The following is a 57,671-nucleotide window of genomic DNA, read 5'->3' on the forward strand; positions in this document are numbered from 1 at the left end:
ACAGCATTTCCATTACATGTATCAGGAATGGAGTTTAGTCGCTCTAAAGATTCTGGCCCATCAGTCTCACTCGTTGTAGTTAAAATGTCATTCTTAATATCTAAAGAAAAAGTGAAAGTCTGACCATTGGAAATTATAATTAAATTATTCCCAACAACTTTCATACTGGTATCATCAGTTATTTGACTATAGCTGCCACTAAGTGAGCATTCATATCGAATTACATCACCATTATTCATTATTTTAATAATGCTTTCTTGGTTCCCTGCTTCATGCCAAATTCCTGAGTATTTATTATTACTCTCTTTATCATTTCCACAGCCTAATAAAGCGAGAGCCAAAAATGAACACCCTACTACTTTTTTTATCACTATTTATCCTTTAGTTAAATTTATTGCCGTACCTTAAAAACGAACCTTTTAGCAGCAACTTTAAGCAACTTATAGTTATCCCGTACTATAAATAATGTATTTACTCATCACTCTTGATCATGGAAAATACTTATGTTGATCACGAATATGTGAGCCAAAATAATCGTGTTTGTTGATCACCAAAAGTAATTTTTTTATACGCAGACTCCGGGGTTGTCGTAAAATCAATTATCTATAAGATCTGAGAAAACGGTATTAATTTCTATCCATCGGCTTACTATACCTGCAATGGGCACAAAATAAAAGGCTTAGAGGTCTCACGCTTTGCTAACCTTACCGAGATCTATTGGGCAAATCGAAACTTACATACACAGTTTAGAGTGTCACTTAGGTGATACCCAGCTAATTATTTATTGCAAGGAAAAGCACACTTATAAATAAAAAACGACAGTCATCAGATCGCTGGCATTGAAAAACAAGGGATTAGCGCTGTTAAAATTTGCGGTGGAAAGTGAATTTTTGTGTTTGCTGTCCAGCTCAGGGCGTGTTAGTGGTTGTATGCTACACCATAACTTATTGCTGCTATTATAAAAAAGAACAGCCATGACAAGTACTTACCTCGAGTAAATAAAAATGAAACAATACCGCTTAAAGCAAATACAGTAGCAATTATTGTAAGGATTTCATTATTAATATTTACACTTGGGTTTGATAAAACATACAAAATACCAGCAAATCCCCACCAAGCTAACGTAGTTAAATGCCAAGCGAACCTTAAAACCCGTTTCGTGAACCAATCACTGCCTAATAATTTAGGTAAGTTACCTCTTCGAAACAAACGAGTTAATAAATACTTTTCACCTAAATAAGAGTGAACAACACCAATGATCAACAAAAACAAGACAGCCATCTAAATTTAACAAACACAACCGTTCCACTAAATTTACTTTTTAGGTTATGAATTTATCTTTTACTACTGCGTTACTTTCATTTCACCCATTAAATGAGCTATTTTTACTTTTAAGCCTAAATTACGCGCATGAAAATGACTGCGTAATTGCAGTGTTAACTTTTAACTAAGGACTTTTAACTTTATACCAGCAGCTTTCACAGTTACCTATATTCGCTCGTCGTTTTATGTGTAACACAAGACGTAAGTTTACACGCCTTGTGTTATGACTTTAAAATAAACGTTGATCATACAAAGCAATTTTATAACTCATTCTCTGAGCAATAATTTTCATAATGCACTCTATGATTCACTGCTTAGTAGTAATTGCTGCTGGCTAAACTTCGCGTATAATACCGGCAACACAAATAATGTTAAAAACGTTGCCGTAAATAAACCACCTACAATCACCGTCGCTAATGGTTTTTGAATTTCAGCCCCAATCCCTGTCGATAACAACATTGGGATCAACCCTAGAGCTGATGTTAATGCCGTCATTAATACTGGGCGTAATCGCGATAATGCACCATTAAACGCAGCCTCGTTTAAGCTATCTCCCGCTTTAACACGGTTATTAATGCTTTCGACCATCACGACACCATTAAGTACTGCAACTCCAAACAAGGTTATAAAGCCTACAGAGCTTGGTACAGACAAATATTGCCCTGAAATATATAAAGCAACAACGCCACCAATAACAGCTAAAGGTACGTTAACTAAGATCAGTAAAGCTTGGCTGATTGAACCAAAAGCAAAATAAAGCAGTAAAGCAATTAATGCCAAAGAAATAGGCACAACTATTGATAAACGCTGTTGTGCTCGTTGCTGATTTTCAAATTGGCCACCAATATTCACCCCATAACCGGGAGGAAGTTCAACTTGCTGTGCAATAACACTGCGAATATCTTCAACTACCGAGCCCATATCGCGCCCTAGTACATTGGCTTGAATAACTACGCGGCGTTGTACATCATCTCGGCGAACTTGTGGTGGGCCAGATTCAATTTGAACGCTTGCAACATCACCCACTCTGACGATAGCGCCACTAGGTGATGACAAGCGTAAATCTTCTATTGATTCTGGCGAATCACGAAATTGCTTAGCAATCCGTACATAAATATCATAGCGTTCATTAGCATTGATAATTTGTCCTGCCGATGTGCCACCAATCCCCTGCTGCACGATCGACATTAAATTGCCTACAGATAACCCATAACGAGACAACGCTTGGCGGTTTGGTTTGATCACTAACTGCGCTTCACCTGCAATTTGTTCCATTGCCACATCTTTTGCACCAGCAACACCTTTTACTGCTTGTTCTATTTCTTGCCCTTTCGTCACGAGCACATCTAAATCGGCCCCAAATAGCTTGATCGCTAATTGCGCTTTAACACCAGATAGTAGCTCATCAACACGGGTTGCAATTGGCTGTGAGAAGTTAAAGAGTAAACCTGGGAACTGCTCTAATTTTTGCTCCATAAGCACTTGTAATTGCGCACGGTTACTAGCCGATTGCCATTCACTCACCGGTTTTAAGCCAAGATAAATTTCTATATTGTTTACAGGCTCCGGATCACCTCCCACTTCAGGGCGACCCACTCGGCTTAAGGCATACTCAACTTCAGGAAACTCTAACAGTATTGCTTCAAGCTTTGGAGCAACCATAAGTGCAGTTTCAAGACTGGCTGAAGGCGCAAGCGTAACGCGTAAGTTGATAGTGCCTTCTTCTAATTCAGGCACAAATTCAGTCCCTAATTGTGGTATCAACACGGCTGCAATGACAACTAACCCAGCCGCAGCACATATAACTGTTTTACGAGCACTCATCGCCCAACGTAAGCTTACTTTATAAGCGTTATCTAATGGCTCAAGTATTACACTACGCCTAACGGTCACGCCTTTAGAAAATAAATACACAGCCATAGCAGGAACGATAACAAGCGCGACTATTACAGCTGCAATAATTGCTAACATAATGCTTATCGCCATTGGCTGGAATAACTTAGCCTCCACTCCTTCAAAGCTAAACAGTGGCATAAAAACAACTAAGATAATTAATGCCGCAAAAAATACCGGTCTTGCAACTTCTTTAGCAGCTAGCGTGATCAAATCGGCAGCTGAGTGCTGCGTTTGCGTATCGTCAGCATGCTTAGTTAAATGGCGAAAAATATTTTCAACCATAACCACAGAGCCATCCACCAGCATACCGATTGCCACTGCAATGCCACCTAGTGACATTAAATTCGCAGATAAGCCTAACCACGCCATAACGCACAATGCCATTCCAATTGAAATAGGGATCGACAGTAACACCAACAGAGTCGCGCGAAGGTTCATCAAAAACAACGCCAACACCACAACAATAAAAATGAATGCGAGTAACAGTGCATCAACTACTGTATCAACCGCTTTGGTGATCAAATCAGCTTGGTCGTATAATGGTTCAAACGTCACCCCTTCTGGTAATGCCTGATTAATCAACTCAATACGCGAACTTATCCCATCAATTGTTTGTTTGGTATTTGCACCAATACGTTTTAATACAACCCCCGTTACAACTTCACCTAATGATTGAATATTTCCTTGAGCATCTTTTTTACTCATTGTTGCAGCACCTTGGCGGATCTCACTGCCTAGCGATACCTGTGCGACATCTGCGATTGTGATCACTTTACCATCAATGGTTTTTAATGGTGTTTGTGCAATTTCTTGCAGCCCTTTGGAGCCTGCATTAAACCACCCTGTACCACGAATAACGAGTTGCTCTTGGCCGCGGTTCATATACCAACCGCCCACATTGGTATTATTTTCTTCAAGTGCTGTAACAACTTGCTGTTGTTCTAACTGGTAAGCCAACAACTTATTTGGATTAAGATTTACTTGATATTGACGAACATCACCACCGAACGACAACACTTCAGTCACCCCATCCACCGGTAATATTAGTAACTTTACAATCCAATCGTTTAAGCTTCGCAGCGCCATACTATCAAGGCCTGATTCAGGAGATGCCGCTAATAAGTATTGGTAAACTTGACCAAGTCCAGAAGTATTCGGCCCCATTTCTGGCAAACCTATACCATCAGGGATTAACTCTTTCGCAGCTTGTAAACGCTCGAACACTAATTGACGAGCAAAATAAATATCTACCCCTTCTTTAAATACAACAGTCACACCCGATAAACCCGTTTTAGAAATAGAACGAACTTGCTCTACATCGGGTAATGCATACATTACTGCTTCTATTGGGTACGTTATTAACTGCTCGACTTCAACGGCCGCTAAACCAGGTGCTTCAGTATTTACAGCAACTTGCACATTAGTAACATCAGGAAACGCATCAAGGTTCAATTTTGGGATCACTAATGCGCTCATGGCAATCAACACACACAGTGCTAACAATACCAATAACCTGTTAGCGATAGCGCTATCTATTATTTTATTAAACATACTGTTAGCTCCTAATGGTTATGCGGATCAAAGCCGCCTTTAGCTTGCTCTGATGCAACAAAAAATGCCCCTTCAGTCACTACCTTGGTGCCCTCTGTCAACCCTTTAATTTCACGAAAGTCAGCAAACTTTTGGCCTAATTCAACTTCTGTTGAAATAAGCTCACCATCTTCGTCTTGCACAAATACCGCCCAATCACCATCAGGGTTTCTAAGCAGTGCTTGCTCTGGCACAGCCAATACTTTTTGATCCGTTGAGAATGAAAAATACACATCACTGAACATGCCCGGGTGTAATACGTGTTGGCCATTTTGAACACTTAAACGTACAACTCGTGAACGAGTGACTTGATCGATAGTATGAGCTTCTTGGATCACTGTTGCTGGGTATGATCGTTGATTAACTTTCACTTTAGCGATTGCTCCCTTAGCAATTTCAATGACTTGATTTGCAGATAATTGCGCTTCTACCCAAAGTAAACTTTCATCCGCTATAAGCATTAACTCAATACCAGCATCAACACGTTGTCCTTGAGAAAAGCTATCACTCAGTATCGCTCCTGATGTACCAGCATATAGCGTATATTCACCAAGTTTTTTTGCAGGAATTGATGCACTTTCTGCTATCGCTTGTTTCGACAAACCAAATGCAACTAATTGGCTGTGAGCCACTTCAAATTCAGCCTTAGCAGTGAGCATACGCTTCTCACTTACGGTGCCTTTGCCCATTTTCTGAACGCGTTGCCATTCTGCTTTTGTTAACCGATAAGTCGTTTGTGCACTGGCAACATCAGCACTAAATAAAGTGACAAGCGGTGCGCCAGCTTTAATATGCTGCCCTAAAGTAGCATGGCGTTTGACCACAATTGAATCTACTCTTGGTGACAGTACATAACTACTATAACCATTTGCTTTGATTTCGCCTGGTGCATAAAGCTGTGACTGATAACTGCGCTTAGTTAAAGTACTCACCCGTACATTGGCTAAGCGCATTTGTGTTGGTGTTAAGCGCACAGCGCCTTCTTGCTCATGTTCTTCACCTTCACTTGGCTCAACCTCACTTTTTTCATGCTCATGACCCGCGTCTTCTTGATGTTCCTCTTCATTCTCATGTTTAGCTTTATCAGGTGCATGCTCATGCATTTCTTTTAATTGTGCTTCACTATGCTTATGACCTAATTTAGTATGATCAACGTATTCAGGCTCAACAGTTGCTGCCTGAGCAAAACTGCTAAAAATAAACGCAAGGGCAGGAAAAGTTACATTTAAACGTTTCATAGTGCTGTTCCATTTGTAAGAGTACGAGAGAAAGTAGTAATAAATTGACTAAGTTGGCCGCTTTGCGTTAACCAGTTAACGCTCGCTAATTGACTTTGCTGAACAATTTCAATACCCGAAAGTAACCCTGAGCTACGTTGTTGACGCATAGTTAGGTACTGGGCAGTACTAATATCTCCACTACGCCATTGTTGCTCAATCAGTACTAGACTACTGTCTGCATTATTTTGATTAATTGCTTGCCAACGTTTAACACGCTGCGAATATGCTTGCATAACTTCTTTACTGGCTTGTGCTTGAAATGTCATTGCGCGATGCACTGCGCGATATTCAGCCTCTTTAGACAGAGCTAATGATTCAACAGACTGATATTCATCACTAAAGTCATTGACTATGTTTAATGGCATTGAGAAGTTTAAAGATACAATACTGTCATCACCATTTTTACCGGCTGAAATACCCACTGTAGGTTTGACAGCTCGCTCAGCTTTGAGAACTTGCACTTGCTGGCGTTGCAGTTGCCATTGTAATTTAGCAAGCATCAATTGTGGGTGCAGGTTCACACTATCACTCTCTATATTGAGTTTGAAACCTGCTAATAAACGTTCAGGTGAAAGTGAATTTCCTTCTTTCCAATTAGGTAAAATAGCTTTAACCGCTAATTTAGCATCAGCATAGGCACTCGCTTGCTGAGCCGTTTTATTAAGGATTTCAGACCATGAATATAAAGCTAATTGTTCATCAAGCTGGCCTACTTCACCTGACTCTCGACGCTGTTTAATAATGGCAACTAAACGTTCTAGTTGTAATTCTTGCTCTTGTGCTAGTTCAAAAGCAGCCTTACTACTTCGCCAATTAATTAATGCGGTTAACGCTTGCTCTACAAGTGTAAGGTAAACTAGCTGCATACTTTGTTGTTCAGCTAATAAAGATATCTCCGCGGCTGCTACTTGGGCCTCTTGTTGATCGTTAATATCAAACGTTTGACTAAAACCAATACTGAAATTGTTATCGTCCCCTTCCTTTTCGATACTCGAATCAAAGCTTGGGTTATAAATACCATACTGTGCGGCGCGAACAGCAGCTTCGCCACTGTGTAATTGTTGATAGGCAGCTTGTATTTTTGGATGCTGATTTAGATGGTTCAATAACCAATTTAAATCATTAGATTTCTGGGTCGGACTTGCTAAAACAACAGGCGCAACAAAAATAGCTACACACACGCAGGCAAACCCAAGTGGTTTTTTTAAGTTCATAAATTGTACTCATACTAAAAAAATCGATGACCAACTCGCGTGGTCTGAAAAAATTAACTTAGTAAGTGAACAATTGGAGGACGTAAATCAGGGGTGATTAAACGTGAAATGAATGTGTCTTGCACTGAGGTAATAGCGGCATAGCTTGGTAATAAAGCACTATTTTCCCATATTTGTGAGAACAAAACTGGGATATGACAAACATGGCAGTGCGATTCATCAGCGTTATCAGCAATGGCTTGCTCTAATTGAAAGTGCTCTTCTTGATGTAACTCATGATCATTGTTAGCAATACAATGAGTATCTAACTGTGCTTGTTGATTAAGTAACTGGGCTGCATTTTTAATCACATGATTATAATCAGCCACATCAAAACTATCCAGCAATGGCTGAAGTAGTAAAAAGGCTAATAATAACAACACTGACTGTTTCAAATACATACCCAAAAAAGTAATTAAATGTAACCATACCAGAACTTAACCACACTGCAAAGCCAAGATGAGTTTTTTATAATCAAATACGACTTTCAACTGCTAGCTAATTTTCACATGCTATTTTAGTATGAATATCACCAATATTATGAATATCAACAATATTTTAAATAGAGTACTATTTTGTATGGCACATAATCATGCTCATAATAACGATGATAAAAGTAAGTGTCAGCTAAGTGTAGCGGTCATCATTAACGTGCTACTCACTATTGCCCAAGTTGTTGGAGGGGTTGTCTCAGGTAGTTTATCTTTGATCGCTGATGCAATTCACAACTTAAGCGATGCAGCCGCCATATTTATAGCCTTAGTTGCCCGAAAAATTGGTAATAAACCCGCCAATAATTCATATCACTTTGGCTATATACCCAAACCACCTCAAGATGGCTTGGGTATAAACGCGCAAAAATATTAGCAACGCTACTAAACAGCACAACGTTAATTATCATCGGCGGTTTTTTAATAATTAAAGCCATAGAAAATTACTTTAACCCCAGCCCTATCGATGGCTGGATTGTGGTTTGGGTGGCTGCTTAGTTATCGGGATAAATCCACGACCTACAGCAAATCATAACTCTATGGATGTTACTGTGTTGTCGGGATAAATCCACGACCTACGCAAATCATAACTCTATGGATGTTACTTTGTTGTCGGGATAAATCCACGACCTACAGCAAATCATAACTCTATGGATGTTACTTTGTTGTCGGGATAAATCCACGACCTACAGCAAATCATAACTCTATGGATGTTACTGTGTTGTCGGGATAAATCCACGGCCTACAGCAAATCATAACTCTATGGATGTTACTTTGTTGTCGGGATAAATCCACGACCTACAGCAAACCATAACTCTATGGATGTTACTTTGTTGTCGGGATAAATCCACGACCTACAGCAAATCATAACTCTATGGATGTTACTTAGTTGTCGGGGTAAATCCACGACCTATAACAGTAAGCAGCTTTGAAATGTATGCCAATAAAACAGCTAACATAGTAGCCGTAAGAGTGGCGGTTGCTACGCTGTAAACCAAGCCTAGTGACACTCCCCAACTATTTACTGCAATTATAACGGCTAAAATAACGAAAGCGTAACCACCGCATCTCAGCGCCAAAACAGTCCGCTTGGTTGGGCGCGATGTATGCTGAAATACCTGACTAAAATGCCGAGGGATTGAAAGGCTTAATAATGCAAAACCAATTAGTTGCAGCAGTATTTGTGCTAAAATCAACATATTTAAAAAACCTCTATTTTATATATTTAAATGCAATCTAAATGGCTATTTTACTCGTGTGTTTTTGTAGTAATACGGCTGAAAAAGCGAAACACGCGGAAAAAAGCAGCATGCTTAAGTCAAAACCAAGCATTAGCCAATCTCCTTTTTGTGCACTTAAAAGCAAGTTGTGCTCTGTAGTTAACATATTACATAGGGGTATAAATGCGTAGAGCGCTGCCGCTACCCACAGCATATTTTGCCAAGCTTTATCTGCAACTCTTAGGGCACAAAAAACCCCACACAATGCAAAAGCGATAAATAAACTGTGCATTTCCCATTCAGCGCGGTCAGGCATTGCTGACGGTAATAAGCGATTACTTAAAAAATAACAGGCTATGGCAATGGGCAAGCCAACAATCACAGCGGCATTGAGTTTATCTATTACGTTAATCAATCTCGTTTGCTGTTTTTTACGCTTATTAACCCAAATAATCATGCCTGTTGCTATCATTCCTGCGCCTAATAGCCCTGATATAAAATACAGCCAGCGTAGGTAAGTACCTGCAAATAGTCCTTCGTGTAAATGTTCTAATATGTCATATACTTGTGCAGCGCTATGAGTTTTACCTATTGATTGCGCTATTTGTACCCGTTCATTAACTATGCGATAGGTGATCAGAGTTGCAAACTCGATCCCTTCATTCGCATCAAGCCATACCTCAAAGCTTGGTTGCGATGTATGTCGATCAATTAACCCTAGATAACTTATAGCTTGATTTTTATAACGTACTTTGGCGTCTTTTAGCGCTGTTTCAAGGGATAAATCAGCTGTATTTAATTCAATAAATTGTTGTTGCTGATCTTCTACTTGAAACAGATCATAAAACTGACGATGTATTTTTTTACCCTCCCCATAGGTTGCATCAATCACGGGCGCAAACGATATGCCCATTAATAAAACAAGCCCGCTGTAAGTGATCATTAAATGAAAAGGTAATGGCAGTACACTAAAAATATTATGTATATCTAACCACGCTCTTAGTCCTTTGCCTGTTCGAAAGGTAAAAAATTCAATAAAAATCTTTTTATGGATGATCACTCCCGTCACTAAAGCTATCAACATAAACAAGGTTGCTAAGCTGGTCACAAGATAGCCAACCATAATGGGCACGTAATGTAAGTTATAATGTAAGCGGTATAAGGTTTCTCCCCCGCTTGTTTCTCGACTCGAAATAGCGTTATTAGTGTAAGGATCAAGGTTTTTTTCGTGCCATTGCCTTGGTATACCTAACTCAGTATTTGCTAACTGTAACCACGAAATGTCGATATGTGGATCACGTATGGATGGGTAACTGATATACCACTGTGCTCCATCACCTGCTAACGAGTTTAGTTGCTGTTGTGCCTTATTGAGTATAGTAAAGTCATCTATTGGTGTATTAACAATGGCTATTTCAGGCTTCATCCAGCGATCGATTTCATTCTCGAAATAGCCAGCGCTGCCTGTTACAAATATAAAAAATAGTAGCCAGCCAAAGGCAAAGCCCGCCCATGTATGTAACCAACTCATTGATTGCCTAAACCTGGGTTTCATAACACCGCAATCCCATTTAAATGACGAACAAAGCAGTACATTAAAATACAAAGAGCAAATACGCTGATACCTGCGCGCAGGGTTGTTTTAGTGGCAAATACATAAAGTACGGTTACGGTGTAGATAATAAAACTCAGCATTAGGGCGCTCACAATGGAGTTTATAATGTCGCCAGGTAAAAGAAGTGCAACGAGTATTGCGCTCAAAGCTGCTAATACATAACCTCCAACCAGGGCAATAAGCACTCGACAAGTTATATTTAAGGCAGCAAGGTGTTTTGTTGTAAGGTTCATATAAAGACCAAAAAAGTATACTCAAGTGACGATAAGATGTAAGTTTAACTTTTCACAGGGGCTTAAAATCTAGGCGTTAATTTGCAACAATACATTGCCTTAATCGCCCCTCTTTAATTCCACTTGAAACTTACATCTGAGGTGGCTTGAGTATATAAAGAACTTAAATAGCTACGCTCTTTAAGTTCTAATTACACTAAAATTAAAATTTATATGAAACGCTTAGACGAATATCTCGCCCTCGCTCTTTAATTCCTACAACATTTTCATAACCAGTGATACTTCCATAATCGGCAACACTGCCGTGACTTATGTAAGATTCATCCAATAAATTTTGTATTGATAAATCAAACCTAAGATTATTAAGTGGCTCATAAGTAATGTAGGCATCAACAACGTCGTAGCCTGGTTTATTGATTGTCTCTAGCTGAGTAACCCACTCTAATTCCATTGACCGATAGAATACGTCAATATCATTCAAACTAGCGACATGGTTATAGCTCATACCGAGTTTAATTTGCTCACTCAGATCGTAGTTAAAATTTATGTTAAATGAATCTGCAGCAGAGTTACCTAAGCCACCAAATTCATAAGCTGACATGTCAACACCATCTAACACAACTGTGCTATAACCTGATGGGTCATTTGCATCAGGCCAAACAAATGGGGCATTATTTAATTCAACATTATTGTGGTTATAACTAACGATAACGTCAAAGTCACCCGCTTGATAACCGGCCACCAGCTCAATACCATTTGTTTCTAAATCACCAATATTTTCATAGAAAACACCTTCTCGGCCTTTAAATTTATCAAATACCACACCGTTAATTACGCTTAAATAAGCGGATGCTTCAAATAACCAAGTCCCGTCGTTATAAATTAAACCCAACTCGGTGTTCTCAACATCTTCAGCTGATAGGTTTTCATTATGACTTAGCTCACCCACAGTAAAGGCATCGGCAACTTGTCTGCCACGTAATGCTTGTGCGTAACCCGCCGACAGTTTTAGTGAATCTGTAAAGCTGTATTCAAAGCCAATATTACCGCTAAAGCCATCTTGTTTATCTGTTGAAAAGCTATCAATTGATGTAACCGGCTTGCCATTGGCATCGGTTTCAACAACCCACTTACCCTCTACTTTTATCCAATTAGCTTCAATACCATCGTGATCAAGTTCATAAGCATCGTAACGCGCACCAAAACTCAATATTAATTCGTCGCTAATTTGCCAATGATCTTGCGCGTATACACCTGTTACTGTGCCTTTTTCATCAAAAACACCCCCAAACTCTTCATAAGAGGATGAATGAACTTTATCAACTTTTTGTTCAACTCCATACGTAATTGAATGATCACCTATGTCACTGGTATTACGGATATCAAAGCCGGTGGTTTGTATTGATGCATCCCATGTAAAAAGCTCTCGCTTAAACGATGACTCTGTTTGGTACAAAGTCGTTTCAAGGTTAACAAGGCTGTTTAAATACCAAGCATGGTTTAAAACAAGGGTTTCTCGCTCACCCCATGATTCAAATAATGGATCGCCTTTTAATGGCGCCCAGTTTGTCTGCTTACCAAATTCACCTTCTTCTTTGCGAATTTCATAACTAAGGGTAAGGTCTTGATTATCTGTTAGATCAGCACTAATTTTTATAAAACCTAACTCTTGATCTGATGCTGTACCATAAAGCTCTTCCCCATCGCCATCATCCATATTATTTCGGCTTACATTAACGTACGACGCTAATACACCAATAGAATCCGTTACTTTGCCGTATAAAGAAACGCTTTCTTTATGCCCGTCATTTGAGAAATAATTAGCTTTGATCATGCCACCAAATTGCTCACCATTGGCAAGCATGTCGTCAGCATTTTTGGTTTTAAAGCGAATTGCACCGCCCACTGCGCCGGTTCCCGATGTAGCTTCACCGGCGCCCGCTTGCACTTGTACACTGCGAAGTAATTCAGGCTCTATGGCAACACGGCCTATATGATGAAATAAAGTACTCGTTTGTGGCGCGCCATCAACTGTTACATTCACCATTGAGTCTTCCATACCGCGTACAAATATTTTTTGGGCAATGCCTAATGAGCCACCGATAGTAACGGAAGGGGTATGACGAAAAATGTCACCTAAATCATTTGCTTGGTAGTTTTCTAATTCAGTAGGTGTGATCTCTGAATTTGTTGTTGCACCAACAACTGTGATTTTTTCAATCTTTTTGGTTTTTTTCTCGCTAAGAGCTTCCTCAGCATAAACATTAGCGCTACAAAGTGCAGCCAAAATGGCACTGGCAATACTGGTTTTTAAACGTACTTTTCTAGTTGATACAGATGACATGACTTATATCTCAAATAACTGATGAATGCTTAAGTAAGAATTATTACCATTTAAGCGTTGTAAGGATACGACTTTTACAATTGTTACATTTAAGAAATAGGAATCATTATCAAAACCTTTAGACCTCCTTGTGATTGATTTTCTGAACGCACATCAGCTCTAACACTCGCTAAATGCCGCTTAGCAAGCGCTAAACCTAACCCAAAGCTGTCATTTTCTGCCATGCGTGAGTTATCAATACGAAAAAAAGGATCAAATACTCTTTGCAAATATTGCTTTTCAATACCGGGGCCTTGATCAATCACTTCAATACAATAATGAGTCGCCTCTTTTGCTATCTTGATTTGTACGAGCTTACCCGATGGTGTAAAGCGCAGCGCATTACGGATGATATTCTCAATAGCAGGGCATAAAGCCCTATGACTACTGTTGTTAACTACCGCATTATTTGGCGACTCTACAATAATGCGACGATCAGGAAATTCAAACTTAGCGTCTTCAACAAGTACATCGAGTAAATCAACTAAATCAACGTCTTCTTGCTTAATAATCGGTTTTTCGTTTTCTAACCACGCGAGTGTGAGCGTATCTTCAACCAATTTACGAATATGATGGGACTCACGTGTTATGCGCCCTAGGTGCTGCTGAGCATTATTTAAATCAAAACTATTTACTGCAATATCTAAACGTGTAAGTGGGGTGCGTAATTCATGAGATAAGTCCGATATTAATTGCCGTTGACTGGCAATAAGCTCACCAATTTGGCTCGCCATTTGATCAAATGTAGACGCTAAGTGAGATAGTTCATCCTTACGATGTCCTAAATGCTTGCCAACTCTGACTTTAAAGTTACCCTTGCTAAAGGCCGAGGTCGCTTTATCTAATTGCTGTAATGGGGTAATTATGTGTCGGTAAAGTATCACGGATAAAACAACTAAAACGGCCATAGGCATCAAAACTTGCAGTATAAACTTTATTGTAAGCCAGTAAGTTCCTGGGCGCATTCGTTCAGGCAGTTTAATGAGCAAACTCGCATTTGTTTGGCTAAAAGGTAGCTCCATGATTGGGTTTACTTCAAAATACAAATGTATTTTCCAATCAATGCTTCTTCCAAAGTGGTAGCCACCTACAATATCTTTTTCGATTTGTTCTCCAGCTATATGCACGGCATTAAAACTAGCAACAGATACCCATGTTTGTTCTTGTGCTTGTAAATTTTCTAACCATTGCACTAAATCCTCATGTTGATCTGATAAATAAAGCTGCTCAGCCTGTTTACTCCACTGTTTTAACTGCTCGCGATGTTGCTCGGCAATAAAACTCATGCTCTCTTCTGTTTTTAAAGTCAGTGCATGCAGTAGGTAAAAAAAAGCAACCAAGCCGGTTGCTAAAATAAGGCATAGTTTCCAGAGAATTTTGCGATTCATTTAAAACAATACCCTTTTCCGTGAACCGTCTGTAAGCGCTCGCCAAGCCAATTTGCTTCGTTGAGTTTTCGCCTTACGCGACTTAAGTGCATATCAATACTGCGGTCGTATGCGCCTAACTTTTTATTTAATACTGCCTGATACAAATCAGCTTTACTGACTATTTTATTTTGCTGCGACACCAGCTCCCACAGTAACTTAAATTGTATTGGCGTAAATTCAATTTCGTTCTCGTTTACAAAAATGCTTTGTTTTGCCGTATTAAGTGTGAGGCCATCAATACTTATCTCAAAGTGGTTGTTAGCAGGAGTATAGGACGAGCTACGCCTGAGGATACTTTCGATTCTCAGTAATAACTCTTGGGTGTTAAATGGTTTAGCCACATAGTCATCGGCACCATGAGTTAGCCCTAAAATACGCTCTTCTTCAGCGCCTTTTGCCGATACCATGATCACTGGTTGTTGGCTGCTCTCACGTAAAATTTTAAGTAATGATACACCATCAAGTTGGGGGAGCATTTTGTCTAACAATATCAACTGATGCTGTTGTGACTGCGCAAGCTTTAACCCTGTTTCGCCATCAAAGCATTGTTCAACTAAATAGCCTGACTTTTCGAGTAGATCAGCCAAATAATTACTTAAGGTGTTATCGTCTTCAATTAATAAAACTTTTATTTTTGCCATAAACACACCGCTTAAAATGGTAACGATAATAATTAGTGTTATAAATGGTATGCTATCTGCCCCTATAAAGTAAACACACCGTATAACTATCGGCGATTCTTTTAATTCCAATCGGCGCTATATTTTGGGGTCGCTTGGGTATACTCGGCTGTGTTAAATACGTTTTTATGAATGTCTAGGTAGGTAATACGTTCAAACCGTTTTTTAATTGTGGTACTTCTTATGCTTGTACAGAGCTTTATACCCAAGCCACCTCAAGATGCAGAATTCAGCGTTTCACAGAGGCTTAATATCAAGGCGTTACTTTGTAGGAATGGCCGCCCCTTTTAAGAAGGAATAACGATGAGAGTAAGTCGCTGTGAAAAGCCCAACGGTTTGGTTTGAAAGCGATTTATACTGCGTTATTGATTTTAACAATAGAACCACTATTACTTGCAATCAATGCCTTGCCTAAATCGGTTTTAATTCCAACGACGCTCGCATCTTGAGGTGGTTTGGGTATATTAGCTGTCATCGCGCATGCAAGAAGACGTAAACAAAGTAACAACCGATTACTCTGATCAGGCCGACAACAGCACGGCGAACTGGCAAGTACACTTAAAATTTAACAATAAAGGCTTACTAATCTGTTTGATAATAAGCTTCCCAATCTTTTGGCGCAGGGTACTTCTGCTTATACTCGTGTAAATCAAACTCACTGGCATACTTAAGGTAAACGTCAAAGTAATCAGAAAGGTATGATTCCCCATCTCCCATTCGCCAAAATAAACTGTCTGAGTCAGCATATTCAGAGTATTTTAGCCAAGGCGGTAGCGGTGGTGAAAACTGCAATTCATTTTCGAATCTTTGTATCAACATTTCCTCCCACTCTTTTTTATGTTTGAGGTAAGCATTCCAATCTTCTACCGACACGCCATCTGGCGGTTCAATTTTTTCTGAAGTCATACCAAATCCTGATAATAATTCTGCATTAGCCATTAATTAATGGTGCTATTGGTAGCACTGTAATTCAAATCGACATTCATTTCTATGTTCTGGACAACAACAAAATAGACAAGCCCTACGCCCCCCATAATGTTGGGCTCATTTTTTGAATCAACTGGCGCATAAAACGCCATATCTGTGTTGCACTTTGAGCAAATAGACTCTTTGGACCTTGTACAAAACAAGGATAACTACCAAGTAAAGTTGCATAATCGTTCAAACATCCAGCTCTATCGAGCGGTTTGTATACAGCTTAACCCACCAATTTATATGAAAAGATAGTTCACTTAATACTACTCACTTAGATTCAGATCATGATTGCTGGGGGATGAATTTATTACCCGAAGTTGAGGCTATTTAGCAAATACGTTGTTTATCTAAGTGCCCTGCTAAACATGTAGCAGCTAACGCTGCACTGCAAATTATTGCGCCGATCCATGCGGTGTCTTGCAATGTTAGGGTTTCAACAACGTGTCCACCAACAACTGAGCCCAAAGCAATGCCAATGTTAAAAGCGGCAATATTCAAACCGACAGCGACATCAATCGCTTTTGGTGTATCTTGCTCCGCTATTTTTACAACATGCAATTGCAATCCAGGAACATTACCAAAAGCAAATGCGCCCCATACTAATACGGTGATCACAACAAGCAACGGGGAGTTCATTGTAAATGTCAGTGCTAATAAGGTAATGCTTAAACCTAAAAATAAAACTTTAAGTGCTTTAATAGGCCCATATTTATCTGCAAGTTTACCACCCCACACATTCCCTACAGCAACCGACACACCATAGCCCAGCATGATAAAACCAACATATGAGGCAGCAAAACCAGCATGTTGTTGTAAAATTGGGGCAAGAAAAGTAAATGCAGTAAAGGTCCCACCATAACCTAAAATGGTCATTGTATAAGCCAGTAGTAAACGTGGCTTAAGTAATACTTGTAGTTGATCTTTTACCTTTGTTGGTATTACTTGATCAAGCATGTTGGGGACTAAAATTGCACTACCAATTAATGCAATCAAACCCAACAATGAGACCATCAAAAAAGTGGATCTCCAGCCAAAAACTTGGCCTACCCACGTCCCTAAAGGCACCCCTGTTACTAATGCTACCGTTAATCCGGTAAACATAATAGCAATTGCGCTGGCTTGTTTTTCTTTACTCACTAAGCTCGTTGCCATCATAGAGCCTATCGAAAAAAATACGCCATGAGCCAAACCAGTTAAAACTCGCGCTGCGATTAAAGTTTCATAGCTTGGGGCTTGCCAAGCAACTATATTGCCTATGACAAATAATGCCATCAAACTCGTAAGTACTGTTTTTCGCTTCCAGCGACCTGTTACTGCCGTTAACACGGGTGCGCCAATTGCGACACCCACTGCGTATAAGCTCACTAAAAGCCCTGCAGATGGCAAACTAACACCAAGATCGTCTGCAATAATAGGGATTAAACCTACTATTACGAATTCTGTTGTTCCAATTGCAAATGCGCTTAACGTAAGCGCCCATAAAGCTAGTGGCATACTGTAATGTCCTATCGGGTATTGAAGATAAATAGTAAGAGCCCAGTGTGAACGAATTAACAGTTGTGAAAAATAGCATTAGTGGCAAAATACATTTGTTATATTTGCAAATATAAGGCAGCCCAATGAGTGTTAAATCAAAAACTGAAGATCTAGAAGCTTTTGTAACTGTGGTTGATTGCGGCAGTTTTTCTCGGGCAGCCGTTTTATTAGATCAACATATTGCTAAAGTATCCCGTGCGATAACGCGTCTTGAAACAAGCTTAGAATGCGCTTTATTAAGTCGCACAACACGGCGTTTGGAGCTGACAGAAGAAGGCCAAACCTTTATTGAATACGCGAGAGAAGGATTAAATCTACTAGAGCATGGGGAGGAGTCGTTACGTTTATTAAAACATGCACCCGCGGGGAAACTACGTGTAGATGCTGCGAGTCCATTTGTATTGCATCAGCTAACACCTTTAATAGCCCAATTTAGTCATTTATATCCAGATATTAGATTAGACATCACATCTCATGACAACGTAATTGATTTGCTTGAACATAAAACAGATTTAGCTATTCGTATTGGCCAATTGCCAGATTCAAACTTGCACGCACGTAAATTAGGTATTAGCCAACTACACCTTGTAGCGAGTCCTGCTTATTTAAAACAAAGCTCTGCACTTAATACGGAGTTAGATTTATATAACCATAAGTTAATTGGCTTTACAGGCACTACTAAGTTAAATAAGTGGCCACTTCAACAAGCCTGTGCACTTAATTTTTCTCTTAATGCCAGTAGCGGCGAAACCATTCGTCACTTATGCATTGCAGGACAAGGCATTGCACTACTTTCACAGTTTATGATCGCAGACGATCTCACTCACAATAGGTTAATAAAAGTCTTACCACAGGCAATAAAAACGCCTAACCAACGTGAATCTGTACAAGCTGTGTATTACAAAAATAGTGCAGTATCGTCGCGTATAGTTGCCTTTTTAGATTTTATACAACCACGTCTAACACTTTAATTATGAACCCGTTATTCTTGGTGCTCAAACTGACCGCGGTACACTTCAAACACTTTCAATACGGTGTGTTGAGCTTTATTTAGATTATCAAACCAGTTATCAAAAACGTCGTCATCGTCTTGTTCACTTAACGCTAAATATTGCGCTAGCAATTCAACAATATCGTTATGTGTACAGCTTAATGGATCTATTTGTTGAGCAAGTACGCTGTGATCTCTGCTACGTAATGTGTCCATCACGCCTTGATCTATTTCTTGGCTTTGCTCACTGATGCTCTCTTTAATTGATTCACTCATACTAACCTGTACTCCTTAATGCTCGGTTACATATTATTTATAACAGGCTAATTAGCAATTGCTAGCTTTTTTGATCTAACTGCTTATTTTTTAGTTGATTTGCGCGAAATAGAACCATGTTCACTACTTTTACATCCATTGCACCTAAAAGTAATGACTTAGTTAGATTTAAAATAGTGTTTGCAAAGGATTCTTATTTACTATAAGTTATAGTTATACTATCACATAACAATACTGATATAATTAAAGGCATTTTATGAAACCTAATATTCATCCAGATTACCAAACAGTTGCTTTTCACGATACTGCAGCAGATAGCTACTTTATTATTGGATCAACAATAAAAACGAGCCGAACTATTGAATTAGAAGGTAAAACTTACCCTTACGTGCCAATTGATGTATCAAGTGATTCTCACCCGTTTTACACAGGTAAACAAAAATCTGTTGCGACTGATGGCCGTGTTGCAGCGTTTAATCGTCGCTTCAAAAATATCGGGAGCAAGTAGCAATGAAAGTTTTAAGTTCACTTAAAAGTGCTAAAAATCGCCCAGGGTGTCAAATCGTTAAACGTAAAGGTCGTGTTTTTGTGATTTGTAAAGACAACCCACGCTTTAAAGCCGTGCAAGGAATGAAAAAGAAAGGAAAGTAAACGCCCTTTTGTGCGCCTGAAAATTGGCGCACTTTTTACCTTCTACAGTTATATACCTCTTGTCCAGCATACACCAGTCTTCGTAGTATAAAAAATAGCTTTTCACTTGCCAAATAACAGTTCCCAAAAACTTGGCGGCTCATGTAGTTTATGGTATTGCTGTCGTAACTCATTAATTGATTTTAATGGTTTTTTAGCAGCATCAAGCCCTTTTTCATTCGCTAACTTTTTAGCAATTTCAGCCTGAGCGATTACTTTATCTAAACCCTGACGCGAACTTTCAGCTTCTTTATGAAAAGTCGCTGTCTTACTGAGCTTAACTAAAGTGATAAACTCATCAATCGCTGTATTAAACTCACTTAATTGCGTTGCTTGAACACTGTGCTTATAAGCTAGCCCCATATTTTTCATATTGGTTTCATGATCTAGCTCTTCAGCAAACACCAAAGTAGGCGTTAACATTAATACAATTATAAATAGCAGCGCTTTCATTTTAAACCTTGTAATATAATTTCTAGCGATAAAGCACATTATATACTTAAAAAACTTAAAGGTACGCGTTTCAGTTAGAATTAAGAATAATAAACGGCTTCTGCTGGCTATCAATAAATTGCTTTATGTATACGAATTTTAGTATTAGCACCACTTTTGTAGCACTCATCACAATGTCTATAAATGCGCAAAACAGTCAATTATCCCTAATATTAGTATGGTCTAATTATGAATCGTACTGTCATTCTGGTAAAGTCTATCCTCATTTGATAGATGAATTTTGAGCATTACTTTGATTTTATTTTCCCGGATTCTAACAAGTTCTTTATTACTAGTTGCTATACTGTCATCGTTTAATGTATTGGCGTTGAACATAACATTTATTAATCCCGGTTTTAACAAAAGTACTGATGACGTGAATAACAGCACAGGCGATTTCTGGTATAAAGTATCAGCAGCAATGCACGCAGCATCAGACGATCTAGATATTAATTTAACCGTTTATTATGCCAATCGTAATCACATATTAATGAAAGAACTTATATCTAAAGCACTCAAAGCAAAGCCAGATTTACTTATCTTAGTTGATGAAAAACAAGTGATTAGTAATTATTTGTTATCAATAAATACCGATAATGTACCATTGTATTTTCTTTTAAATCGCCCAAATGCATCCCGATTACATTATCTCATACAACATAATGCAAATATTGTAGGCAGTATGGTCCCTGATAACCGTATGGGCGGGCGCTTGTTAGCTGAAGCGCTTTTTAACAAACATCGCAACAGTAGTAACACCAATATGAAAATTTTAGCCCTGCTTGGTGACTACACGACACCTGCTGCAACTGCTCGTCGTGCTGGACTGACTGATTATTTGAATTCATACCCTGAAGCATCATTATTTGCTGAGGATGTGGCTAATTGGTCTCTTGAAGAAAGTTATACAAAAACGTTAGCGTTTTTACAAAATGCCCCTGAGATTAATGCTATTTGGTGCGCCAATGATGCGATTGCATTTGGCGCAATTAAAGCTCTTAATACTTTAAACTTAAGAAAACATGTAGTCGTAGGCGGTATTAATTGGGACACGCCTGAAAATAAAGATATAACACTTGATGTTTCTATAGGTGGGCATGTTTTATTAGGGGCGCACGCGCTTTTAAACATCTATGATGCATCTAAAAAACCTGAGCAATTTCCATTGCAACATAAACAAGTTGCATCATTTAATAATAGAACGGATGACTATGAAGCACTTATAAATAAAATAAATAGTGGTGATTTGAAGATGATTGATTTTTTACTCTTTTCTCAAACACAGGAAAACCATTTAGATTTCACGGTTGAAAATTTAGCCCATGAGCTAAAAAACTCACTGTAAAGCCCCTTTACAGTGAGTTTAAAATATTCAAGTCGTTTTTAACACGATATCTATATTCTGTGTAACCAATAAAACTACTAAATTAAAGTGACTGTAAAAACACGATCACTTGCTGGCGCTTGTCTTTATTCAACTGAGTGAATTTATCTCGACTTGTTTGCGCTTCACCGCCATGCCATAGAATCGCTTCTTCAAGACTTGTTGCACGCCCATCATGTAAAAATCCAGCGCCTGGATTAACTGTTTTTGTTAACCCTATCCCCCAAAGTGGCCTTGTTTTCCATTGTCTGCCAGACGCTAAAAAGTCACGACGATTATCAGCGAGTCCCTCTCCCATATCGTGTAAAAGCATATCTGTAAATGGCCAAATTACTTGCCCTTTAATACCTTCAGGTGCTTTTACACCACCGAGCATAAGATCACTTTGTGTTGAAGTCGTAAAGCTTGGTGTGTGGCAACCATTGCAGTTGATCTCAGAGAAAAGCTTAGCGCCTGCTCTCACATCAGGATTACTTATATCGCGTCTTGCAGGTACAGCCAGTGTTTGTGCGTAAAAAACCACCGCATTTGAAAACTCATCACTTGCTTCCGGTAAACCTTGTGCATCTGTGCCAGTGTCTTGATAGTTAGTACGTGATAAGTAACTGTCATGCATCAAGGTGTTTGCAATACTTTCTTGTGCGAATAATGAATTTGTTACTCCCATATCGCCACGTAATGCCGCCAATGATTGTTGACGTACCGAGGGGGTGCTGGCTTTCCAGCCAAAGCGCCCTAATGACACCGGATTATCAATTCCTTGCTGTGCTTTTACTGCATCAAATACCCAATTGGCTTGACCTTTAATGCCATCATTATTGCTATCTATTGGATCTTCTAATGCCAAAATATCTTCATCTGTTATCGCTTCTAATAAGCCAAGACCAAATACCGGCATACCGTTGCGTGCACTAAACTGAACATCACTACTGGCTAATTCGCTCAATGAATAATTACTTGGTGAATCCCATGCATTATCGACTTCAAAAACTGGCTGCTTTAAAGTCACCGTTTGCCCATCTGGGTATGTGAATTCAGTGTATTTATAACTTAAGTAAACATCTGCTTGGCCTCCAAAGTGGTTTTGTTGCCAATCTTCTCGCGCTTGTAATACACCGCGATGAAACAGCTGATCGCCAAAACCTGGGACAGGTGTATTTTTACAATAATCATTTGTACTATTTGGCTGATTGCATACACCATCAGCTAAGCTTACACGTAAAAATATTCCGGCATCGCTGCCTAATTTAATTCTGCCATCGGGGGTACTTGGCAATACGGTACTTGGGCGGCCATCACGTTGATGACAGGCATTGCAGTTATTATTATTAAAAACCGGACCCACCCCATCTAAGTCAGGGTGCGTATCATTTGGTGCTGTTGTAAACGCCGTTTCAAAATCAGTATCCCCATCAAGGTGTAAATTTAATTCTGCTGGCGATAAATTAGGCATAGGAGTAGAAAAACCATGCCCGGAATTATTTGTATCATGCGTTGTTGCGTCACCGGCAAGTGCGCTGACATCTATGTACGAAGGTAACTCTTCAACTATTGGTGGGGTTACTGGAGTAGTATTTGTATCACTACTACTGCTACCTCCACCACACCCGCTCAGCATTGCTAAGCTGAAAAATAAAGGTGTATATGGTTTAATTACTTTTATCATGACGGTTTCTTTTTAATGTTAAGCAAAAAAGGGAAGCATTTGCTTCCCTCTTCATTTATTTATACCCAAGCCACCTCAAGATGCGAGCGTCGTTGGAATTAAAAGCGATTTAGGCAAGGCATTGATTGCAAGTAATAGTGGTTCTATTATTAAAATCAATCCCTTATAAAAGTAACGCAGTATAAATCGCTTTTAAACCAACCCGTTGGGCGTTTCACAGAGACTTACTCTCATCGTTGTTCCTTCTTAAAAGGGACGGCCATTCCTACAAAGTAACGCCTTGATATTAAGCCTCAGTGAAACGCTGAATTCTGCATCTTGAGATGGCTTGGGTATACACGGTTATACGTCCCATTTTTTAAGTAATGGAACAACTTCTTCTTCAAGTGATTTTTGTAACTCACCTAAGCTATCAATGGCAGCTTGAACTCTTACGCGCGCATCGTCATCTTTAATTGCTTGACGAAATGGCATGTTATTTTCACCTGCGATTGCTTCAATAGCTGTAATTGCTGCGCTGATCTGCGTTTCAACTTTAGCTGCAAGTGTCGCATCCCCTGCTTCAATTAATGCTTTTAGGCCTGGGCTATCGTTTTCGTTTGCAAACGTACCTAAATAAACGTTTTGAACGCCTTTAATGTTATCGCTAAAGTCTGTTAATGAATTCCAGCTATACTGCGACTCTACTTTAGATGTATCCGCATTATCTTTTGTGGTGTTGAATGGTTCTGCAATTTTGCCATTGCCTACCTCATCTACAATACCAATTAAACCATTCACTAATTCTTCAACCACACCTAAATTTGAGGCATATTTGTCGTTACCCGGAGTTAAAAGGTAATCTTTATAAGCTGGCTCTTTATCACCATCAGCAGATACCGTCCATGCACTTGATAGGCTATCTGTGTAAAATGCAAATACTTCAGCGCAGGCAATTAAATATTCAATTTCACGTACTGTCATTTCAGCAATGGCTTTTTCGTTGTCGGCAACACCATCACCAAACAATAAAAACTCCATAGTATGAAAACCTTGCACGCCATCATCTAAGCCTTTAATGGTGTCTGCAGTAAATACAGTATCGCTGGCAAGCAACGTGTTTAAATCTGTCGTGTTTAGTGGCCATGTATCTAAATGCGGATCAATTGATAAGCTATCAACTGGACCAAAAATGTGTGACTCGCCCTGCTCCCAAAATATACGCGCGTCTTTCCAAGCATCTTGTGCTTTAGCTAAAGATTCTTGATTTTGGTTATTGAGTAAATTTTGCGCTGCAACGTAAAGTGCATCTGCTTTTGTATCAAGTATTTCGTAGCCATCAACAATCACGTCTGTCGTTACATTGGCAATTAAATCAGTCGCATCATATGTAAACTTCGTTGATGCAACTGGCGGCGGCGTAGTAGAACCTGAATCATCAGATGATGATGAACCACATGCTACGAGTGTAGATGCTAAAATTATTGCTGTGATGCTATTAAGTACCGTTTTCATCCTTTAAATCCTATAAAGTAGTTGAGAATATATAGCCGATTGACGCGCTAAAATGAGTGGTGTTATCAATATTGCTTTGCGCATACTGACGTTGCCCACCTTGGAATTTTAAAATTAAATTTTTATTTGGTAAGTAGTTAATACCCATACTAAATTCGCTAATGTCAAAACGATCAATCGGCGTGCCTTTAGCAACTTCTAATAATGGGTTTGCATAATCAAATGAGGTAAATACATAAAGCGGACTGGATAAGTTAAACATATGTTGTGTGTTATACGCTGCTTCAAAAAATGCAGACTCTGACTTACTACCCAGTTGAGAAAAACTGCCAGGGCGAAGACCTGGCGTGGTTTTATTCGCATTGGTAATGGCAACAGAATCTTCAAGTTCACCGTATAAGTATTGCCCGCGTAGTGTGAAATCTTGATATTCCCACGCGCCATGAACACCTAAAATAGAGACATTCCCGTCAACATCTAACTTGCCTTGGTTGCGGCGGTTTCCACTTGTATCGCTGTTGTAATAACTGATACCTACGCCTTTACCTTTTTTAACATCGCCATAATCAAGACGTAAAGTAAGCGCTAAATCATCTGCAGTGTTAGTTTCAAAACGTTGTTGCGCGCCACCAGCAATCCAGTTTGTGGTGCGAAAATATTCTGAGTTTAAACCAGTACTGATCATCGTCTGCAACGTAAAATCTTGCCAATTGGTGATCAGGTTAACCCCAGTTTCATGCCATACTTGCGGGATCATACTCGCTTCACTCCAGTGGCGTGACGTAGTAAAGTATTGATCTGGTTTATTTAAATCAGTGCCTAAACCTACAGGTACGTATATATGGCCAAATTTAACCTGCACATTCGGGTTAAACTCATATTTTACCTGCAGTTTTTCAACAATGACTTCACCACCTGCTTCTACTTCACTTTCAAACTCACCAAACTCTTCAAAACCATCGTATTCAAGCGTTGTGCCTGTGCCACCGTGCTCATACTCAATTTCAAATTCTATTTGCCAATTTTTGTTTATTTGATATTCAAATTCAGTCACTACTCGCTCTAAGTCGGTTGTGGCTCGACGATCTGGCGATATATCTTGAATATTGTCGAATATTTCATCATTACGATAAGCTAAAGTGCCGTAGCTCTTAAATGTAAGAGAGGGCGTATCGCTTTTATCACGAATGAACGATTGCTTTTTTTTATCAGTCGTTACTACGTTAATATCATTAAGCTGCGTTTTTTGTTGCTGTTGTTCTGCTAACTGAGCAGTTAATCGTGTAATCGCTTTTTGTTGCAGAGCTAATTGCTGCTGCAATTGTGCTAACTGTGTTTCAACATCAACATCTGTTGCAAAAACTGATGTTGGTAAAAGTGCGAGGTAAATCGCAGTAGAAATGATTTTTCGTGTCATTACAGCCCCCATAAGTAAAGCGCAATGATAATGGTTGTTATTTTTGATGTAAATAGCATTATTGAATAAATTAACATTAATACACTATTAATTTATTTAATTAGTATTCTTAACAGTTAAGCGTTAACCGTTTAGGGACAAACATCTGTCAGATTCAGCTTTGTGATAGATGGGATTAAGGCATAGTGATTTGGAGAGTTTAAATTACTTATTTTATTGAACTGCTATTGGTTGTTGTGCTTCACTGCCTACACACCATCCTTCAAAGATAATTATATCAATGGCATGATTGTTTGCAGACCATAATGATTTTTGAATAGGGTTATCACTTTGCTTATCAAACTTAGGGGTTGGCACAGCCACCTTACCCGCGAGTAATGCGCTAAATGTCTGTTTCATGAGCATTATGGCATGTGTACCTGGTACGCCACGCGTTGCAAATAATGGGTGTATGTCTTTAGCTAGCTGTTGGCGGCTTGCCTGATTGTGGTAAAAATCATCAATCGATAGGGAAATACTATTAAATGCAGTATTGAAGTTGATCCACGTAACTAAAAAGTCAGCGAGGGTCGTTTTTCCTGAACCTTGGCAACCATTAATTGCCACACCATTGGTTGCCCTCGTTTTTTAGCCGCAATAATATCCTGCGCTAACGGGGTAAAGAACTGCTCACTCAAATATTGATATTTATGCGGCAGCTGATGCTTTGCTAAAAAAAGAGGCTATATCCACACTATTGACCTCTTGTATATAATGCTCACAATAATACCTATTTTATTTTTAGTAAGTAAAAAATAGCGCATATAAATGCGCTATTTTGAGACAAAATAAACATTCGTTGTTAGCAATTACGTTGCTTCATCGGCCTTTGGTAATACTAAATTCAACACAATACCTAAAATTGCGCATAAACTAACGCCTTGTAAACTAAACTCACTGCCGCCAATGTGCATGCCACCAATTCCGCACACTAAAATTAACGCCACAATACTCAAATTACGCGGCGCAGTGAGGTCTTCACCACATTTTACTAATGAATTTAAACCAACCACGGCAATTGAGCCAAACAATAAAATCATGATCCCACCCATAACAGGCACAGGAATGGTTTGTAACCCAGCGCCCATTTTTGCCACAAAAGCTAAAATAATGGCAATGATTGCAGTCCACATCATAACTTTAGGGTTAAAGTTTCGCGTAAGCATCACTGCACCTGTTACTTCTGAATAGGTGGTATTGGGCGGGCCTCCGAATAAAGATGCCGCAGTTGTAGCCAACCCATCGCCAAACAAAGTCCGATGTAATCCCGGTTTTTTCAAATAATCTTTATTGGTTACTTGGCTAATGGCCATCATATCGCCAATATGCTCAATGGCAGGTGCTATTGCCACTGGTACCATAAATAACACAGCTTGCCATTTAAACTCTGGCCACGTAAAAGCAGGCATGGCTATCCACTGTGCATTCGTCACAGCATCAAACTGCACTATGCCTAAATAAAGCGATAAACTATAGCCTGCAATGACACCCGCTAAAATAGGAATAAGCTTAAATACACCCTTACCCCAAACAGCAAAAACTAACGTCACTAACAACGAGAAAGCGGCAATCCAAATGGCTTGATCATAAGCAATTAACTGCACTGATCCATCACCACTTTTACCCATTGCCATATTTACTGCCACGGGTGCAAGCGCTAAGCCAATCACCATGATCACAGGGCCCACAACAACAGGTGGCAATATTTTATGCAATGTCGCAACACCTTTGAGCTTAACAAGTAAGCTCAGCGCCATATAAGCAAAGCCCGCCGCCATTAAGCCCCCCATAGTTGCAGGCACCCCCCACAGCTGTACACATGCGATTATAGGGGCGATAAAAGCAAAAGATGAGGCTAAAAATATAGGCACTTGGCCTTTAGTCACAACATGAAATAGCAGTGTGCCAATGCCCGCGGTAAATAGTGCGACGTTAGGGTCAAGCCCCGTAAGCAATGGCACTAATACCAAGGCACCAAAGGCTACAAATAGCATTTGCGCCCCAGTTAAAATAGTTTTGATTGAAAAAGTAGCGTTATTCACCATCACACCTACACGGTGCCAAATATTTTATCACCTGCATCACCAAGACCTGGAATGATATAGCCTTTTTCGTTCAGGTGACTATCTAGCGCTGCGGTAAATATTTCTACATCAGGGTGTACTGCAAGTGTTTTTTCTACGCCTTCTGGCGCTGCAACTAGCACAATAACTTTAATTTCTTTACAACCTGCTTTTTTAAGCATATCGATAGTAGCAATCATGGAACCACCCGTTGCTAACATAGGGTCAATCACAAGGCTTAAACGCTCATCAATTTTACCTACGAGCTTTTCAAAATACGGGATTGGCTCAAGGGTTTCTTCATTACGCTGTAAGCCAACAACACTCACTTTAGCGGCTGGCAATAACTGCATTACACCATCCATCATGCCAAGGCCGGCACGTAAAATTGGTACAACCGTTATTTTTTTACCTTTGATATGCTCTACATCGAGTTGATTGCCATCCCAGCTGGTGATTTCTACTTTTTCAAGGGGGAGATTTTTAGTCGCTTCGTAAGTTAATAACGTACCAACTTCAGATGAAAGCTCACGAAAACTCTTGGTACTGATGCCATGCTCTCGCATAAGGCCAAGTTTGTGTTGAACAAGTGGGTGATTAATTACATGGATTGTCATAATAGCGCCTAAAAGGAAAATAAACTGCGATTATTTTAGCTTAAAAAATCTTGAGAGACTTTTAAAAAAGCAAAATCATGCGAAAAAACATACCCAGTATCGAAAAAGCACACTTTATTGCTCTTTATTCATCCAAATTATTGAGTCATTAGAATGTGCTAAATGATTAAACATGCTCAGATTAAATCACAGCAGTTATTCGGGTTATACTTAACTTACAATCTATACCATATAAACTAAGTAAATAGCCTCAATCCATGATATCAACGCACTCAATTAGTACCATTTAACACAATAATAGAGCTTTATGATATTTCATACCCTATACTTACGTAATAATTAAGCGTATCTATATGTTTGCCCAATGCCTAAAGTAATACTGAGCTTACTCACGTTCATCATGATGTTTACGGCCCACGCCAATGCTGCTAAAAATACAACTTTACACATTAAAATTATGACTGATTTTGCACCTCAGCTTGATAATTCTCCCCAAAACATTGCTACGGGTATGATGCTAAAATTAGAACAACAACTAAATGGTGCTGTATCGCTAACATTTATTCCTGCAAGTAGATTACGTGAATGGCAACAGCTGCATAAATTTACTGATGTATGCTTATACAACAAAGTAAAAAACCCAGAACGAGAAAAGAATGCGCTTTTTAACCGTTATCCAATAATGGCATTTCCATCAAACCGCTTAGTTGTACTTAATCACCCTGAGCTACCTAAAGATATCACCCTAAGCGACGCTATCAATAAGCATAAACTTACTATTGGAATAACCAAAGGCCGTTCATACGGGGAAAAGATTGATGCATTTATAGCTGCAAATAGTGATGCGTTTATGCCTTTACCCGGCACTACCAGTGCACTTCGGTTAAGCCATATGCTATTTCAAAACAAAATTGATGCAATCATCGAGTACAGTGCTGTTTTCATTTCGCGGCACAGCAAAGATCCACGAATGAGTAATATTCGTTATTTAACTATAAATAAAGTTGAACAAGCTATTTTTGGTTACATTGCATGCTCACCATCAAAAGAAGGTAAAAAAGCAATCAACTTATTTGATACAGCCTTACAAGAACCGTCAATTTTTAAGGATATTATCGATGTACATAAAGCAGCGTTCCCACATACAGAACAAGCCGTGTTGATTCGTGCACTTGAGAAAGCCTATAAACAGTAAGCTGTACCCTCACTCTTTTATTCGAGCTTTTTTAAGCTAGGGCGTGTTGGCCTTTGTGGATTGAAATTTGTTCAATGTTGGGGCTATTTAATCGCCCCTAGACCAATCACTTCGGGTAGCGTGTGTTTTACTCTGACACGATTGTCTACGTTGGCATTATTATTTGTTCCATAACCCAGCTCGTATGCATAGCGGTTGTACCTGTCGATGGGTGACCTGATTGGGAAAGAAGATCCAGCGCTATGTTCTGTACGTGATATTGATGAATATGTGCCGGATTAGCAATTGTGTATTCCTCTACACCGTTAAGCGTTGTAACTTTGATTACTTGCTCATCAAATACACTGAAAGTTATTTCACCTCTTTGGCCATATAACGTAACGGTGTCGTAACGCGAAAAGCCACCAAAGTTCCAACTACCCGATCCCGTAACGCCACTTTTATGCTGCCAACATGCTGTAATGGCATCAAATGCACCATATAGTTTTTGCTGATTGCTGGCCAATCCTTTAACTTGCTCAAACTCTCCAAATAAATAGCTAAATAGATCTAAACCATGGCTCGCTAAATCATCAAAATAGCCACCAAGAGCAATACTTTTATCTGTACGCCAGTTATATTTCCCAGATAAATCAAGTTGATTTGGTGCTTTATTTAAATGCCAATTAACATGTCGGATGTCACCAATTACATTGCTTTCAATCAAAGCCTTCACTTTATTAAATCGAGGTAATGAACGACGATAATAGGCAACATATAAAGGCAGACCTTGCTGCGCAAATGCATCATGAATAATTTCACATTCGTGATAAGTTGGTGCCAATGGCTTTTCAATGCAACAAGGCTTACCTGCTGCTGCAACTTGCAAAGCAAGTTCCATGTGACTATCTGGTGGTGTCGCTATGTATATCGCATCTATTTCAGGACATGCTATTAATTCACTCGCGCTTGAATAAACATTAGGCACGCCATGACGTGCAGCATAATCTTTGGCTAAAACCAGATCCCTTCGTGTTACACCATGCAATTCAAACTGAGCCGTATTCTGATAAGCAGGTCCACTTTTCACCTCGGTCACTGCACCACAGCCAACCATTCCCCAACGTATAACTTTATTCATCTTTAATCTATTCCTACTGTATTACTTTAGCTATTATATTTTCAATATGTATCTAGCGCTTGATATTGCTCTTGCATATAATTGTTTATTTTTACATGGTTTGGGCTCCATCCTAACAAAAAGCGATAAAAGTCAGCCCATACCACAGGCCATAAAGCACGCCAATTATCAACGATTATAGAAGCATCAACTCCACGATGATATTCATGCATTGCCTGCGTAAAATAATCAAAGTACTTTGCTAAATAATCATCACTAGCCTGTTCTAATTCTGTGTTAGTAAGACAACTACCTAAAAAATACATTAAGTCGGTAACGCCAACTCCACCACCTACATATTGGAAATCATACCCAAGCGCCTGTGCTGTAGTTATTCCAACAGCAAAGTTTGCTAATTTAGCATCGCCATGAATGAGTGTTTGATACTCGCAATTGCGTATTTCTCTGTCAAAGCACTGTGCTTTTTGTTTTATTACAGCATCTGAAATTTTTTCATATTCATCTGGCCGAGTATCTAAATGCCAATAATTTCCTTGAGGCCACAATCCCAGTGGACGTTGCTGAAAATTAACAGCATGAAAGTAAGCCAACCATTTAATAATCGCGTTTATATGCGATGGTATTTTTTCAGCTGCAGCAAAGCCATCACACTCAAAATCAGAAAATACAAGTACACGTTGATGCTCATTTTTTAGTGTATTAAAACAACTAAGCGCGGGTGATTGGGCAGGTAACGATTGTGCATAATGTTGATACCAATAGTATTCAACATCATAAGAGCGGCGCTTGCGATTAATAGCAAACTGCGTTTGTGAGATCCGTGAATGATTTATATGATCGGGCACTGCAATCGCTTTAATTACACAATCAATGCCATCTAAATTGCAGCGTACTATTTCCCCACACCCACTCCATAAGGATGTAATCGTGCTATTAATGTGTATTTCTTTATAATGATTTGCTAATAGCTGTTTATACATCAACAACCTACCTCTTATAAATAATAGGCAGGTAGTATGTCATTAAATACCTTCACGCTTAAACCTAATTTAACTGGTTTTTAATCTATTTCAAAACATTGTTTAGCACGTTCTAAAAAGTCACCGCGGCTTTCTAAGCCATGATAACCGCCATTTATTTTGCAAGTAATACTATTTAAATCATCTTTATCCGCCAATTCATTCAGCTTTAGCACTTGCCATAAATAACATGCGCTGCCCACCATAATTTGCGGGTCACGTTGGAGTAGTTCAGGTTCAGATACAATATCTATATCAAGATAGTCTGCATATCCAGCATAGCTATCTTTGCCTGTTAGATGAATAAGCCCACGTCCTCTATAATGCCAACCATCTCCTGAGCGCTCATCCCCGTTCCCCATTTTGTTAGCATAAACAATATTTGCTATGGCTTCTTGTTTTCGTGCATATTGCAGTGCCATTTCATCCGATGTAAAATACTTACCAAACACAGCACGTAGCGCTCTTGCGCTATAGTTCAGATTTTCGACTCTGTATCTAAAGCATCCACTTTCATGCGCGACTTGTGCAATAAAGTGCGCTAACCTCAATGCTGAATTAATATCAAATTTAGTCACTTGAGACTGTAAGGCCGGTATAAATAGCGCTATGTGCTCCGCTTTTGCATCAGGCATAATTTGAATTAAATTTTTTTCGATAAGCAAGCTCTGCATTTTATTCCTTTGAACAATAAAAAGTCTAAGCAGTGAAAAGTAAATTAAAAACTTCTTCACAGCTTAACTTTAAATCATGTGATTAAGATTTTTTATTTAATTGAGTGGTTATATCTATCGACTTAATATTCGTGTCTAGCTTATGGATATATTTTTGCAAATGCTTGAAATCTAATTCCATCAAATTAATGCTAAATACCTGAGGAGATTGGTACATTCTTACGGAGAAAGTTTTATTTTTCAAATCAGACACCGTTACCCATTGTGTAAAATCGTGAACATTTTCGCCTTCAGAATCCCGACTAGTCCCCAATGGAATGTCAACCGCATTTAATATATGAAAAGCCAACGTAGTTGCATCTACTCGTCCTACTTTAATATCGTTCTGTATCGCTGACCCCCCTGTTGTGAAGCTATGCTCCACACTATTTGCTTTATCTACTTCATACTGACTGGTAAATTGTGAAACTGGGAATGAAAAGTTCGTCATCATTGCAGCTCTCACAAAGCGATCAACGGGTGTTGAACTTCCTGGAACACCAGAAAAACCAGTTCCTTGCGCATAAGAGTTACATTGAAAGTTAGATGCAGCACTTTTATATGCTTCCACACTCGGCATCGTTGGCTCACCACTTTCGTTCTGAAAATTAAATGGCATTACATTTACGTAGTTATAACGAACATTTTCTTGCTGCCAAGCAATCAAAGGATCATTAGTAAGCACACCAATAGGGTTCAGATCTGTAATCGTTAATTTTCCCTGCGCATATTCTAAAACAATGCTATTCCCTTTGGCATCATGCACAGGAAAGTGAAATTTCATTGCATTTGGAACTTTAGAGAAAGGACTAACAACCAAAATCTTTCTTCCGTTATCCGATACAGCCTCTTTTAAATTAGACCCACCTTTATTCAACACGAGATAATCATATTGCAATCCATCAATAACGTCTTGGCAGGTCGCACAGTTTGATAATATCCACGTTGTAATACTAGGGTAATAGACAATGTTATTATGGATAATTTCTTTATTTTCATCAAAAGGAGACTGATACTCACTTTGCGCCAGTACCATAGCCCCCGTAGTTAAGCCTTCAGTATTTAACCCATTGGTCATTATATTTGCAAATGTTTCTGACACACCTAAGGACTTGGCAATATCAAGGTTAAAGCCATTCATTGCAACAAAACTATAGCTCCCAGTCCAAGTCAAGAGGCGTTGATTAATCAATTCAATATCATCACGAAGAACAAATAGTCCTGAATCATCCTGAAAATCTGACTGGGTCAGCTTTTTCAAAGCACTTTGCTTATATTCATGCCCATCAGCCCTGAAAAACAGCTCTGATTTCAAATCTGGGCCCAACTCCATTGAACGGCCTATCACAGGGATACTATTCGAAACACCTGAATTTATAGCTTTAATTGAAAAGTCTGTACACATTATATTTCTCCTTATGCTTATTAACTTAAACGTTTTTTACATTGATAGTTTTAACTAGATTTAAGTTAACAGCTACCGAAGAAAAGGCTCATTACAACTTATTACACCAGTACAAAACATCGCCTTGCTTTAAAATTACAAGCATGCATATTCTCGTTTTGAGCCAATATTTAACGTTTGATTAGAGTGTTAGAACTACGCCAATAGTTTTTTGTATTTGCTAAGGTTGCTGCTTCGATTTCTGTTTAAATCTTCGCAGTAACCAATATAAGGTGAGTATTAACCAATTTTCAGGGGAGATATTTATTCTTTCTAGTGAGATAAATTAGAATTTTCCATATTGTTGTGACTAAAACAAGCTTCAGTCATTGTGGGTGGTAAACTAATTTTTACGCTGCCTATAACAAGAGTGATAGAAAACTTTAGAATGGGTGTCATCTTTGTTCGTGTTCGCGCGCACTAAAGTACGCTGTTTAATGATGTTAGGGGTTAGTATACGACTGGCCATAGCATACGGTATCACCAGTACCAAAAGTAGGCGCTTGGAAGCGAAGGCCCTTGTAGAAGCTCAAAAACAAAAGGAATTAACATTGCGCTAGGCAATGACTACTTAGCGTCACAAGGTTTAGTGTCATTGAGAGATATTTGGATCAATATTCATTACGGGAGATGAACCGCCCATTGCACTTCCTGTTAATAAAAAGCGCATGATGGGTGATGTGGGGGCTCGAGGTTAGAGACCTCCGGCTACCCGATTAGGTGCAGATTACTCCTTTGTTTCGAATTCTATGCCACCAAACCTTTTAGCGACAAGATTATAAGCAAAACAAAAGAAGCGCTGCATAAAATAAAACATTACACCGTAAATCACTGGTGCAAAAACAAATAATAAATAAGGGAAACCTTGACCATTATGACTCTCAAAATCAGGTCCGAAAAAGGATAGCGCTAGCCCTATAAAGCCAAATGGTAAAGTAAGAACAAAAAATGTTAATGCGATAGCTTTACTTGTTTGATGTGACGATATCTTACTTATCTGAATATTCAATTATGCCTCCGATGCACCTAACGTCTTAGTATTTATACGTTACATTGTTTGTATCGTATACATATCTTGTTGAACGAAGCATACACCCCATTCAACATTTTATTGGTATGCTTAATGCTATAGGAATTCTCTTTTTTAGGGAAGTTGTTGATTGCAGTTTATTGGACATCTTTTTACTACTAAACGTGTTAATTACTGTTTATTTATTTCATTTTTACGCTTTTTTATATCGTTTCTTGCCTGCTGTTATCTTTTTTGCTTATTTTAGTCAGCACCACATCTAAGCTGATTCACTGTTACACCAACTTAGTTAACGAGTTATTTTTAACGGTTCGACTTACTATTAACCACTATTCATTGTTATGCCTTGCGTTGTTAAACCGTCGGTTTTTATATCTTTTGCACAGAGGCTTTTCATTATCAACAGCCCTTGCTTACATGATGGGCAAGGCCAATCAACGCTAACCGGCACTGTTGTATCTGACTTTCCTTGATTTACAAACAAACTAGACAGCCACTTTAATTGAGCAAATAAAACTGCGCGACTAAGCTTACTCTTTTGGCTAAAACTTATCTCTTTTTATATCACCATCCGCGCATCGTTCATTAAGTGGGCATCTATCGCGTTAAACCCAAATTACGCGCATGAAAATAACGGCATGATTACAGCTTTCATTTTTAAGAAGTCGTTCAAGCTCTATGCTAGTAGCTTTTGCAGTTACTGATATTCGCTCGTCATTTTCTGTTTTGATTTTCACATTAACTCTCTTGTGAGGTCGCTTGCCTACTACGCCTACGGATTATTATTGGCATAATCATAACAGCATTTCTACACGCACAAAAAAAGCGCCCGAACTGCTGGGCGCTTACATTGTTGAATTAAGTTAACTCAAAATGTTACTGATTTACTACACTTTTTAGTGGATTTATTGGCTTGGCGTTTTCGTCCAATAAGTTCATATCAAAATCAAACTCATCAACGCGGATAGCGCGTTCACGTTTTTTATTGTAATCAATCAGTTTAGCGTACTCTTCTTCAGTGATTACATTTGCAACAAGTGCATTATCAAGTGTTAGTGCAAAACGAATACCTGGTTTAATTGCTTTAGCACGTAGCGCTTTCTTCACTTTTGCGAGTAAATCTAAACACCCCATTTTCGCTTTATACGCTTGCTCATTGATGTGATGCCCATCACCTTCAACTGGCTTAACTAAATGCGTGATTTGCTTTTTAAAAGCGGTATCTAATTGCGCTTGCTTAGATAATTCACGAATTAAATCGTCACTGATTTTTGGCATTTTAGTTGAGTAGTTCATAGTGATAAAACGCATAAACTTACGTGTGCCACTTGCTGGGAAGTTATCTAAAAATTTATGCAGTGCTTCTTCAGCACTTTGTAGTGCAAAACGCGTTGCGTAGTGGAAGTACGGCGCTGCTTGCTCGCGCTCACTGCTCGCTACTTTTTGCTCGTAATACTTAATTGATGCCATTGCTCCATACAAAAAGCTCATTACGTCACCTAAGCGTGCTGAAAGCATTTCAGCTTGTTTAAGTTTACCGCCTAATACTAATAACGAGAAATCAGCGTATACCGCAAGTTTTGCTGATAATTTTTGCGCTGCTTTTTCATATTCGCGTACTTCAGGTAATGGTGAATTGGCACCCGCTGTGAACGGTAAAACACCTAAACGAAACGCACGTAAGCTGTTTGCTACGCTGTAACCCACTGTTTTACGTAAAATGCGGTTAAACTCTTTATCAGCGCCTTTATCTTCACTGTGAATTGATTCAACCATAGACTGTAAATATGGGTGACAACGCATAACACCTTGACCAAATATCATTAGGTTACGCGTAAGAATGTTTGCGCCTTCTACCGTTATTGCAATTGGTTGTGCAACATAACCACTTGCTAAAGTATTTTGCGGGCCATTTTGAATCGCTTTACCAGCTTGAATATCCATTGCTGAATCAAGCACATCACGGCCAATTTCAGTCATGTGGTATTTAGCTATCGCCGTCACGACAGATGGCTTTAAGCCCATGCCTAAGCCTTCGGTGGTTAAAACACGCATTGCTTCTTGTAGGTATGTTTTACCAGCAATATCAGCCAGCTTTTCTTGAATACCTTCAAATTGACCAATTGCTAAGCCAAATTGCTCACGTACTGCAGCGTATTCAGAGGCACCTTTAAATGCTACTTGCGCAGTACTCACGCCTAGTGCTGGTAATGAAATACCACGGCCAGCGCCTAAGCAGCTAACCAGCATTTGCCAACCACGACCGATGTTCTTTTGACCACCGATAATAAAGTCCATTGGTACAAATACTTTGTTACCACGCGTAGTACCGTTGTAAAAACGAATGCCCATTGGATCGTGGCGATTGCCAAGCTCTACACCTGGGTGCTCTTTTGGAATAAGTGCACAGGTAATGCCGAGGTTTTCTTTGCCACCTAGCAAACCATTAGGATCAACCACTTTAAATGCTAAACCAAGTACAGTCGCAATCGGTGCGAGTGTGATATAACGTTTGTCCCACGTGATCTCAAGGCCAAGTACTTCTTCGCCGTTATACATGCCTTTAGTGACAGTACCTAAATCTGGAATACCACCGGCATCAGAGCCAGCTTCTGGGCTAGTTAGTGCAAAGCAAGGGATGTCACGGCCATTTGCAAGACGCGGTAAATAATGCGCTTGTTGCTCTTTAGTACCAAAATGCAGTAATAATTCGCCCGGACCTAATGAGTTCGGAACCATTACTGTTACAGCGACTGCGGAGCTTTTAGTTGCAATTGTGCCTACAATGGTAGAGTTTGCATAAGGACTAAATTCTAAACCACCAAATGACTTAGGAATGATCAATGAAAAGAAACGTTCCTTTTTTAGAAAGTCTAAAATGTACTCAGGTAAATGAATACCATTTTGAATTTGTGTGTCGTCGATCATGCCCAGTAACTCTTGTAATGGGCCGTCTATAAATGCTTGTTCGTCAGCGCTTAGCACTGCTGCTGGCACTGCGCGTAATGCGTCGAAATCTGGCTTACCTTGGTAGATAGAGCCTTCTAACCAAACATCACCCGCATCAAGGGCTTCTTGTTCAGTTATTGAAATACTTGGTAATACTTTTTTTAATTTTGTGCGTAAACTCATGATTAACTCATCCGACCAGATAATTTATATCTCTATTACGTCATAAAAATTGCTTTAGATCAATTGCTCTAACCAACTTTTTAACAGTTTTTTCAATTTATTTATCTTTAGATGTGTAAGCTATTGAATAAAAAGGGCTTACACGTGTACGCTGAAATGTATTTATTTTGCGCCGATTTAATCAAAAACAACACTAAATAGAGTTTTTAATTAACCAAGCACAGAGAATAAGGACAAATAAGGTGATCAAAATCATAATCAAGGTATCCCAAAATAAAAAGTTGTGCGTTTCACAGGAGGTAATATTAGGGGTTACTTTACACAAGTAGCAGCTCTTTTTTGTATAGAGCAACCTAAGGAGAAAGACCGGTGAAGCCTTTAGTCGTTATCACGTAACCCTCAACAATCAGCCTAATTTCATTGTTTTTAACGCCAACTGACATCGAATGGAGGTCGTATCCTCATACTTTTTTATTTGGTTAATTTACGCTAAAAATTGGCATATTGGCCGTTACATAAGTTAAGTAAACAATTAGGAGACAGCCCTATTTCAAGCCCTCGCTTACCTGCACTCACATAGATTGTCTCGAACTTTTCAGCACTGGCGTGTAAATAGGTTGCTAAACGTTTCTTTTGCCCTAAAGGGCTCACACCACCGAGTATATAACCCGTGCTGTTTTCTACTTTTTGCGGTGCAGCCATATATACTTTTTTAGCCTTACAGGCTTTTGCCAGCTGCTTTAAATTAATTTGTTGGCTAACAGGTGTAATCGCGACGATTAACGTTTGCTCAGAAGTTTCAAGCACAAGCGTTTTAAACACCTTCTCAGCAGGCAAATTTAGCTTTTCAACGGCTTCTAAACCAAAGTTTTGGTCTTTGGGATTATGCTCATAACTAAGCAGATCAAAATTTATGCGGTGTTTTTTTAGTAATTTAGTCGCTGGTGTCATTATTTTTTACCAGTTCAGTTATTTTATTTTAAAACTAGGGCGTGTTGACCTTTGTGGATTGAAATTTGTTCAATCTAGGGGCGATTTAATCGCGGCGCGAGGTTTGTAACCTAGCGGGCTAAGTAAAAACCGAGCAACAAAGAGTCAATCGCCCCTAGGAAGAACCCTTTGGGCAGCGCATGTTTGGCATTTATACTGCGTTATCGCCTATTTATGGGGAACAACCACACGACATAGGCTCTGCCTTGCCTAAATACCAAACATACTGCTGCAAAATCAATCACGAAAGGTCAACACGCCCTAGGCCTACGATTATACGCAACGTTTACTATAAGTATCCCAATTTGTGACTCTTTAATTAACAACTTTATACTCATTTTCTGTTTATAGACCCAAACTAACTTTGCAGGTTAATTGCCCTTCAAATTGATAATTTGAGAGGCTACTGCGCTCAATACAAACTTGTAGCAAGCTTGTAATAAAAATATAAAAATGCACCAAACTATTCCATTAAAGTAAATGCTCTTTTATTTTAAATTAACAAAACAAAATAAAAACATTAATTATTATAGGTTTACAAAAAACAAAATAACGCCCACTAATCATTATAGTTAATCACAAATTAGTATTTTTTAGTAATAATTTATTGAAAAATAAGTTATTACGTATTACATTACGATCAAATGCAAATGATTATCATTTAAAAGGATTTGTTACTTTGAAACTCTCTCATCTGTTTGTATGTATTAGTACGGCCACTTGTTCAATGGGCGTATATAGCCAAAATACACACTCTGACTCCCCTGCAAATATTGAAAAAATTGAAGTTTTTGGCCATAAATTAACACTCGATAATCAAGATGTTGCCGCATCAGTTTCTTCACTAAACGCAAAAGAAATTGAACGCCAGCAAGTTGCAGATCTCACACAATTACTTAGAACATTACCGGGGGTTGACGTATCTGGCAGTGTTAATCCTTTATCAGGTCAACCTTCAATTCGTGGTTTATATGGCGAGCGAATTCATGTATCTGTCGATAATGTGAAACGAAAAAGCGAGTCTGATGGCAGCCAGAACATCGCTGTAATAAACAGTTTAGGAGTTGATCCTAACCAGTTAAAACAAGTCCAAGTATTAAGAGGTGCTGATTCTTTAACCGTAGGTTCGGGCGCACTTGGTGGAAGTATTCGTTTAGTCACCAAAAATGCAGCTGATTATTTAGCCGCTGAAAATGGTGTTGGTGTTAATGTTGCTGCAAACTATCAATCTGTTTCTGATGCTGTTTTTTATTCAGCATCGGCTTTTCATCTAACGGATACGCTTGATACCGTAGCGTACATTAGCCAAGTAAATTACAGTGATATAGACATAGTTAAAAAAGATCACGCACAAGAAGATGAAGCTATTGCACAACTCGATAAAATAAAAAATGAGTCTCAAAGAACAAATTTAACTCTAAAAAACACATGGTATTTTATGCCTGAGCATAGCCTCCAAAGTAAACTAGACTTTAGTGAAACAGAGTCACTCGATCAGCCTTACGGGCAAAGACTCGATTTGGGGATCACCTACCCGACACTCAGTGAAGATTACAAAAATGACTACATTGAAGGTATGCTTAATTACACATACCAACCTCAAAATATGTTTATCGACCTTGACGTACAGGCTTTTTATAGCAAAAAAACCTACGATGAGACTACGAATGGCTACATTATGCGAGGTGAAAATAAAATAGACTTTGATAAAGTCAGTAATGGTGAAAACAAACGCTATGGATTGAGAGTTGCCAACCTCGCAACATTCACGGGCTTAATTGACCATAAATTGGCTATCGAGTTTAGTTTTGATCGCGAGCTATTTGACCAGCAACAATATGAAAAAAAGACCCTCTCAAGTTACTACGGACAAAGCCAAGGCGATAATGTATCGCTGTCAGTAATCGACCAAAGTGAATTCTTTAATAAACGTATTCTTTTAACTGCGGGGCTTCGTTACGACAATTATGATCGTAGCAGCGACACCTTTATTAGTTTTGCTGATAATAAAAATAATGCATTATCAAAAGAATTAGGAGTAACATTTAAGGCCACTGAGAATATAAATTTTTATATGAAAGCGGCTGAGGCATTCAGAGCCCCTTCGTTACAAGAGCTGTATAAAAAAGATGAATGGCGCTGTCATATCGGCGGTAAGTTATGCTATTCAGAACCCCAGCCTAATTTAAAAGCTGAGAGTGCTTTAAATTATGAAGGAGGTATCGGCTTCGCATGGCAAGATACTGCATACATTGATCAGCTCAGCATTAAAGCCATATATTTTAAAAGTAACATTGATGATTACATAGATAACGTACCGTATATGTACTACATCGACGCCGACGGTAATAAGCAGCTCGGTTCACCTGGTCCTGATCCTGCCAATGGAATCCCTGTTGCAACACATCGAGATTATAGTGCTAAAAACATTGGCCAGCTAAAAAGTGAAGGCTTTGAAATAGAGGCAAAGTATCAATACAAAAATCTCGATATGTACCTAGGATATGCAAAACTAAACATGGACATTATAGGCCTGCCTAACTTCTTTTTAGGAACAATTGATTACAATAAACAGCCTTATGCTGAAGCCCCAGCAAATAAGTTAACGTGGAATACCAATTATCAATTAAACGATAACTTTAATGTGGGTATACAATTACTCCATTACAGGGCTCAGCAACGCCTTAGTGACACATACAAAAAATATGGCTATGGCACAAGTACATACAGTATTTACAACTTAAATGCACAGTATCAAGGTAGTGATAGCCTCAGTAATCTCAGTGTTCGCTTTGGCGTAAACAACCTAACCAATAAGCGTTATTTACGCGCACCTGCCAGCGAAGCAAACGATCCAAGTGAGTTAGGGAGAAACTACAAGGTGACGCTTAGTTACCAATTTTAATTGTTCAAGCTCAGATTAAGGTATTTATAATTTAGAATTAGTTATACCAAACAACTTTAAATACGTGTTTCAGCTGTAATAAAAAGCGAATGTCATTGCTGCAAATTAACACATTAATTTTAAAGTTGTTTGAGTACATAAGCGTAGATACGCGACACAGTAGTGTATCTACGCTGCTCATAAACAACTACATGCGAATAGTTGATAAATATGGCTCCTAGATTAAATAATATTCACCACCGGGATCAAGCGGCTTTTAGCTGCCATGCGTTTTCCATAAATACGCATTGAGATTACCGCTAACGCAACCACCACAGCACAACCCAACAACCAAAAAGCTGAGAACATAGGTGAGTGTTTAAAATTACCCACTTGATAAACTACTGAGGCGGTAATGTAGGCGAGACCTGTTGACCAAGTCGCTACAAATAGCATCCACTTCATTCCAGCTTCTCTATACATGGCGCCCATAACAGCAACACATGGGGTATATAACAGTACAAACACCAAGTAACTAAATGCGGCTAATTGACTACTAAATAAATTTTCCATAGTCGCGTACGTTGACACATTAACATCTTGATCTACCGCAGCACTCGTTTGGTCACTCACATTCGCGACATTTAGTCCTAACGGATCGAGTAAATTACCAAAAACATCCAGTAAATTGGCAGGCACGCTGGAAAAAGCTTCACCTACTTTATCAAGAACTTTAACCGGTTCATCGCTTGTCGTATTTGCACCTTCTAAGTTTGAATATAAGCTATCTAGCGTACCAACCACCGCTTCTTTAGCAAACACGCCTGTAAATATACCCACTGTAGCAGGCCAATTATCTTGCTCAACACCAATTGGAGAAAATATTGGCGTTGCGAATTTTGATATTTCACTCAGCATTGATTTATCAGTGTTGTCGTTACCAAAGGTGTAATCGGTACCAAATGAACTTAGTATTTTAAGAATAACAAAAACGACGATAATCGTTTTACCAGCGCGCATACAAAAGCTTTTTAAACGCTCCCATGCTTTATAAAGTACCCCTTTTGCCGTAGGCATATGATACGCAGGCAACTCTAAAATAAACGGTGTAAGGGTTGGACTAAATAAGGTATTTTTAAGTACTAACCCTGTCAATACCGCCATTACTATGCCCAGTATATACAGTGCAAACACAAGGTTTTGACCATTGGTTGTAAAAAATGCGGCAACAAATAATGCATAAACACTTAACCGAGCACCACATGACATAAACGGCGACATGGCAATCGTCAATAAACGATCTTTATGAGTTTCTAATGTCCGTGTGGCCATAACCGATGGCACGTTACAGCCAAAACCAACAATTAAGGGTACAAACGCTTTACCAGGTAAACCTATGGCCCGCATTAATCTATCCATAATAAATGCAGCGCGAGCCATGTAGCCTGAATCCTCAATAAAAGCTAAGCAGAAATATAAAAAGCCAATAACAGGAATAAAGGTCGCAACTAACTGAATACCGCCACCGATACCATCGGCTAATAATGCACGTAACCAATCAGGCGCACCGACTGAAGTAAGTATTTGCCCAAAGCCATCAACCAAAATAGCGCCAACGGCAATATCAAAAAAATCTATAAATGCACCGCCAACATTCACCGCAACTGTAAACATTACGTACATAATAGCTAGGAAGATTGGGATCCCTAAAAATCGGTTGATCACTATTGCATCAATTTTATCACTAATCGTATCTGATGCTACACCCTTGGTATTTTGAACTTGATCAGCAAGCTGATGTGCAAATTCATATCGCCCGTTAGCAAATAGCACATCAAGTTCATGATGATCAGCAAATTGTGTAAACTGTGTTTTAGCCAATGCCTGTGTATCTTGATCAGCGTAACTAAAACAGCTTTCATCTTGCTCTAATAAACGCAGTGCAAGCCATTGAGTATCTACATTGTCTATTTTTTTATCACTTTCTTGTAGGCTTTTAACAATTTTTTTTGTCGCATGCATTACTTTTTGATCATAATGCGGCACATGCGACGACACCTGCTTAAGCTCTAAGCCTTTAGCAATGCATAACTTTAATCCTGCAATCCCTTTTTTATTATTGGCACTTAACGCAATTACAGGGCAACCTAACTTTTCTTCTAGGGCTTTAGTATCTATCACTAAACCATTTCGCTTAGCAACATCAACCATATTTAACACGATAACCAAAGGTACTTTCATTTCAAGTAGCTGTGCGGTCAGGTATAAATTTCGTTCCAGGTTTGATGCATCTAATATATTAATGATCAGCTCAGCCTCGCCACTTAGCGCATAATCTCGTGCTATTTTTTCGTCAAGTGGTGTTTGCGAGTTTACATCAAGTGAGTATGTGCCCGGTAAATCAACCAAATCAACGCGCTGATCAGCAACCTTAAACTGACCAATTTTTTTATCGATCGTCACGCCTGACCAATTTCCAACTTTTTGCTTACTGCCTGTTAGTGCATTAAAAAGCGTGGTTTTACCACAGTTCGGGTTACCAATAACAGCTATGTTTGGATTCATACAGCAAGTTCCAAATTAATCGATTGAGCCTCAGCTTTACGAAGACTTAAAACAGTACCACGCACTTTGATAATCATAGGATCACCAAACGGAGAAAAACGTAGCACATGGACAGGCGCACCAGGGGTAAGCCCCATCGCGAGTAATTTTTGACGCAGCAAACTTGCATTGGGATCAATGCTTACCACAGAGCCATGTTGGCCGATAGTTAATTTATCTAATGTTAACATGCCGTCTTATTCTATTAATTACATCAATGGGCTGATTTTACGCCGATTATCCAATCATGCAAGTGAGACTGATTATCATATCGATAAGTATACAAAATAAAGCAAAAACGAGATGTAATTACCTGTTATAGGTATGTTTTTTAGTAGGTAGAGTTGATGAGTTAACCGTTATTGACTGCTTAGATGAGGTATTCGTTCTTTGCATATTTCATAGATGTTAATTAACTGTTTTTTTTTAAATTTAACTTTTTATCAAGCAAGTTACTTTTAGGTGGGGTAATTTGTAAATTAATAATAAAGTTTTCAAACAAAAAATGGCGCTAATTAGCGCCATTTTATGAGTAATGAGTTATTACTTCGTCAGGTCATCAAAGAACTTTTTTACACCATCAAAAAAGCCTTTTTCTTTTGGACGATTTTTTGAACCATCCTTACCCATACTTTGCTCAAGCTCTTGGAGTAATTCACGTTGGCGCTCATTTAAGCTCACTGGCGTTTCAATTACTACCTTACAAATTAAATCGCCTATAGCGCCGCTGCGTACAGACTTAACACCTTTACCGCGCATGCGGAACATTTTGCCTGTTTGACTTTCTGTTGGGATTTTTAATTTAGCACGACCATCTAAGGTAGGTACTTCAATTTCACCGCCCAATGCCGCTGTTGTAAAGCCAATGGGTACTTCGCAATAAAGGTTATTGCCATCACGTTCAAATATGCGGTGTTCACGCACTGATACTTGAACATATAAGTCCCCAGCTGGTGCACCGTGCACGCCTGCTTCACCTTCACCCGATAAACGGATACGGTCGCCAGTATCAACGCCCGCAGGAATTTTAACTGATAATGTTTTAGTTTTTTCTACACGACCTTGGCCATGGCAGCTGTTACATGGATCAGAAATAATCTGACCAGTCCCCTGACATGTCGGGCATGTTTGCTGTACAGCAAAGAAACCTTGGCGCATTTGCACTTGGCCTGCACCATGACACGTTGTACATGTTTTAGGTTTAGATCCCGCTTTTGCACCACTGCCGTCACATGGCGAGCAGCTTACCCAAGTGGGTACTTTAATTTCAACTTCTTTACCACGAACCGCTTCTTCTAAGCTTAAGTCCATGTTGTAACGTAAATCGGAACCGCGTTGTTGACGTGATTGACGTCGACCACCGCCGCCACCAAAAATATCACCAAATACATCACCGAAGATGTCACCAAAATCACCTTGACCGTGGCCACCATGACCACCGCCGCCGCCACCTTGTTCAAATGCAGCATGACCGTATTGATCATACATTTGACGTTTTTGAGCATCGGTTAAAATCTCGTAGGCTTCTTTAACTTCCTTGAACTTAGTTTCAAGTTCTTTATCGCCTGCGGTACGGTCTGGATGATATTTCATCGCTAAGCGTTTATACGCTTTTTTAACGTCTCTTTCGCTGGCATCTTTTGCCACTCCAAGGACTTCATAATAATCGCGTTTTGACATATCTATCACACTACTCTTTTCTTACTGCAGCTTGGCTGCGGATAAACCGATAAATCACATCGATTTACCATCTAATTTACATGCAAAAGGCGCGTCAAGCTTTTGCCTGCGCGCCTAAGGTGTTCATCCTAACTTAAATCATGACACTATTCATCGTGTTTTTAGTTAGGCGAAGCGCTAACAACAATTACTTGTCGTCTTTTACTTCTTCGAACTCAGCATCAACTACGTCGTCATCTTGTTTAGCTGACTGTTGTTGCTGTTGCTCGCCTGCATCAGCGCTGCCTTGTTGGGCTTTAGCTTGTGCAATTTCCATTAATTTTTGTGACTTTTCAGCTAGAGCTTGAGTTTTTGCTTCAATCTCGTCTTTTTTGTCACTCTTAATAGCGGCTTCTAAATCTACTACAGCGGCTTCGATAGCGTCTTTATCTTCGGCTGGAAGTGCATCGCCCGCTTCTTCAATTTGCTTACGTGTACCGTGAACCATTGCATCAGCTTGGTTACGTGCTGCTACAAGCTCTTCGAATTTTTTATCTTCTTCGGCATTAACTTCAGCATCACGAACCATTTTTTCAACTTCTTCATCACTTAAACCTGAAGACGCTTGAATCGTAATTTTTTGCTCTTTACCTGTATCTTTATCTTTTGCAGATACATGTAAGATACCATCAGCATCTACATCGAATGTTACTTCGATTTGTGGTGTACCACGTTGTGCTGGACGAATACCTTCTAGGTTAAATTGACCTAAAGACTTATTGTCACTTGAACGTTTACGCTCACCTTGTAGTACGTGAATCGTTACCGCTGCTTGGTTATCTTCAGCTGTTGAGAAAGTTTGCGATTTCTTAGTAGGAATCGTCGTGTTTTTCTCAATTAACGCAGTCATTACTGAACCCATTGTCTCGATACCTAGAGACAGTGGAGAAACGTCTAGTAATAGTACATCTTTAACGTCACCAGCTAGCACGCCACCTTGAATCGCTGCGCCTACTGCAACTGCTTCATCAGGGTTAACATCTTTACGTGGCTCTTTACCAAAGAACTCAGTTACTGTTTTTTGTACTAGTGGCATACGTGTTTGGCCACCAACAAGAATAATGTCGTTGATGTCGCTAACAGTTAAATCAGCATCCGCTAGAGCACGCTTAAGTGGTTCAATTGATTTAAGTACTAAGTCTTCAACCAGTGACTCAAGCTTAGCACGTGTTAATTTCACGTTCATATGCTTAGGACCTGATGCATCAGCAGTTACATACGGAAGATTTACTTCTGTAGATTGTGCAGATGAAAGCTCAATTTTTGCTTTTTCAGCAGCTTCTTTAACACGTTGCATTGCAAGTGGGTCAGTCTTTAAGTCTAGACCTTGATCTTTCTTGAATTCAGCTACTAAGTAGTTAATAACACGGTTATCGAAATCTTCACCACCTAAGTGAGTGTCACCATTGGTAGCAAGTACTTCAAATGTGTGCTCGCCTTCAACTTCATCAATCTCAATGATTGATAAATCGAAAGTACCACCACCTAAGTCATATACTGCAACAATGTTTTCGCCTTTATTTTTATCCATACCGTAAGCAAGTGCTGCGGCTGTAGGCTCATTGATAATACGCTTAACTTCAAGACCCGCAATACGGCCAGCATCTTTTGTTGCTTGGCGCTGTGAATCGTTAAAGTATGCAGGAACAGTTATAACGGCTTCTGTTACTTCTTCGCCAAGGAAATCTTCAGCGGTTTTTTTCATTTTTTTCAAAACTTCAGCTGAAATTTGTGGTGCTGCGCGTTTTTCACCGCCGGCTTCAACCCATGCATCACCGTTATCTGCTTTGATGATTTTAAAAGGCATGATGCCGATATCGCGTTGTACTTCTTCGTCTTCAAAACGACGACCGATTAGACGCTTAATCGCAAATAATGTGTTGGTTGGGTTTGTCACTGCTTGGCGTTTTGCAGGTTGACCAACAAGTGTTTCACCATCTTGCGTGTAAGCAATAATTGATGGTGTTGTGCGATCGCCTTCCGCGTTTTCAATTACGCGTGCTTTACCGCCGTCTAGTACTGCAACACAAGAGTTTGTAGTACCTAAATCGATTCCAATAATTTTACCCATGAAACATCTCCAACTTCAAAATTCATTAATACGTTCGATGACTAGTAAATAGGGATGCACAGAACTGAATTCAACTGTAAAAATGAAAAAAAAGTGATTTTTTATCATTTATTTTGCAAATAACCCTGATAATTGTATGGATTGATGTTTTTTGCGTCAATCAACCCACACACAAACTGGTCTGATGAGTTTTTCCGTGCTATAAAATTGCAATAATAAATAATCATTACACAAGGAACTGCTATGCATTTCGATCAACTCCTTCAAAGCGCCGCACATATTGGCCTTATGCCAGCCCACGAACAAGCCAAAGCAACAATGCAATTTCCGGCTAATTGGTGCCAAGGCAGAACAGCGTTTGGGGGGCTTTCAGCGTCTTTACTTTATCAAGCAATGCGCCAACAAGTTGAAGCAAGTCGTCGATTACTATCAATAAGTACGAACTTTGTCGGTCCTTTATTAGCTGATACTGAGTTTTCGTTAATAGTAGAGGTTTTAAGAGAAGGTAAAAGCAGTACGCAAGTATTAGCAAAGGCAGTGCAAAATAATCAAGTGAGTGTAGTAGTACAAGCATGCTTCGCTAAACCCCGTGATTCAGCAATTAATGTGCCTGTTACTAAAACGATGGACTTGAAACCTGTTGATCCACGTTACACTTTGCCTTTTAAGTCAGGCGCGATGCCGGAATTTTTTCAGCATGTTGATTTGTGCCCACAACAAGGCGCTATGCCGTTTGCTGGTGCAGATACATCGCACTTAGGTGGCTGGATGCGATTAAAAGAATCGCCGAATGAAATAACCGAAGCCCATATTATTGCTTTGACGGATGCATGGCCGCCAACATTACTACAAATGTTTAAGCAGCCTGCTCCTGCAAGTAGTATGTCTTGGTATTTGGAGTTTGTACAAATGCCGCAGTTAGGTGCGCAGCAATGGCTTGGCTTTGAGGCAATAACACAGCATTGTAAACATGGTTATGGCTTAGAGGATGGCTGTATCTGGTCACAGTCAGGAGAATTAATCGCGCTTACTCGTCAAACCGTTGCGTTATTTGATTAATTCTGGATTGACTACTTGCGCATAATCACTGCCTTCAAAAGCCATAATTGCACGGTACTCACCATTTTCTTTGATATGGGTAAGCCCCATATCAAAGACTTCTTGTAATACTTGGCTATTGAAGTATGCCGGACGAGGAGCTTCTTTAAAAATAGGATGGATAGTAATCACCTGCGCCAGTGCGTGCTTTTTCTGGTATTGCTGGAAATAATACAAGAAAACCCGTTTTTCAAGCACAATCACATCAACCCATTCTTTTAATAAGTTATCAACCTGCGCAGCCTGATTTACCACTTCATCATAAAATTGTAATCTTGTGGTAATAGTTTTAAATGGAGCTGGTAAAAATGCCGTTGCATTTTGAAATGCTAATACGCTCTTCCCTGTTAAGTCATAAATTGTATTTATTATGTAATCGTTCTTTTTGAGACTAACCGCAACATTTTGATACGCAAGTAAGCTATCACTTGAATAAATCCCCCGCGAGTATCCACCAGCGTAATTTAGAGCAACATCAATTTTTCTTTGCTCAAGCAGCTGCTCTGCACGCTTATTAGACATATAGACGATTTCTAAATTGGTTATACCTTGACTTTTAAAGGCTGATTTAAGAATTTCTAGTTGTAAACCCGTACTATCATCACTAAAAACATATGGGGGCAGTGATGCGCTCGCAGCAATTGTAATTCGATCAGTTAGCTTTGGGGCACTTAAAGCAAGTGAATCAATACTAAATAAAACAAACAATATTGCTAATAAACATTTCATATTAAACCTTATAAAATCAAACACCGACGCTTACAGTGTTAAGAGATATTTGCCAAGTAAATTTATCAGGTAATTGTATTTACAATATAATTGATGCAAACTTGTCTTATATTACTTGTCAGTGGATATTAATTTGCAAACAGCTTGCCCTAACTGTGATTTAATTATCGAAGTTCCTCGGATAGCTGCTAAGCAAGTGGCTGTTTGTCCACACTGCCACACTAAGCTTTGCTCTGCAAACCTAAATAACGATGCACGAATAGTAGCCTTAAGTCTTAGCTCGCTTATCATGCTACTCAGTAGTATGTTCTACCCTTTTATCTCATTTAGCAGTAGTGGTATTACCCAAACTATAACCCTTCCCGACGCCGCTCGCATACTTTTTAACTACGACAGTGATTTACTTGGCATTTTTATTGATCTGAGTATTATCGGTTTGCCTATGGCGTTATTGGTAACATTAATCCCATTGCATTTAGGTTTATTGAAAGTACTTCCTTATGGTTTTGCCAAACGATTGCTTAAATATACATTAGCCATTGAACCTTGGGTCATGTCTGAAATATTTTTAATTGGTGTGTTAGTCAGTATGGTTAAAATTATGTCCATGGCTGATATTAGTTTTGGGGTGAGTTTTTGGGCTTATGTGGCATTTGTTATTTTTTATATTGCTACGCTTACGCAACTCAATCACAGGCGACTGTGGGATCAAGTTCAACCAATAAAAGCGATTAAATACGTTCATCATAGTCACCGAGCAATAGATAATAACGTACGTTCATGCCATGTTTGCCATCAACTGAGTGACTCTCAATACTGTACTCGGTGCAACACAAAAACACATATACGTAATCCCCATAGTGTACAAAAAGCTGCTGCATGGCTTATTACTTCCGTTGCGTGTTATATCCCAGCCAATATTTTCCCTATAATGTACACCACCAGCTTGGGAGATGAATCCCCCTCTACCTTAATTGGTGGCGTAATAGTATTGTGGCAAGCGGGCTCTTATCCTATTGCGCTAATCATTTTTTTAGCCAGTGTAGTCGTGCCTTTAGCAAAAGCATTAATCCTTACGCTTTTATGTTTATTAGTTAGTAAACCGGCAAATAGCCAAACAAAAGGCTATACCAAGGTATACTTATTAACTGAGTTTATAGGACGCTGGTCTATGATTGATGTATTTGTTGTGGCAATTTTAGTAGCCTTAGTCCAACTTGGGAATTTAATGTCGGTAACCCCTGGTATAGGCACAATATTTTTTACCGTTATGGTAATTTGCCAAATGTTGGCAGCGCACGCATTTGATCCTCGACTATTATGGGATTCTCCAAGCAATGATAATAAACACAACCAATTAGAGAAAAAACATGAGTGAAATAGCTAACATCAAAAAAGAGCCAACTATTTCAGGTATTTGGATAATTCCTATTATTGCTTTATTGGTTGGCGCATGGATGCTATATCAGTATCAAGCAAGTAAAGGTGCCACTATCTACATCTCGATGCCTCAAGCTGAGGGTATTGTTGCGGGTAAAACAGAAATAAAAGTACGCAGCGTAAAAATTGGCCATATTGATCATATTCGTCTCTCTAGTGACAAAAACAGTGTTATTGCACGTGCACAAATAGATAAACATTATGATAGCTTACTTACTGATGACGCCACTATATGGGTTGTCAAGCCGCGTATTGATGAAACGGGGATCAGTGGTATGAGTACATTATTATCCGGTGTTTACTTGGAATTCGCCCCAGGAGAAAGTAAAAACATCACCGACCGTTTTGATTTACAAGATGAACCTGCACTAATAGGTAAAGATGTTAAAGGGGGTCGTTTCACATTACAAAGCTTTAATGCAGAAGTCATGGAGGTCAGCACCGGAATTTTCTTTAAAAACTATAAAATTGGCCAAATTGAAACGGCGACTTTTGATTGGAAAAATCAAGCCATGAAGTATGGTATTTTTATCAATGAACCTTATCAAAATTTGATCACTCTGAATTCTATTTTTTGGGTCAACTCGGGCATTGAAATTGATTTATCAGCTGATGGAATTAACTTCAAAACAGGCTCATTGAGTAAGTTATTAAAAGGGGGAATTTCGGTCGGTTTACCAGAACAACAAGCGCCGGGTGACTTTGCCCAAGACGGTCATGGTTTTTCTTTAAGTAACAGCTATCAAGATGCTCTTGAAGAACGTTTTTATGATTTTGATTATTACTTAATTGAATTTGAACAATCAATACGTGGTCTACGTGCGGGTGCACCTGTTGAATACAGAGGCATGCGTGTTGGCACTGTAGTAGAGGCGCCAGCAAATGTTATTATTGACGGTAAACCCGCTCATTTTAAAACAGATAACACCGCAGTTCCTGCACTTATAAAAATAGAGTACGGCCGTATGTATCACGACAGTGCTTCGGCTAAAGAGTTTTGGAAAAGCAGTGTTGATGGTTGGATTAAAAACGGTCTGCGTGCGTCATTAAAGCCGGGGAATTTACTTACGGGTGCTGTGTATGTTGATTTTGATATCTATCACGATACACCTGAAGCTCAACTCACATCTATTGCTCAATACCAAGTGTTTCCCAGTGTTTCCAGTGGTATTACGGTGCTTGCAGATCAAGTCTCTGATGTACTCAATAAAGTAAACAGTTTAAAAATTGAAGATAGCTTAGCGCAAATGCAGTCTACATTTGCCGATTACCAAGCACTGGCTAATGAAATGCGTGCGTTGTTAAGCAAACAAGATACACAAGATTTACCCGGTGACTTTAACCGCAATTTTGCTGAAATGACTAAAAGCATGCAGCAATTTGATATTACTATGAAACAATTTGAAAAAACCATGGCGAGTTATCAGCAAGGTTCACAATTTCATCATCAGTTACAACAAACACTGTCTGAGTTTAAGCGTTTGAGTGAAGAATTACAGCCATTAACTCGTGGTTTAAACGAACAACCTAACATGTTTATTTTTGACAAATCATTACCCGCAGATCCAACGCCGAGGAAACAATAATGCCATATACTTTCATCGCTAAAGTGCTAATAGCAATAAGTCTGACATTATTAACCGGATGCAGTCAGTCACTTAATTCATCTATTGAATATTATCAATTCGAGCAGGCTATCAAGCCAATTCAACGAAATAGTATTGATACCTCAACACAGTTACGTATTAATACTGTTACTTTACGCGGCGCGTTAAACAATCGTGGAATTGCAATGAAAATAGATAATAACCAAATCAATGCGGCTAATTATCATTTATGGAGTGAAGCACCCGATCAAATGCTTACAGCAAGCAGTCATCAGACTTTGTTTACCGCGCTTGATGATTGGATGGTTGTCAAAGGCTTGCCTGTGATCACTGATAAAGATCAACAAAGCTATTATGAATTAGAATATGAGCTACACCACTTTTATGGTGATAAACAAGGTAATGCAGATATAGCTGGGCTTTGGCGTCTTTACTATACCTCATTTGAGCAAGGTCGTTCTTTACAAGCGGTTCACTATTTTAGTGAGCTAACCCCCTTAGTTGAGAATGATTATGAAGGGCTTGTTGCTAGCCTAGAAAAAACCTGGCATACCATTAATTTACAAGTAGCAGCTCAGTTGCACACCATTAAAAGGTCTTCAAAAATACATTAATAGCGAGTGCATCGGGGCTTATGATCACCTTAGTATAATCACTAAAGTCCAGCTTTTTAAAGACTCGTTTGGAAGCGGTATTGTCTTGTGAAGTAATTGCACTTATTACATTAAACTGTTGACTTGCAGTAGCGCATTACATCCCTGTGTTTATACCCTTTCCCCGTATATTCGGGTAATAGTGCATAACCGAGATCAGAGCTATTTACCTTTAACTAAAAAAGCCCTGTTGATATTCGGGGCTTCTTCGTTTTTATTTCTCGCGAACAAGGATAGTTAAGTATGGTTAACCTGCACTATTTGCTTACCGGTAAACCCCCCATTAACTTGCATATTGAGTGCATTGGAAATACTTATTGCATCAAATTTAACTGCCGTAATAGCAGGGATCATGAGTGTGCCTTGCGCCATATTTTCGAGCAATAAATTTCCCATAAAACTCATTCGCTGTTGAGCGCACAAGCTATTAGCCAGCCATGCCCCTCCTAATGAAACAATACCAATATTAGGCGCTCGCCTAAACATCAACTCTTGCTCAAATTTAGGCAGTGGATTTAAACAGGCTATACGACCACAAAATCGCATTAATTCAACATTACGCACTGTTGTTTCACCACCAATTGAATCCAGTACCGCATCAAAACCTTGTGGGCCTAACTCTTTCTTGATTTTTTCACTGAGTTTTTTATCGGTATAATCAAACACAGCATCAGCACCCAGTTTTTTAACAAGTTTATGATTTCGCTTACTTGCCGTTGTAAAAACAGTGGCACCACGTTGCTTGGCAAACTGAATTGCAAATTGACCAACAGCACCTGCGCCGGCTTCAATCAGGATTGAATCGCCCTCTGTCAATTGCAATTTATCAAGCGCAATTAACGCTGACATCCCCGCACAAGGTAACACCGCAGCATCGCTAAATGTGACTTCATCTGGTATTAGTGACACAGCGTAATTAGGGACTTTGGCGTATTCAGACAGCACGCCTTGCTCACCAATATTACCATGCCACATTACCCGCGAGCCTATCTCAGGGAATATCCCCTTACGTGCTTTAACAACCACCCCCACAGCATCTAAGCCAAGAGTGTGGGGGTATTGCCATTTGCAAAAGCCCTGTTTAGCAAAGTATGCATCAACGGGATTTAAGCCAACATACTCAACTTTGATCAGCAGTTCATTGTCTACAATTTCTGGCACAGGCAATTCCAACTCAGATAAATCGATCTGCTCGTTGGGCTCAAGTAGCGCAATCGCGCGCATAGTTGCGGGAATTGGCGATAAAAAATCAGTATGTGGCATCAATAACTCTACATTGGCTAATTAACTAACACATAACTCCAACGACCATTAAATACTTGATAGGTATCTACCTTGGCAAGTAATGATGAAATCGTTGAGTCAATTGCATTTTCTTGCGCTATTAAAACATCCTGTCGCGCATCTAACAACTCTAAGTATGGTATTTGCCCTTCTTGATACATAGCCTGCGCTTGTAAAAAGGCACTATTGGCAAAATCAAAGCGTTGTTTTGCATAGTCTTGCTGCTGACTTTGCTTTACTAATAATTGCAATGATAGTTCACTTTCACTCATTGCATTTAACACAACGTGTTGATATTGACTGTAAGCGGCTTCACTCAAGTATTGTTGTGCATCACGCTGGGCTAATAAAGCCGGGTAACTTAATAATGACCACTTTATTTGTGGTGCAACTTGCCATTGCTGCTGTGTATCTGACAATCGATTGTTATCTAAACTCAATACACCTGCAAATGCACTTAAACTAATATCTGGTAACAACGCTTTACTTGCCGCTACGCTTAATGAGTGAGCTTGGCTAAACTCAAATAACGCTTGGCTAATATCAGGACGAAGCGCGATTGCATCACTTGGTTTTGCTAAACTAACCGTAAATCCACGTTCAAGTACACTACGCTCATCTATCAATGTAATATCACTCGGTAATTGCCCTGATAACATTGCAAGTGTTGCTAAGTCGCGAAACTGTGCATATTCAATATCCGGTAATAATGCTTGCTGGCGCTTTAGCTGCGCTAAAGTACGGTTTAAATCAAGCTCATTAGCAATTCCTTCTTCAACCTGAGCACGCAATACACCTATACTTTGTTTAAGCGCCTCAATTTGCAGTTCAATAATATGCTGTTTTTGCTTATTTCCTTGATAACTTACAAACCCTTTAACCACCGACGCAACAACTTCAATATGTAGCGCACGTACTTGCTCTGCTTGACTCATTGCCCCTGCATTACTGGCATTAACTAATGCAGTCACTTTCCCAAATAAATCCAGTTGCCAATCAAAATTGGCATTGGCAGCTGACTGGCGAGTATTTAGTTCGCCCAAACTACTACGCGTTGCTTCAATACCTACCCCACCTTGGGGCAAGTATTGTGCTTTTTGTCCCCCTAAGCGGGCAAGTGCACTTTTCAGTTTTAATTGGCTGGTTCGTAAATCGTGATTATTAGCACGCGCATTTGCAACCAAGTTATTAAGCTGTGACGAATCTAATTGTTGCCACCAATTCAGTTCATCTTGACCTACTAACTGAGATGCAATTTGTGTTTGCGCAACAAACTCTTGAAGCTGACTCTGATGTTGCTGTTCATCTATTTTACTAGCACAACCGGCTAACAACCCCGCAACCAATACAGCGGTTATACGCAACTTATTACTGTTCATTTACTTGCTCCACTGTCGCGTGTTCTTTGCTTTTTGTGACCAAAATATAAAATACTGGCGTGAATAACAAACCAAATACCGTCACACCAATCATGCCTGAAAATACTGCATTCCCCATCGCATGACGCATTTCTGCACCGGCTCCTGTTGCTAATACCAGCGGGATTACACCAGCAGTAAAGGCAATCGAAGTCATGAGGATTGGTCTTAATCGCATCCGACACGCTTCTAAAATCGCATCAAAATGACTTAATCCATGGTTATTTTTATCGCGCGCAAACTCCACCATCAATATCGCATTTTTAGACGCGAGTGCGACCAAGACGATTAATGCAATTTGCGTGAAAATATTATTATCAGAGCCCACTAGCCATACACCCATTAATGCAGAGAATATTGTCATAGGCACAATTAAGATAATCGCCAGCGGTAAACGTAAGCTTTCATATTGCGCTGCTAATACCATAAACACTAATAACACCACCAATGGGAAGACATACACCATGGTATTACCCGCCAAAATCTG

Annotated in this window: 48 protein-coding genes and 2 pseudogenes (1 of these 50 running past the window's edge); 11 read left to right on the forward strand and 39 right to left on the reverse strand. The window is 39.2% G+C overall.

From position 1 onward, the window contains the following. The 6 genes from ACJJVX_RS00995 to ACJJVX_RS01020 form a co-directional block, all read right to left on the reverse strand. Positions 1-371: hypothetical protein (locus tag ACJJVX_RS00995; protein ID WP_405629613.1), on the reverse strand; the 371-nt coding region annotated here is incomplete at its 3' end. 547 nt (positions 372-918) lie between these two features. Then, entirely contained in the window at positions 919-1,263 is a 345-nt protein-coding gene (locus ACJJVX_RS01000) for a hypothetical protein (protein ID WP_405629615.1), read from the reverse strand. Between the two features lie 360 nt (positions 1,264-1,623). Further along, positions 1,624-4,770, reverse strand: a complete 3,147-nt coding sequence (locus ACJJVX_RS01005) for an efflux RND transporter permease subunit (protein ID WP_170172800.1) — start codon at positions 4,768-4,770, stop codon at positions 1,624-1,626. Between the two features lie 11 nt (positions 4,771-4,781). Beyond that, positions 4,782-6,047 (reverse strand): efflux RND transporter periplasmic adaptor subunit, encoded by a 1,266-nt coding sequence (locus ACJJVX_RS01010; protein WP_054203860.1) that lies wholly within the window; start codon positions 6,045-6,047, stop codon positions 4,782-4,784. After that, positions 6,044-7,303 carry a TolC family protein gene (locus ACJJVX_RS01015; RefSeq protein ID WP_405629617.1) on the reverse strand — a complete coding sequence of 420 codons (1,260 nt, stop codon included), beginning with the start codon at positions 7,301-7,303 and terminating at the stop codon, positions 6,044-6,046. The genes ACJJVX_RS01010 and ACJJVX_RS01015 overlap by 4 nt, the downstream gene beginning before the upstream one ends. Before the next feature lie 53 nt (positions 7,304-7,356). Further along, complete coding sequence (locus tag ACJJVX_RS01020; RefSeq protein WP_157601466.1) at positions 7,357-7,737, reverse strand: hypothetical protein; 381 nt, start codon at positions 7,735-7,737, stop codon at positions 7,357-7,359. A 184-nt stretch (positions 7,738-7,921) separates the two neighbouring features. On the opposite strand from ACJJVX_RS01020, the pseudogene ACJJVX_RS01025 reads away from it, so the two are divergent. Next, positions 7,922-8,328, forward strand: a pseudogene (locus ACJJVX_RS01025) (cation diffusion facilitator family transporter); the annotation flags it as partial. A 386-nt stretch (positions 8,329-8,714) separates the two neighbouring features. On the opposite strand, the gene ACJJVX_RS01030 reads toward ACJJVX_RS01025, so the two are convergent. The 8 genes from ACJJVX_RS01030 to ACJJVX_RS01065 all read right to left on the reverse strand — a co-directional run bounded on the left by ACJJVX_RS01030 (position 8,715) and on the right by ACJJVX_RS01065 (position 17,863). Then, positions 8,715-9,032 carry a DUF3325 domain-containing protein gene (locus ACJJVX_RS01030; protein WP_405629619.1) on the reverse strand — a complete coding sequence of 106 codons (318 nt, stop codon included), beginning with the start codon at positions 9,030-9,032 and terminating at the stop codon, positions 8,715-8,717. Between the two features lie 37 nt (positions 9,033-9,069). Then, positions 9,070-10,584 carry a PepSY domain-containing protein gene (locus tag ACJJVX_RS01035; protein ID WP_054454090.1) on the reverse strand — a complete coding sequence of 505 codons (1,515 nt, stop codon included), beginning with the start codon at positions 10,582-10,584 and terminating at the stop codon, positions 9,070-9,072. Positions 10,585-10,604: 20 nt separating this feature from the next. Beyond that, on the reverse strand, positions 10,605-10,901 hold the full coding sequence (locus tag ACJJVX_RS01040; RefSeq protein ID WP_054203866.1) for a hypothetical protein: 297 nt from the start codon (positions 10,899-10,901) through the stop codon (positions 10,605-10,607). A 202-nt stretch (positions 10,902-11,103) separates the two neighbouring features. After that, the gene (locus ACJJVX_RS01045) at positions 11,104-13,245 is read right to left on the reverse strand and encodes a TonB-dependent receptor domain-containing protein (protein ID WP_405629622.1); all 2,142 of its coding nucleotides are present in this window, start codon (positions 13,243-13,245) and stop codon (positions 11,104-11,106) included. A gap of 89 nt (positions 13,246-13,334) precedes the next feature. Beyond that, a complete protein-coding gene (locus ACJJVX_RS01050) occupies positions 13,335-14,672 on the reverse strand; it encodes a histidine kinase sensor domain-containing protein (RefSeq protein ID WP_405629624.1) in 1,338 nt (445 codons plus the stop codon). Then, positions 14,669-15,355, reverse strand: a complete 687-nt coding sequence (locus ACJJVX_RS01055) for a response regulator transcription factor (RefSeq protein WP_405629627.1) — start codon at positions 15,353-15,355, stop codon at positions 14,669-14,671. Before ACJJVX_RS01055 ends, ACJJVX_RS01050 begins: the two co-directional genes overlap by 4 nt. A gap of 621 nt (positions 15,356-15,976) precedes the next feature. Next, positions 15,977-16,300, reverse strand: a complete 324-nt coding sequence (locus ACJJVX_RS01060) for a hypothetical protein (RefSeq protein WP_405629629.1) — start codon at positions 16,298-16,300, stop codon at positions 15,977-15,979. A gap of 396 nt (positions 16,301-16,696) precedes the next feature. Further along, positions 16,697-17,863 carry an MFS transporter gene (locus tag ACJJVX_RS01065; protein ID WP_405629631.1) on the reverse strand — a complete coding sequence of 389 codons (1,167 nt, stop codon included), beginning with the start codon at positions 17,861-17,863 and terminating at the stop codon, positions 16,697-16,699. 125 nt (positions 17,864-17,988) lie between these two features. On the opposite strand from ACJJVX_RS01065, the gene ACJJVX_RS01070 reads away from it, so the two are divergent. Next, complete coding sequence (locus ACJJVX_RS01070) at positions 17,989-18,876, forward strand: LysR family transcriptional regulator (protein WP_170172793.1); 888 nt, start codon at positions 17,989-17,991, stop codon at positions 18,874-18,876. 11 nt (positions 18,877-18,887) lie between these two features. On the opposite strand, the gene ACJJVX_RS01075 is transcribed toward ACJJVX_RS01070, so the two are convergent. Continuing rightward, entirely contained in the window at positions 18,888-19,172 is a 285-nt protein-coding gene (locus ACJJVX_RS01075) for a hypothetical protein (RefSeq protein ID WP_054203872.1), read from the reverse strand. A 256-nt stretch (positions 19,173-19,428) separates the two neighbouring features. Here ACJJVX_RS01075 and ACJJVX_RS01080 point away from each other — a divergent pair, with 256 nt between their 5' ends. Together ACJJVX_RS01080 and ykgO are read left to right on the forward strand one after the other, a co-directional pair. Continuing rightward, positions 19,429-19,680 (forward strand): type B 50S ribosomal protein L31, encoded by a 252-nt coding sequence (locus ACJJVX_RS01080; protein ID WP_054203873.1) that lies wholly within the window; start codon positions 19,429-19,431, stop codon positions 19,678-19,680. A gap of 2 nt (positions 19,681-19,682) precedes the next feature. Continuing rightward, on the forward strand, positions 19,683-19,823 hold the full coding sequence (ykgO, locus tag ACJJVX_RS01085) for a type B 50S ribosomal protein L36 (protein ID WP_054203874.1): 141 nt from the start codon (positions 19,683-19,685) through the stop codon (positions 19,821-19,823). Positions 19,824-19,925: 102 nt separating this feature from the next. On the opposite strand, the gene ACJJVX_RS01090 is transcribed toward ykgO, so the two are convergent. After that, a complete protein-coding gene (locus tag ACJJVX_RS01090; protein ID WP_405629635.1) occupies positions 19,926-20,315 on the reverse strand; it encodes a cytochrome b562 in 390 nt (129 codons plus the stop codon). A gap of 415 nt (positions 20,316-20,730) precedes the next feature. On the opposite strand from ACJJVX_RS01090, the gene ACJJVX_RS01095 reads away from it, so the two are divergent. Continuing rightward, positions 20,731-21,699, forward strand: coding sequence for an ABC transporter substrate-binding protein (locus ACJJVX_RS01095; RefSeq protein ID WP_235575749.1), 969 nt, complete (start codon positions 20,731-20,733; stop codon positions 21,697-21,699). Between the two features lie 82 nt (positions 21,700-21,781). Here ACJJVX_RS01095 and ACJJVX_RS01100 read toward each other — a convergent pair whose 3' ends face one another. From ACJJVX_RS01100 to upp, 6 genes and pseudogenes are all read right to left on the reverse strand, one after another. Beyond that, the gene (locus tag ACJJVX_RS01100; RefSeq protein WP_064435607.1) at positions 21,782-23,404 is read right to left on the reverse strand and encodes a di-heme oxidoredictase family protein; all 1,623 of its coding nucleotides are present in this window, start codon (positions 23,402-23,404) and stop codon (positions 21,782-21,784) included. 342 nt (positions 23,405-23,746) lie between these two features. Beyond that, a complete protein-coding gene (locus ACJJVX_RS01105; RefSeq protein ID WP_054203877.1) occupies positions 23,747-24,898 on the reverse strand; it encodes an imelysin family protein in 1,152 nt (383 codons plus the stop codon). A 10-nt stretch (positions 24,899-24,908) separates the two neighbouring features. Continuing rightward, positions 24,909-26,315, reverse strand: coding sequence for a hypothetical protein (locus ACJJVX_RS01110; protein ID WP_099458978.1), 1,407 nt, complete (start codon positions 26,313-26,315; stop codon positions 24,909-24,911). Positions 26,316-26,549: 234 nt separating this feature from the next. After that, positions 26,550-27,065 (reverse strand): annotated as a pseudogene (locus tag ACJJVX_RS01115) (haloacid dehalogenase); the annotation flags it as partial. 98 nt (positions 27,066-27,163) lie between these two features. Next, positions 27,164-28,399 carry a uracil-xanthine permease family protein gene (locus tag ACJJVX_RS01120; RefSeq protein WP_054203880.1) on the reverse strand — a complete coding sequence of 412 codons (1,236 nt, stop codon included), beginning with the start codon at positions 28,397-28,399 and terminating at the stop codon, positions 27,164-27,166. A gap of 5 nt (positions 28,400-28,404) precedes the next feature. After that, positions 28,405-29,034, reverse strand: coding sequence for a uracil phosphoribosyltransferase (gene upp, locus ACJJVX_RS01125; protein ID WP_054203881.1), 630 nt, complete (start codon positions 29,032-29,034; stop codon positions 28,405-28,407). Between the two features lie 364 nt (positions 29,035-29,398). Here upp and ACJJVX_RS01130 point away from each other — a divergent pair, with 364 nt between their 5' ends. Beyond that, a complete protein-coding gene (locus tag ACJJVX_RS01130) occupies positions 29,399-30,229 on the forward strand; it encodes a hypothetical protein (RefSeq protein WP_054203882.1) in 831 nt (276 codons plus the stop codon). Between the two features lie 145 nt (positions 30,230-30,374). Here the strand turns inward: ACJJVX_RS01130 and ACJJVX_RS01135 are convergent, their stop codons facing one another. From ACJJVX_RS01135 to ybaK, 9 genes are all read right to left on the reverse strand, one after another. After that, positions 30,375-31,349: a Gfo/Idh/MocA family protein gene (locus tag ACJJVX_RS01135; protein ID WP_405629639.1), complete on the reverse strand. Its 975-nt coding sequence runs from the start codon at positions 31,347-31,349 to the stop codon at positions 30,375-30,377. Between the two features lie 41 nt (positions 31,350-31,390). Then, the gene (locus ACJJVX_RS01140) at positions 31,391-32,329 is read right to left on the reverse strand and encodes an oxidoreductase family protein (protein ID WP_405629642.1); all 939 of its coding nucleotides are present in this window, start codon (positions 32,327-32,329) and stop codon (positions 31,391-31,393) included. Between the two features lie 80 nt (positions 32,330-32,409). After that, a complete protein-coding gene (locus tag ACJJVX_RS01145) occupies positions 32,410-33,042 on the reverse strand; it encodes a glycoside hydrolase family 19 protein (RefSeq protein ID WP_405629644.1) in 633 nt (210 codons plus the stop codon). An 82-nt stretch (positions 33,043-33,124) separates the two neighbouring features. Further along, entirely contained in the window at positions 33,125-34,486 is a 1,362-nt protein-coding gene (locus ACJJVX_RS01150; RefSeq protein ID WP_405629647.1) for a linear amide C-N hydrolase, read from the reverse strand. A 766-nt stretch (positions 34,487-35,252) separates the two neighbouring features. After that, positions 35,253-35,534 carry a hypothetical protein gene (locus ACJJVX_RS01155; RefSeq protein ID WP_054454072.1) on the reverse strand — a complete coding sequence of 94 codons (282 nt, stop codon included), beginning with the start codon at positions 35,532-35,534 and terminating at the stop codon, positions 35,253-35,255. Between the two features lie 343 nt (positions 35,535-35,877). Further along, a complete protein-coding gene (locus ACJJVX_RS01160; RefSeq protein ID WP_161803880.1) occupies positions 35,878-36,039 on the reverse strand; it encodes a hypothetical protein in 162 nt (53 codons plus the stop codon). A gap of 121 nt (positions 36,040-36,160) precedes the next feature. Beyond that, complete coding sequence (locus ACJJVX_RS01165) at positions 36,161-36,292, reverse strand: hypothetical protein (RefSeq protein ID WP_268794867.1); 132 nt, start codon at positions 36,290-36,292, stop codon at positions 36,161-36,163. A gap of 139 nt (positions 36,293-36,431) precedes the next feature. Continuing rightward, entirely contained in the window at positions 36,432-38,687 is a 2,256-nt protein-coding gene (locus ACJJVX_RS01170) for an acyl-CoA dehydrogenase (protein ID WP_342884050.1), read from the reverse strand. Positions 38,688-39,176: 489 nt separating this feature from the next. Continuing rightward, positions 39,177-39,638: a Cys-tRNA(Pro) deacylase gene (gene ybaK / locus ACJJVX_RS01175; RefSeq protein ID WP_405629651.1), complete on the reverse strand. Its 462-nt coding sequence runs from the start codon at positions 39,636-39,638 to the stop codon at positions 39,177-39,179. Positions 39,639-40,356: 718 nt separating this feature from the next. On the opposite strand from ybaK, the gene ACJJVX_RS01180 reads away from it, so the two are divergent. After that, complete coding sequence (locus ACJJVX_RS01180) at positions 40,357-42,582, forward strand: TonB-dependent receptor domain-containing protein (RefSeq protein ID WP_405629654.1); 2,226 nt, start codon at positions 40,357-40,359, stop codon at positions 42,580-42,582. Between the two features lie 222 nt (positions 42,583-42,804). Here ACJJVX_RS01180 and feoB read toward each other — a convergent pair whose 3' ends face one another. From feoB to dnaK, 4 genes are all read right to left on the reverse strand, one after another. Then, on the reverse strand, positions 42,805-45,126 hold the full coding sequence (feoB, locus tag ACJJVX_RS01185) for a Fe(2+) transporter permease subunit FeoB (RefSeq protein WP_405629656.1): 2,322 nt from the start codon (positions 45,124-45,126) through the stop codon (positions 42,805-42,807). Beyond that, entirely contained in the window at positions 45,123-45,356 is a 234-nt protein-coding gene (locus ACJJVX_RS01190) for a FeoA family protein (RefSeq protein ID WP_054204957.1), read from the reverse strand. Before ACJJVX_RS01190 ends, feoB begins: the two co-directional genes overlap by 4 nt. A gap of 352 nt (positions 45,357-45,708) precedes the next feature. Beyond that, the gene (gene dnaJ, locus ACJJVX_RS01195) at positions 45,709-46,845 is read right to left on the reverse strand and encodes a molecular chaperone DnaJ (RefSeq protein WP_405629658.1); all 1,137 of its coding nucleotides are present in this window, start codon (positions 46,843-46,845) and stop codon (positions 45,709-45,711) included. Between the two features lie 187 nt (positions 46,846-47,032). Beyond that, the gene (gene dnaK / locus ACJJVX_RS01200; RefSeq protein ID WP_064435617.1) at positions 47,033-48,955 is read right to left on the reverse strand and encodes a molecular chaperone DnaK; all 1,923 of its coding nucleotides are present in this window, start codon (positions 48,953-48,955) and stop codon (positions 47,033-47,035) included. A gap of 243 nt (positions 48,956-49,198) precedes the next feature. Between dnaK and ACJJVX_RS01205 the strand changes: the two genes are divergently transcribed. Then, positions 49,199-50,014, forward strand: coding sequence for a thioesterase family protein (locus ACJJVX_RS01205; RefSeq protein WP_054204960.1), 816 nt, complete (start codon positions 49,199-49,201; stop codon positions 50,012-50,014). Here ACJJVX_RS01205 and ACJJVX_RS01210 read toward each other — a convergent pair. Next, a complete protein-coding gene (locus ACJJVX_RS01210) occupies positions 50,003-50,782 on the reverse strand; it encodes a substrate-binding periplasmic protein (RefSeq protein WP_405629662.1) in 780 nt (259 codons plus the stop codon). The two genes, ACJJVX_RS01205 and ACJJVX_RS01210, sit on opposite strands and share 12 nt — an antisense overlap. A gap of 133 nt (positions 50,783-50,915) precedes the next feature. Between ACJJVX_RS01210 and ACJJVX_RS01215 the strand changes: the two genes are divergently transcribed. From ACJJVX_RS01215 to ACJJVX_RS01225, 3 genes are read left to right on the forward strand one after another with little or no spacing between them, the layout of a single operon-like run. Continuing rightward, positions 50,916-52,160, forward strand: a complete 1,245-nt coding sequence (locus ACJJVX_RS01215) for a paraquat-inducible protein A (RefSeq protein WP_054205063.1) — start codon at positions 50,916-50,918, stop codon at positions 52,158-52,160. After that, a complete protein-coding gene (gene pqiB / locus ACJJVX_RS01220) occupies positions 52,153-53,808 on the forward strand; it encodes an intermembrane transport protein PqiB (RefSeq protein ID WP_405629664.1) in 1,656 nt (551 codons plus the stop codon). Before ACJJVX_RS01215 ends, pqiB begins: the two co-directional genes overlap by 8 nt. Continuing rightward, the gene (locus ACJJVX_RS01225) at positions 53,808-54,443 is read left to right on the forward strand and encodes a PqiC family protein (protein WP_054204962.1); all 636 of its coding nucleotides are present in this window, start codon (positions 53,808-53,810) and stop codon (positions 54,441-54,443) included. Before pqiB ends, ACJJVX_RS01225 begins: the two co-directional genes overlap by 1 nt. A 276-nt stretch (positions 54,444-54,719) precedes the next feature. Here ACJJVX_RS01225 and ACJJVX_RS01230 read toward each other — a convergent pair whose 3' ends face one another. The 3 genes in view from ACJJVX_RS01230 to ACJJVX_RS01240 are tightly spaced (at most 17 nt apart) and all read right to left on the reverse strand, a layout consistent with a single transcriptional unit that may run on beyond the window. Next, positions 54,720-55,745: a zinc-binding dehydrogenase gene (locus ACJJVX_RS01230; protein ID WP_170172782.1), complete on the reverse strand. Its 1,026-nt coding sequence runs from the start codon at positions 55,743-55,745 to the stop codon at positions 54,720-54,722. Positions 55,746-55,762: 17 nt separating this feature from the next. Then, on the reverse strand, positions 55,763-57,145 hold the full coding sequence (locus ACJJVX_RS01235; RefSeq protein ID WP_405629667.1) for a TolC family protein: 1,383 nt from the start codon (positions 57,143-57,145) through the stop codon (positions 55,763-55,765). Beyond that, on the reverse strand, positions 57,135-57,671 hold the 3' portion of the coding sequence (locus ACJJVX_RS01240; RefSeq protein WP_405629670.1) for an efflux RND transporter permease subunit. The gene runs 2,622 nt beyond the window's last position; only the last 537 of its 3,159 coding nucleotides appear in the window; its start codon lies beyond the right edge, outside the window — the gene reads right to left on this strand; its stop codon occupies positions 57,135-57,137. Before ACJJVX_RS01240 ends, ACJJVX_RS01235 begins: the two co-directional genes overlap by 11 nt.

The sequence above is a fragment of the Pseudoalteromonas sp. Ld20 genome (genome assembly GCF_045064175.1).
GTDB classification, from domain to species: domain Bacteria; phylum Pseudomonadota; class Gammaproteobacteria; order Enterobacterales; family Alteromonadaceae; genus Pseudoalteromonas; species Pseudoalteromonas neustonica.

Excerpts from the sequence above, each read along its gene's own strand:
- ACJJVX_RS01050 (WP_405629624.1), bottom strand. The coding sequence starts at position 14,672 with ATGAATCGCAAAATTCTCTGGAAACTATGCCTTATTTTAGCAACCGGC.
- ACJJVX_RS01170 (WP_342884050.1), bottom strand. The coding sequence starts at position 38,687 with ATGAGTTTACGCACAAAATTAAAAAAAGTATTACCAAGTATTTCAATA.
- ACJJVX_RS01080 (WP_054203873.1), top strand. The coding sequence starts at position 19,429 with ATGAAACCTAATATTCATCCAGATTACCAAACAGTTGCTTTTCACGAT.
- ACJJVX_RS01135 (WP_405629639.1), bottom strand. The coding sequence starts at position 31,349 with ATGAATAAAGTTATACGTTGGGGAATGGTTGGCTGTGGTGCAGTGACC.
- dnaJ (WP_405629658.1), bottom strand. The coding sequence starts at position 46,845 with ATGTCAAAACGCGATTATTATGAAGTCCTTGGAGTGGCAAAAGATGCC.
- ACJJVX_RS01065 (WP_405629631.1), bottom strand. The coding sequence starts at position 17,863 with ATGCCACTAGCTTTATGGGCGCTTACGTTAAGCGCATTTGCAATTGGA.
- ACJJVX_RS01045 (WP_405629622.1), bottom strand. The coding sequence starts at position 13,245 with ATGTCATCTGTATCAACTAGAAAAGTACGTTTAAAAACCAGTATTGCC.
- feoB (WP_405629656.1), bottom strand. The coding sequence starts at position 45,126 with ATGAATCCAAACATAGCTGTTATTGGTAACCCGAACTGTGGTAAAACC.
- ACJJVX_RS01145 (WP_405629644.1), bottom strand. The coding sequence starts at position 33,042 with ATGCAGAGCTTGCTTATCGAAAAAAATTTAATTCAAATTATGCCTGAT.
- ACJJVX_RS01205 (WP_054204960.1), top strand. The coding sequence starts at position 49,199 with ATGCATTTCGATCAACTCCTTCAAAGCGCCGCACATATTGGCCTTATG.
- ACJJVX_RS01235 (WP_405629667.1), bottom strand. The coding sequence starts at position 57,145 with ATGAACAGTAATAAGTTGCGTATAACCGCTGTATTGGTTGCGGGGTTG.
- ACJJVX_RS01040 (WP_054203866.1), bottom strand. The coding sequence starts at position 10,901 with ATGAACCTTACAACAAAACACCTTGCTGCCTTAAATATAACTTGTCGA.
- ACJJVX_RS01190 (WP_054204957.1), bottom strand. The coding sequence starts at position 45,356 with ATGTTAACATTAGATAAATTAACTATCGGCCAACATGGCTCTGTGGTA.
- ACJJVX_RS01230 (WP_170172782.1), bottom strand. The coding sequence starts at position 55,745 with ATGCCACATACTGATTTTTTATCGCCAATTCCCGCAACTATGCGCGCG.
- ACJJVX_RS01110 (WP_099458978.1), bottom strand. The coding sequence starts at position 26,315 with ATGACACGAAAAATCATTTCTACTGCGATTTACCTCGCACTTTTACCA.
- ACJJVX_RS01100 (WP_064435607.1), bottom strand. The coding sequence starts at position 23,404 with ATGATAAAAGTAATTAAACCATATACACCTTTATTTTTCAGCTTAGCA.
- ACJJVX_RS01150 (WP_405629647.1), bottom strand. The coding sequence starts at position 34,486 with ATGTGTACAGACTTTTCAATTAAAGCTATAAATTCAGGTGTTTCGAAT.
- ACJJVX_RS01035 (WP_054454090.1), bottom strand. The coding sequence starts at position 10,584 with ATGAGTTGGTTACATACATGGGCGGGCTTTGCCTTTGGCTGGCTACTA.
- ACJJVX_RS01210 (WP_405629662.1), bottom strand. The coding sequence starts at position 50,782 with ATGAAATGTTTATTAGCAATATTGTTTGTTTTATTTAGTATTGATTCA.
- ACJJVX_RS01005 (WP_170172800.1), bottom strand. The coding sequence starts at position 4,770 with ATGTTTAATAAAATAATAGATAGCGCTATCGCTAACAGGTTATTGGTA.
- ACJJVX_RS01060 (WP_405629629.1), bottom strand. The coding sequence starts at position 16,300 with ATGACTTCAGAAAAAATTGAACCGCCAGATGGCGTGTCGGTAGAAGAT.
- ACJJVX_RS01070 (WP_170172793.1), top strand. The coding sequence starts at position 17,989 with ATGAGTGTTAAATCAAAAACTGAAGATCTAGAAGCTTTTGTAACTGTG.
- ACJJVX_RS01030 (WP_405629619.1), bottom strand. The coding sequence starts at position 9,032 with ATGTTGATTTTAGCACAAATACTGCTGCAACTAATTGGTTTTGCATTA.
- ACJJVX_RS01015 (WP_405629617.1), bottom strand. The coding sequence starts at position 7,303 with ATGAACTTAAAAAAACCACTTGGGTTTGCCTGCGTGTGTGTAGCTATT.
- ACJJVX_RS01010 (WP_054203860.1), bottom strand. The coding sequence starts at position 6,047 with ATGAAACGTTTAAATGTAACTTTTCCTGCCCTTGCGTTTATTTTTAGC.
- ACJJVX_RS01225 (WP_054204962.1), top strand. The coding sequence starts at position 53,808 with ATGCCATATACTTTCATCGCTAAAGTGCTAATAGCAATAAGTCTGACA.
- ACJJVX_RS01130 (WP_054203882.1), top strand. The coding sequence starts at position 29,399 with ATGCCTAAAGTAATACTGAGCTTACTCACGTTCATCATGATGTTTACG.
- ybaK (WP_405629651.1), bottom strand. The coding sequence starts at position 39,638 with ATGACACCAGCGACTAAATTACTAAAAAAACACCGCATAAATTTTGAT.
- ACJJVX_RS01140 (WP_405629642.1), bottom strand. The coding sequence starts at position 32,329 with ATGTATAAACAGCTATTAGCAAATCATTATAAAGAAATACACATTAAT.
- ACJJVX_RS01090 (WP_405629635.1), bottom strand. The coding sequence starts at position 20,315 with ATGAAAGCGCTGCTATTTATAATTGTATTAATGTTAACGCCTACTTTG.
- dnaK (WP_064435617.1), bottom strand. The coding sequence starts at position 48,955 with ATGGGTAAAATTATTGGAATCGATTTAGGTACTACAAACTCTTGTGTT.
- ACJJVX_RS01055 (WP_405629627.1), bottom strand. The coding sequence starts at position 15,355 with ATGGCAAAAATAAAAGTTTTATTAATTGAAGACGATAACACCTTAAGT.
- ykgO (WP_054203874.1), top strand. The coding sequence starts at position 19,683 with ATGAAAGTTTTAAGTTCACTTAAAAGTGCTAAAAATCGCCCAGGGTGT.
- ACJJVX_RS01105 (WP_054203877.1), bottom strand. The coding sequence starts at position 24,898 with ATGAAAACGGTACTTAATAGCATCACAGCAATAATTTTAGCATCTACA.
- ACJJVX_RS01120 (WP_054203880.1), bottom strand. The coding sequence starts at position 28,399 with ATGGTGAATAACGCTACTTTTTCAATCAAAACTATTTTAACTGGGGCG.
- ACJJVX_RS01075 (WP_054203872.1), bottom strand. The coding sequence starts at position 19,172 with ATGAGTGAATCAATTAAAGAGAGCATCAGTGAGCAAAGCCAAGAAATA.
- pqiB (WP_405629664.1), top strand. The coding sequence starts at position 52,153 with ATGAGTGAAATAGCTAACATCAAAAAAGAGCCAACTATTTCAGGTATT.
- upp (WP_054203881.1), bottom strand. The coding sequence starts at position 29,034 with ATGACAATCCATGTAATTAATCACCCACTTGTTCAACACAAACTTGGC.